The 54,089-nt window shown below is 66.5% G+C and carries 50 protein-coding genes and 2 tRNA genes (1 of these 52 running past the window's edge); 26 read left to right on the forward strand and 26 right to left on the reverse strand.

Translation table 11 applies throughout. The annotated features are described in order from the left end of the window. The 8 genes in view from SSKA14_RS23135 to SSKA14_RS20250 are tightly spaced (at most 26 nt apart) and all read left to right on the forward strand, a layout consistent with a single transcriptional unit that may run on beyond the window. Positions 1-166, forward strand: the 3' portion of a protein-coding gene (locus tag SSKA14_RS23135; RefSeq protein ID WP_008266674.1) for a DUF1566 domain-containing protein. It extends 260 nt beyond the left edge of the window; 166 of the gene's 426 nt are visible here — the last part of the coding sequence; its start codon lies beyond the left edge, outside the window; the stop codon is at positions 164-166. A 26-nt stretch (positions 167-192) separates the two neighbouring features. Next, positions 193-636 carry a four helix bundle protein gene (locus tag SSKA14_RS20220; protein WP_008267229.1) on the forward strand — a complete coding sequence of 148 codons (444 nt, stop codon included), beginning with the start codon at positions 193-195 and terminating at the stop codon, positions 634-636. Continuing rightward, positions 633-2,000: an RNA-directed DNA polymerase gene (locus SSKA14_RS20225; protein WP_008266720.1), complete on the forward strand. Its 1,368-nt coding sequence runs from the start codon at positions 633-635 to the stop codon at positions 1,998-2,000. Before SSKA14_RS20220 ends, SSKA14_RS20225 begins: the two co-directional genes overlap by 4 nt. Continuing rightward, entirely contained in the window at positions 1,993-2,199 is a 207-nt protein-coding gene (locus SSKA14_RS20230; RefSeq protein ID WP_008265340.1) for a hypothetical protein, read from the forward strand. Before SSKA14_RS20225 ends, SSKA14_RS20230 begins: the two co-directional genes overlap by 8 nt. Next, the gene (locus tag SSKA14_RS20235) at positions 2,196-2,780 is read left to right on the forward strand and encodes a hypothetical protein (RefSeq protein WP_040008739.1); all 585 of its coding nucleotides are present in this window, start codon (positions 2,196-2,198) and stop codon (positions 2,778-2,780) included. The genes SSKA14_RS20230 and SSKA14_RS20235 overlap by 4 nt, the downstream gene beginning before the upstream one ends. Continuing rightward, positions 2,777-3,097 carry a hypothetical protein gene (locus tag SSKA14_RS20240; protein ID WP_040008741.1) on the forward strand — a complete coding sequence of 107 codons (321 nt, stop codon included), beginning with the start codon at positions 2,777-2,779 and terminating at the stop codon, positions 3,095-3,097. The genes SSKA14_RS20235 and SSKA14_RS20240 overlap by 4 nt, the downstream gene beginning before the upstream one ends. Further along, positions 3,094-3,324, forward strand: coding sequence for a hypothetical protein (locus SSKA14_RS20245; RefSeq protein ID WP_008264565.1), 231 nt, complete (start codon positions 3,094-3,096; stop codon positions 3,322-3,324). Before SSKA14_RS20240 ends, SSKA14_RS20245 begins: the two co-directional genes overlap by 4 nt. 19 nt (positions 3,325-3,343) lie before the next feature. Further along, complete coding sequence (locus tag SSKA14_RS20250) at positions 3,344-4,549, forward strand: integrase (RefSeq protein WP_232281419.1); 1,206 nt, start codon at positions 3,344-3,346, stop codon at positions 4,547-4,549. Between the two features lie 10 nt (positions 4,550-4,559). Here the strand turns inward: SSKA14_RS20250 and SSKA14_RS23890 are convergent, their stop codons facing one another. The 4 genes from SSKA14_RS23890 to SSKA14_RS20270 form a co-directional block, all read right to left on the reverse strand. Further along, a complete protein-coding gene (locus tag SSKA14_RS23890) occupies positions 4,560-5,396 on the reverse strand; it encodes a hypothetical protein (protein WP_157635993.1) in 837 nt (278 codons plus the stop codon). A gap of 98 nt (positions 5,397-5,494) precedes the next feature. Further along, positions 5,495-5,842: a hypothetical protein gene (locus SSKA14_RS20260; RefSeq protein WP_040008746.1), complete on the reverse strand. Its 348-nt coding sequence runs from the start codon at positions 5,840-5,842 to the stop codon at positions 5,495-5,497. Positions 5,843-6,021: 179 nt separating this feature from the next. Then, positions 6,022-6,098, reverse strand: a tRNA-Arg gene (locus SSKA14_RS20265). A gap of 39 nt (positions 6,099-6,137) precedes the next feature. Further along, a tRNA-Pro gene (locus SSKA14_RS20270) sits at positions 6,138-6,214 on the reverse strand. A gap of 180 nt (positions 6,215-6,394) precedes the next feature. Between SSKA14_RS20270 and SSKA14_RS20275 the strand changes: the two genes are divergently transcribed. Then, the gene (locus SSKA14_RS20275; protein WP_008265103.1) at positions 6,395-7,153 is read left to right on the forward strand and encodes a Bax inhibitor-1/YccA family protein; all 759 of its coding nucleotides are present in this window, start codon (positions 6,395-6,397) and stop codon (positions 7,151-7,153) included. A 59-nt stretch (positions 7,154-7,212) separates the two neighbouring features. On the opposite strand, the gene SSKA14_RS20280 is transcribed toward SSKA14_RS20275, so the two are convergent. From SSKA14_RS20280 to grxC, 6 genes are all read right to left on the reverse strand, one after another. Then, positions 7,213-7,962 (reverse strand): sulfite exporter TauE/SafE family protein, encoded by a 750-nt coding sequence (locus SSKA14_RS20280; protein WP_040008748.1) that lies wholly within the window; start codon positions 7,960-7,962, stop codon positions 7,213-7,215. A 25-nt stretch (positions 7,963-7,987) separates the two neighbouring features. Beyond that, on the reverse strand, positions 7,988-8,896 hold the full coding sequence (locus SSKA14_RS20285) for a LysR family transcriptional regulator (protein ID WP_008265006.1): 909 nt from the start codon (positions 8,894-8,896) through the stop codon (positions 7,988-7,990). A 53-nt stretch (positions 8,897-8,949) separates the two neighbouring features. Then, positions 8,950-9,693 carry a cysteine hydrolase gene (locus tag SSKA14_RS20290; protein ID WP_008266005.1) on the reverse strand — a complete coding sequence of 248 codons (744 nt, stop codon included), beginning with the start codon at positions 9,691-9,693 and terminating at the stop codon, positions 8,950-8,952. A 202-nt stretch (positions 9,694-9,895) separates the two neighbouring features. Next, positions 9,896-10,900 (reverse strand): isocitrate dehydrogenase, encoded by a 1,005-nt coding sequence (locus SSKA14_RS20295; protein ID WP_008265786.1) that lies wholly within the window; start codon positions 10,898-10,900, stop codon positions 9,896-9,898. Between the two features lie 322 nt (positions 10,901-11,222). Beyond that, a complete protein-coding gene (locus tag SSKA14_RS20300) occupies positions 11,223-11,615 on the reverse strand; it encodes a carboxymuconolactone decarboxylase family protein (RefSeq protein ID WP_004154542.1) in 393 nt (130 codons plus the stop codon). Further along, positions 11,612-11,902 (reverse strand): glutaredoxin 3, encoded by a 291-nt coding sequence (gene grxC / locus SSKA14_RS20305; protein WP_004154541.1) that lies wholly within the window; start codon positions 11,900-11,902, stop codon positions 11,612-11,614. The genes SSKA14_RS20300 and grxC overlap by 4 nt, the downstream gene beginning before the upstream one ends. A gap of 88 nt (positions 11,903-11,990) precedes the next feature. Between grxC and SSKA14_RS20310 the strand changes: the two genes are divergently transcribed. From SSKA14_RS20310 to lpxH, 9 genes are all read left to right on the forward strand, one after another. After that, positions 11,991-13,691, forward strand: coding sequence for a M48 family metalloprotease (locus SSKA14_RS20310; protein ID WP_198283616.1), 1,701 nt, complete (start codon positions 11,991-11,993; stop codon positions 13,689-13,691). Between the two features lie 116 nt (positions 13,692-13,807). Next, positions 13,808-14,497, forward strand: a complete 690-nt coding sequence (gene phoB / locus SSKA14_RS20315; RefSeq protein WP_005408258.1) for a phosphate regulon transcriptional regulator PhoB — start codon at positions 13,808-13,810, stop codon at positions 14,495-14,497. 106 nt (positions 14,498-14,603) lie between these two features. Next, positions 14,604-15,935, forward strand: a complete 1,332-nt coding sequence (gene phoR / locus SSKA14_RS20320; RefSeq protein WP_008267063.1) for a phosphate regulon sensor histidine kinase PhoR — start codon at positions 14,604-14,606, stop codon at positions 15,933-15,935. Between the two features lie 4 nt (positions 15,936-15,939). After that, positions 15,940-18,027, forward strand: a complete 2,088-nt coding sequence (gene ppk1, locus SSKA14_RS20325) for a polyphosphate kinase 1 (protein ID WP_040008752.1) — start codon at positions 15,940-15,942, stop codon at positions 18,025-18,027. A 302-nt stretch (positions 18,028-18,329) separates the two neighbouring features. Then, positions 18,330-19,856: an exopolyphosphatase gene (gene ppx, locus SSKA14_RS20330; RefSeq protein ID WP_008266653.1), complete on the forward strand. Its 1,527-nt coding sequence runs from the start codon at positions 18,330-18,332 to the stop codon at positions 19,854-19,856. A gap of 266 nt (positions 19,857-20,122) precedes the next feature. After that, positions 20,123-23,089, forward strand: a complete 2,967-nt coding sequence (locus tag SSKA14_RS20335) for a TonB-dependent receptor (protein WP_008265250.1) — start codon at positions 20,123-20,125, stop codon at positions 23,087-23,089. 157 nt (positions 23,090-23,246) lie between these two features. Then, positions 23,247-24,392 (forward strand): glycosyltransferase family 1 protein, encoded by a 1,146-nt coding sequence (locus SSKA14_RS20340; RefSeq protein ID WP_008267772.1) that lies wholly within the window; start codon positions 23,247-23,249, stop codon positions 24,390-24,392. Beyond that, positions 24,373-24,912 (forward strand): phosphatase PAP2 family protein, encoded by a 540-nt coding sequence (locus SSKA14_RS20345; RefSeq protein ID WP_004154533.1) that lies wholly within the window; start codon positions 24,373-24,375, stop codon positions 24,910-24,912. The genes SSKA14_RS20340 and SSKA14_RS20345 overlap by 20 nt, the downstream gene beginning before the upstream one ends. A gap of 59 nt (positions 24,913-24,971) precedes the next feature. Continuing rightward, positions 24,972-25,718 (forward strand): UDP-2,3-diacylglucosamine diphosphatase, encoded by a 747-nt coding sequence (gene lpxH, locus SSKA14_RS20350; protein ID WP_008267240.1) that lies wholly within the window; start codon positions 24,972-24,974, stop codon positions 25,716-25,718. An 87-nt stretch (positions 25,719-25,805) separates the two neighbouring features. Here lpxH and SSKA14_RS20355 read toward each other — a convergent pair whose 3' ends face one another. Beyond that, on the reverse strand, positions 25,806-27,059 hold the full coding sequence (locus SSKA14_RS20355; RefSeq protein WP_008265356.1) for a M12 family metallo-peptidase: 1,254 nt from the start codon (positions 27,057-27,059) through the stop codon (positions 25,806-25,808). A 225-nt stretch (positions 27,060-27,284) separates the two neighbouring features. Here SSKA14_RS20355 and SSKA14_RS20360 point away from each other — a divergent pair, with 225 nt between their 5' ends. Then, positions 27,285-28,742 (forward strand): DUF2235 domain-containing protein, encoded by a 1,458-nt coding sequence (locus SSKA14_RS20360; RefSeq protein WP_040008755.1) that lies wholly within the window; start codon positions 27,285-27,287, stop codon positions 28,740-28,742. Between the two features lie 67 nt (positions 28,743-28,809). On the opposite strand, the gene SSKA14_RS20365 is transcribed toward SSKA14_RS20360, so the two are convergent. The 7 genes from SSKA14_RS20365 to SSKA14_RS20395 form a co-directional block, all read right to left on the reverse strand. Then, positions 28,810-29,631, reverse strand: coding sequence for a ferritin-like domain-containing protein (locus tag SSKA14_RS20365; protein WP_004154530.1), 822 nt, complete (start codon positions 29,629-29,631; stop codon positions 28,810-28,812). 12 nt (positions 29,632-29,643) lie between these two features. Further along, a complete protein-coding gene (gene purF, locus SSKA14_RS20370) occupies positions 29,644-31,110 on the reverse strand; it encodes an amidophosphoribosyltransferase (RefSeq protein WP_008265108.1) in 1,467 nt (488 codons plus the stop codon). A gap of 30 nt (positions 31,111-31,140) precedes the next feature. Beyond that, entirely contained in the window at positions 31,141-31,902 is a 762-nt protein-coding gene (locus SSKA14_RS20375; protein ID WP_008268644.1) for a CvpA family protein, read from the reverse strand. A 43-nt stretch (positions 31,903-31,945) separates the two neighbouring features. Next, entirely contained in the window at positions 31,946-33,001 is a 1,056-nt protein-coding gene (locus SSKA14_RS20380; RefSeq protein ID WP_008268477.1) for an SPOR domain-containing protein, read from the reverse strand. Between the two features lie 81 nt (positions 33,002-33,082). After that, a complete protein-coding gene (gene folC / locus SSKA14_RS20385; protein WP_008265919.1) occupies positions 33,083-34,354 on the reverse strand; it encodes a bifunctional tetrahydrofolate synthase/dihydrofolate synthase in 1,272 nt (423 codons plus the stop codon). Between the two features lie 41 nt (positions 34,355-34,395). Continuing rightward, positions 34,396-35,040, reverse strand: a complete 645-nt coding sequence (locus SSKA14_RS20390; protein ID WP_008268389.1) for a histidine phosphatase family protein — start codon at positions 35,038-35,040, stop codon at positions 34,396-34,398. A gap of 174 nt (positions 35,041-35,214) precedes the next feature. Beyond that, positions 35,215-37,380 (reverse strand): S46 family peptidase, encoded by a 2,166-nt coding sequence (locus SSKA14_RS20395; protein WP_040008760.1) that lies wholly within the window; start codon positions 37,378-37,380, stop codon positions 35,215-35,217. A 292-nt stretch (positions 37,381-37,672) separates the two neighbouring features. Between SSKA14_RS20395 and tdh the strand changes: the two genes are divergently transcribed. After that, a complete protein-coding gene (gene tdh, locus SSKA14_RS20400; RefSeq protein WP_008267065.1) occupies positions 37,673-38,695 on the forward strand; it encodes an L-threonine 3-dehydrogenase in 1,023 nt (340 codons plus the stop codon). Positions 38,696-38,845: 150 nt separating this feature from the next. Here tdh and SSKA14_RS20405 read toward each other — a convergent pair whose 3' ends face one another. Continuing rightward, positions 38,846-39,538, reverse strand: coding sequence for a TorF family putative porin (locus SSKA14_RS20405; protein ID WP_008268382.1), 693 nt, complete (start codon positions 39,536-39,538; stop codon positions 38,846-38,848). A gap of 198 nt (positions 39,539-39,736) precedes the next feature. On the opposite strand from SSKA14_RS20405, the gene kbl reads away from it, so the two are divergent. Then, positions 39,737-40,945: a glycine C-acetyltransferase gene (gene kbl, locus SSKA14_RS20410; protein ID WP_008268606.1), complete on the forward strand. Its 1,209-nt coding sequence runs from the start codon at positions 39,737-39,739 to the stop codon at positions 40,943-40,945. A gap of 122 nt (positions 40,946-41,067) precedes the next feature. On the opposite strand, the gene SSKA14_RS20415 is transcribed toward kbl, so the two are convergent. From SSKA14_RS20415 to SSKA14_RS20430, 4 genes are all read right to left on the reverse strand, one after another. Next, positions 41,068-41,403 carry a hypothetical protein gene (locus tag SSKA14_RS20415; RefSeq protein WP_008268295.1) on the reverse strand — a complete coding sequence of 112 codons (336 nt, stop codon included), beginning with the start codon at positions 41,401-41,403 and terminating at the stop codon, positions 41,068-41,070. 85 nt (positions 41,404-41,488) lie between these two features. Next, positions 41,489-42,295, reverse strand: coding sequence for a pseudouridine synthase (locus SSKA14_RS20420; protein ID WP_232281420.1), 807 nt, complete (start codon positions 42,293-42,295; stop codon positions 41,489-41,491). Positions 42,296-42,315: 20 nt separating this feature from the next. After that, on the reverse strand, positions 42,316-42,822 hold the full coding sequence (locus tag SSKA14_RS20425; RefSeq protein ID WP_008267393.1) for a hypothetical protein: 507 nt from the start codon (positions 42,820-42,822) through the stop codon (positions 42,316-42,318). Between the two features lie 218 nt (positions 42,823-43,040). After that, positions 43,041-44,132, reverse strand: coding sequence for an OmpA family protein (locus tag SSKA14_RS20430; RefSeq protein WP_008268379.1), 1,092 nt, complete (start codon positions 44,130-44,132; stop codon positions 43,041-43,043). 357 nt (positions 44,133-44,489) lie between these two features. Here SSKA14_RS20430 and SSKA14_RS20435 point away from each other — a divergent pair, with 357 nt between their 5' ends. The 5 genes from SSKA14_RS20435 (at position 44,490) to SSKA14_RS20455 (ending at position 50,006) form a co-directional block, all read left to right on the forward strand. Next, positions 44,490-45,509, forward strand: a complete 1,020-nt coding sequence (locus SSKA14_RS20435; RefSeq protein WP_008264691.1) for a zinc-binding alcohol dehydrogenase family protein — start codon at positions 44,490-44,492, stop codon at positions 45,507-45,509. 110 nt (positions 45,510-45,619) lie between these two features. Next, the gene (locus SSKA14_RS20440; protein WP_008267813.1) at positions 45,620-46,258 is read left to right on the forward strand and encodes a membrane protein; all 639 of its coding nucleotides are present in this window, start codon (positions 45,620-45,622) and stop codon (positions 46,256-46,258) included. Positions 46,259-46,524: 266 nt separating this feature from the next. Continuing rightward, on the forward strand, positions 46,525-48,555 hold the full coding sequence (locus SSKA14_RS20445; RefSeq protein ID WP_008265455.1) for an NADPH-dependent 2,4-dienoyl-CoA reductase: 2,031 nt from the start codon (positions 46,525-46,527) through the stop codon (positions 48,553-48,555). 296 nt (positions 48,556-48,851) lie between these two features. Further along, entirely contained in the window at positions 48,852-49,310 is a 459-nt protein-coding gene (locus SSKA14_RS20450; RefSeq protein ID WP_004154513.1) for a cell wall hydrolase, read from the forward strand. Between the two features lie 84 nt (positions 49,311-49,394). Next, positions 49,395-50,006 carry a glutathione S-transferase N-terminal domain-containing protein gene (locus SSKA14_RS20455; protein WP_008265997.1) on the forward strand — a complete coding sequence of 204 codons (612 nt, stop codon included), beginning with the start codon at positions 49,395-49,397 and terminating at the stop codon, positions 50,004-50,006. Positions 50,007-50,072: 66 nt separating this feature from the next. Here the strand turns inward: SSKA14_RS20455 and SSKA14_RS20460 are convergent, their stop codons facing one another. From SSKA14_RS20460 to prpE, 3 genes are all read right to left on the reverse strand, one after another. Next, entirely contained in the window at positions 50,073-51,128 is a 1,056-nt protein-coding gene (locus tag SSKA14_RS20460; RefSeq protein ID WP_008266111.1) for a suppressor of fused domain protein, read from the reverse strand. Between the two features lie 46 nt (positions 51,129-51,174). Next, complete coding sequence (locus SSKA14_RS20465; protein WP_008266328.1) at positions 51,175-51,678, reverse strand: hypothetical protein; 504 nt, start codon at positions 51,676-51,678, stop codon at positions 51,175-51,177. Positions 51,679-51,899: 221 nt separating this feature from the next. Then, positions 51,900-53,780, reverse strand: coding sequence for a propionate--CoA ligase (gene prpE, locus SSKA14_RS20470; protein ID WP_008267527.1), 1,881 nt, complete (start codon positions 53,778-53,780; stop codon positions 51,900-51,902). Positions 53,781-54,089 lie beyond the last annotated feature (309 nt).

Here is a 54,089-nt window from a genome sequence, read left to right on the forward strand (position 1 = left end):
CACCGACTTCTTCAAGGACATCCAGAACGACTGGTACTGGTCGAAGACCCCGGCCGCCTGGTCCTCGGCGTCCGCGTGGTACGTCTATTTCAGCAGCGGCGCCGTCTACAACAACCGCCGCCACGACCTCGGGTTCGCGTTGGCCGTGCGTCGTGCCGGTCAGTGATTTGATTTTCTGCTGAGGCTTTCCCGATGACCTCTCGTTTCCAGCCCCCACCCATCATCAAGGCCGCCGAACACATGGCGGTCGAGATCGAGAACGCCGTGCGCCGGTTCGCCCGCTATCACCGCTACCAGATTGGCAGCGACTTGCGCGCGCGTTCCCAGCAGGTGTTCATCAACGCCAACAACGCCTGGCGTGAGCGCGCCGAGCAGGCGCGGTGGGTGGCGGTGCTGGTGCGGGATATTGATGCTCTCAAGCAGCTCCTGCAGATCGGCAAAAGGGTTGGCGCCTTCGCCAGCTTCCGCCAGTTTGAAATGCTTATCCGCCAAGCCGAAGAGCTGGGCATGCAGGCCGGTGGCTGGCGCCGCCGCCTGCGCGAAGTCTCCCATGCCCAGAATGCGCAAGCCGACGGCGTCGCGCAGCGTGGCAAGAAACTGAGTACCCGTACCGCCCTTGCGGGGGCCAACTCATGACGAAGCCGCGCTATCCGCATCCGGGCTGCGCGGCCTGGTCGCAAGTGTATGGGGAGGCGGCCGCCTGGTCCTCGGCGTCCGCGTGGAACGTCAATTTCAACAACGGCAACGTCAACAACAACCACCGCAACAACAACGGGTTCGCGTTGGCCGTGCGTCGTGCCGGTGAGTTTCAGGGAGAGGTAGGCCTGCAGGAGTTGTACCAGGCTTGGCGGCGTGCGCGCCGCCAGAAGGTTCCGAGCTTCAACCAGCTGCGATTCGACCACCGCTGGGCCGATGGCCTGCTGCAGCTTCAGCAAGAGCTGGTGGCATGCCACTGGCAGCCGCGGCCCTCGACGTGCTTCGTGGCCACCCGGCCCAAGGCGCGCGAGATCCACGCACCAGACTTCGCCGACCGCGTGGTGCACCACTGGCTGGTGCCGCAGCTGGAAGCGCTGTGGGAGCCGACGTTCATCCATGACAGCTATGCCAACCGCAAGGGGCGTGGCAGCCACGCGGCCGTGCGACGGGCGCAGCAGTTCGTGCGCCAGGTGCACAGCGGCCAGGGCGGCGGCTGGTATCTGCAGCTCGACGTGGCCAACTTCTTCAACAGCATCCACCGGCCTACCCTGTGGCGGATGCTGCGCACTCGCCTGCGGCTCCGTGGCGCACCGCTGGTGGTCCAGCAGGCCACCCATGCCCTGCTGCGCCGTTCGCCGCTACACGCGGGTGTCCAGTACCGGGCCACTGCTGCCGAGCAGGCGCAGGTTCCACCGCACAAGCGGCTGGCCAACGCCCCGGCCGGGCGTGGCCTGCCGATCGGCAACCTGTCCAGCCAGTTCTTCGCCAACGTCTACCTGGACGCGCTGGACCAGTTCGCCAAACACGTGCTCAAGGCCAAACGCTACCTGCGCTACGTCGATGACTTCGTGCTGTTCCACCACGACCGCGAGCAGCTGGCCGCCTGGCGCGACCAGATCGAGGCCTTCTTACAGGACCAGCTCGGCCTGCGCCTGAAGGCCGAGCAGAAGCTCTGCCGACTGACCGACGGCTTGGACTTCCTCGGATACGTGATCTACCCGACTCATACCCTGGCTCGGCGCCGAGTGGTTGGGCACCTGCACACGGCGCTGGCCGAATGGGAAGGAAAGCACGTGCACGGCGAAAGCCTCCGCGCCACGCCGGCGGACTTCCGTGAGCTATCCAACCGCATCGCCAGCTTTGCCGGCCATCTGCTGCACGCCAGCAGCCACCGGCTGATGCATCGCGTCCACATTCGATTCCCCTGGCTGCGCTCTGCAGCCCGACCGCGACGGTTCAGCTACAAGGCAGAGCGGCGCATCCATTCAATCCGCTGGATCAAAGAGGTGCCCGCCCATGGCTGACCTGCTGCTCACCGCTGCACAGGCCAAGCACACAGCGCGCGTCTTCCTCAGCGAGGCGCGAGCGCGACGGAATGGCCTCGGCTGCTGGTTCTCCTTCAACGCTGCACAGCGTGCACGCATCCGCGCCACTGCACCTGCCCCGCTTCCGGAACCGCCGCGCGCACCGGCACTGCCGGCCCAACTGGACCTGTTCGTATGACCGCACCACTGCCCATTTCCCCGGCCACCGTTGTCGAGGCCACCAAAGCGTCGTCGCCCGTCGCTGCGGTCGTCGCTGCCATGCGGCGTGTCGATCCCGCCGGCGGCGCCGTTGCCGCCAACCAGGTGCGCACGTGGGCCGACACCCTCATGACCGCGCTCTACTCCGCGCAGCCTGTGCGCTGGGAATACCGCCTAAAGGACGACTTCAAACCGGGTTGCTGGGCCCAGGCCGATGCAGGGCACGTGTATGCCGCCCACCAGCGTGGCCTCGTTGTCCGTGCCCTGTTCGAGACACCGCGCGTGGTCCAACCGGAGAAGCTGCACGAGTTCCGGGGGCGCGTGTGCGTCCGCTGCGGCGACAGTGAGGATTGGGCCGGGCCGGATTGTGAGCCTCTGATCCAGACAGTCGACCCGCGCACCCTGCTCCCCTTCGATCCCAGCTGGCTCATTCAGCCACTGCAGTGGCTCATCGATGCGCCGGCCCACCTCAACACCTACGACCGCCGCCACCGCGCTGCGCAAGCCGCCTTCCTGCTGGAAAAGCTCGAAGCCCACATCCAGGAGTGCAACAAGTCATGACCCAGGAACATATCAGCCACCCCGAAGGGTTGCCGAACTGCGCCGCCGGCCACCGCGCGCGCCACATCCACGACAAGCGCTGCGCATACGCCGGTGGCGGCCACCTGGTCGAATGCGCCTGCAGGTCGACCAGCAAGCACGCCGATCCCGACAAGGCCATCGCGGCATGGACCAGGCTCAACCGGCCGGCGCGCAGCGCGCGGGCATCGGCCTCGCCGGCTGTCGCCGACAACGTCGTGCAGTTCAACCTCAGCCTGGTCGAAAGGACCGCAAAGCCCACCCGCGTCAGGGCCAGCGCCGAAGGAGGCCGCCCGTGATCGGAGACGTTCTACAGTTCCGCGACCTGCAGGAGCTGTGCCGGCCCGGGAAGCGCCCACGGCTCGCCACCGTTGAGCGCTGGGCCAAGCAGCGCAAGATCCGCGTGCAGTACGACGGTCAGGGCGGTGTCTGGACCACTACAGCCGCCCTCAACGAGGCCCTGGGCCTCAGCACCACCGCCACCAGTGCTTTCGAGAACGAGAGCTACCCCGCTTCGCTGATCTGAAAGGACGCACAGCAGCACCATGGCACGACCTCGAAAGGCCGCACCCAACCTGCCGAAGCACATTGACCACACCCGCCTCCCGGTGGGGATCTACTGGGATCCCACCGGGAGAGGTCGCTGGTATGTGCGCAACCCTCACGAAGAGGGCCACGGCTTCCGGAAGAAGACTGTAGCCGGGCCCAGCGCGCGGCTATCGGACCTGCACGCGATCATGGAGGCGCGCCAAGGCGAAGCACTGCGCGGCACGATCGCTTACGTCATCGACCAGCATGCCAAGAGCCTTGCCTTTGCGCAGCTGGGCCCGAAGACGCAACAGGGCTACAAAGAGTACGCGGCCGCAATCAAGGTCTATCCGCTGAAGAACGGCACCAGCCTTGGCGATGCAGTGGTGGATCGCCTCACGCCAGGTTTCATCCGGCGGCTGATCGACGTGATCGCAATGGGGAGGCCAGGACAGAAGCCCGGCGAGGCCGATACTCCGGGCTATCCCACCAAGGCAAATCACTGGCTACGCTACCTGCGGCGCGTCTTCGGCTGGGCGCGCGAGCACGACCATGTCACGACGAATCCTGCTGCAGGCATCAAGCAGGTCAAAGAAAAGGCAGACCACCGCATGCCGCCGGCGGATGTATTCCGACGTGTCCAGGCGTATGCGAAGAACTGCAGCGCGCGCGGGCCTCGCGCGAAGGGTGCTGTACCAGCGTACCTGTGGGCGGCGATGGAGCTGGCGTATCAGGCACGTTTACGCGGAATTGAGGTACTGACACTCACTGACGCCCATGTCGAGGGCGAGCTACTGCGGACGAACCGCCGGAAAGGTAGCCGCGACAACCTGGTGCGCAAAGGCGCGGAAACCGAAGAGGCGATAGCGCTGCTACGGGCTCGCCGCGCAGCGATTTGGAGTAAGAGAGGGGGAGTTGTACCCGTCCTGGCCGAGAACCGCTATCTGCTCGTCAGCGAGGACGGCGAACGGTTGACCGAGGCGGGTTGGCAGACTGCCTGGGGGCGCATGATGCGCAATGCGGTGAAGGACGGGATTCTGAGACAGGACGAACGGTTCGGTCTACACAGCTTGAAACACCGCGGCGTGACAGACACCAGGGGTGACAAGAAGACAGCGAGCGGCCATAAGACGGACGCGATGATTCACGTTTATGACCACTCACTGCCAGTTGTCGAGGAATCCGGAAGCGAGCAAGGAGGCTCGACTATTAGAGCCAGTTAAGGGGAAATGCCTATTCCGCTTTGGGAGCGCTTTTCGGCGTGTCAGAGTGCTCGCGGGAGCTGGAATCCGATTTCGGGTCAACAATTGCTCGAGCCATCCCCGCAGCCTGGTTCGCAGCAGTCGCTGCCTGCTGCGCGGCCGATGACGACTTCTCTGCTGCGGCAGTCAACTGCGCAGTTTCTCGTCCTGAATCGAAGCTTGCACCTGCCAGAGCCATCGCTGCAAAAACCAGACCAACGACAACACCACCTGTGGCAATCGTTGTCGTGATGAACGTGCTTTTCAATCCTCGCAGATCTCGAAGCTGCTCGCCCATAGTGGCGAACTGCGCTTGGTACAGCTTGTCGCGCTCATCAATCCTTACTATAAGGCTGTCAATTTTCCCCGCGGTTTCAGCCGCGCGAGCGTCCATCCGAGCCTCGATAGCTTGAAGCTTTGCGTCAATCTCTTCGCGCGATGGGTGGTTCATTTGATCTGAGTAATTCGCCCTGGCACTAGCTTCATCCGGCGCGTCTGCAGGGCTTTTTTTGGGAGACCCCGAAGAAGCGGACTTGGAACGGACATCCCTTTCGGTAGGTTCTGGCCGACCATCTTCCCTCGTATCATCAACATGTCCCTGAGTGCGTGGATCATGCTCAAGAAATGGTAACGTCGCGGACGAAGGCTTCACCCGTTCCAACACCATATCAGTAGGACCTGAATGGTCGCTTTGACCCGTCAAGTCTAATTGGCGAACAGTTACATTCCCGTTAGATAGATCCAAGCCGGGCCAATTGCTAGCCGCATTGATGAACGCGCTCTTTTTGGTTCTGGCAAAAACCACGACCGCCATCTCGCCGTCATTCATCCAATCCGTGAGGTCCGGCCAAACAAGATCAGGTGAACGGGAAACAAAGTTTCCGCGTCGCCCCTCAGCCGGAACGTCCGAGTACCGACTCATAAGGTTCAGTCCTCAGATGGCGAAGTGCCTTCGGCCTTAGCAGCTTTGCTCGCCGCTTTGAGCTGCTGCTCTCTACGCCGCCTCTCCTCGATCTGAGCGCCGATTTCCGTAAACATGGGCCCGAACTTCTTGAAAATCGGGTAGGGGATCATGATCGTGGCTACTGGTACGACACTCGCAACTGCTGGGATTTCCTCCGCCTCGTACCCATCGCTTGAAAGTGACCGGCGCTCAACACCAGTCTGCCTTTCGCCAATCCCGGCCCTCGTGAAGGTCAGATGGATCAGCCCGTCCGGGGTTGGCCCGCCAATCTCGAGCGCACTAGCAAATTCAGTGGGAATCGTCTTGCTCATTCACAAACCTCGTCCATGACTACGTAGCCGTTGGAGATCCCATGGCTCTAGGATCATTCGCCGGAAATAGTACCCATGACAACTCTGACTGAACAGCATATCTATAACGAGTTATCCGGAGTCAATTCCGGATTGGCCGCTATTCTCGGACGAACCTACAGATAAGTCATTGATTCAATTGGCGCGCCCGACAGGAATCGAACCTGTAACCGCCGGCTTAGAAGGCCGGTGCTCTATCCAGTTGAGCTACGGGCGCCCGAACCGGAACGATGTCCAATCCGACGTGGCGTGGGATTGGTCGGGGTAGAGGGATTCGAACCCCCGACATCCTGCTCCCAAAGCAGGCGCGCTACCAGACTGCGCTATACCCCGGTCTTGCAATCCCCTCGGGCCAGGCCCGGGGAGTCGTTCATTGTCGCCAAGCGCATCGCGAACTGTCAACGCAGGCGCGACCGGTCATGAATCCGCCACGGCACCCTGCATGGTCATCGGCTATGCTCGCGGACATCGGCCGGATGGCCGTCCCGACCCTCATTCGCACGGAGAACACGCATGCGCAGCGGCAACCCGGCTCTTTCCGAGTCGACCTTCCTCGACCTCGCCAGCGGTTCGGTGATGACCAGCCCCGGCCAGGTGATGACCCTCAACGGCACCGCCAACAAGACCGGCATCCTGCTGCTGTTGACCGTGCTGACCGCAGCCTTTGCCTGGAACCAGTCCGTCAACGAGTACGGCGAGGTCATGGGCGCAGCCAAGCTGTATGCCATGGGCGGCGCGATCGGCGGGCTGGTGCTGGCACTGATCACCATCTTCAAGAAGGAATGGTCGCCGGTCACCGCGCCGATGTATGCGCTGGTCGAGGGCCTGTTCCTGGGCGCCGTGTCGGCGCTGTTCAACATGAAGTACCCGGGCATTGTGTTCCAGGCCGTGCTGTTGACCTTCGGCACCCTGGCTGCGCTGCTGATTGCGTACCGCAGCGGCGTGATCAAGGCCACCGAGAACTTCAAGATGGGCGTGGTCGCCGCCACCGGTGGCATCGCCCTGCTCTACCTGGCCTCGTTCGTACTGGGCTTCTTCAACATCAACGTCCCGGTGATCCACGACGCCAGCTGGCTGGGCATCGCCTTCAGCCTGTTCGTGGTGGTGGTGGCCGCGCTGAACCTGGTACTGGACTTCGACTTCATCGAAACCGGCGTGGCCCAGCGCGCGCCGAAGTACATGGAGTGGTATGGCGCATTCGGCCTGATGGTGACCCTGGTCTGGCTCTATGTGGAGTTCCTGCGCCTGCTGTCGAAGATCCAGCAGCGCTGAGCCCCACCAAGCCGTAAACGACAAAGGGCGCCCCAGTGGCGCCCTTTTCCTTTGACGCTTCAGCGCGCCAGCAGTGCTGGAAGCGAAGAGGCCAGCAACGCAATACCAGACGCGGTCAGCAGGCTCAGCACGACCTGGCGGAAGCGCATCTCGCTGATGCCGATGTAGACCCGCGCGCCCAGCAGCACTGGAATCAGCATGGCCGGTGCCACGATGGCGAAATACGGCAGCATCTGCCGGTTCACCAGGCCACTACCGACATAGGTGGCCATGGTCACCGCCAGCATCGCCAGGTTGAAGTTCTGGATCACCGCGCGCTGCTCATCCTTGCCAAAGCCACGCAGCGTGCTCCACAACGTCGGCACGGGTCCGGCGAAGCCACCGATACCACTGAGCACGCCACCGGCCATGCCGGCAATGGCGTCACCGAGGCGACCGCCGACGCGGATTGGCGGCAACGAGCGCGCCATCAGCATCACCGGGCACCACAGCGCCAGGAAGCCACCCAGCAACGCCTTGAACCACTCCATGTCCAGCTGTGGCAGCACCATCACGCCCAGCGGGATGCCCGCCAGGCCCCCCAGCACGAACGGCAGCAGCAGGCGCAGGTTGAATCCGCGACGCACGGTGAACACCGCGACCAGCTGGCCGACCAGCGCACCGAACACCGACAGCGTCGCCGCCAATCGCGGCTCCAGGCCCCACGCCCAGAACGACATCGCCACCATGCCGAAGGCGAAACCGGACAAGCCCTGTACGAATCCGGCGACAATCGCGCCGAGCGCGACCAGCAGATAGACCGACTCCATCACCACCTCGGTTGCGGTTGCACGGCTACCCCGCCGCGCCACTCTGCGCAGCGTAGTGCGCTGCGAGATGCTCGACCAGCGCACGCACCTTCGGCGCCAATGCGCGTGCATGCGGATACAGCGCGAAGTAGCGGCGCTGCCCGGCATGCCAGGCCGGCAGCACCCTGATCAAACGACCGGCGCGCAGGTCCTCCTGCACGGTCAGCGCAGTGAACAGGCTGATACCCATCCCCGCCAGCGCGGCGGCGTACAGCGCCGGCGTGGCATCCACGCGCAGGCGCTGCCCGGCCTCGATGCTCGCGGTGGCACCACGCGGCCCGTGCAGCTGCCAGGGCGGCATCGACGCGGTGGGACTGAAGCCCAGCAGCGCGTGCTGTTCCAGATCTGCCGCCTGCCGCGGCAGGCCATGGCGCGCCAGGTAGGCCGGTGCAGCCACCAGGATGCGCGGGCAGCTGGCCAGCTCGCGCGCAACCAGCTGGCTGTCGGGCAATGACGGTGCGATGCGCAGCGCAAGATCGAACCGCCCGCCCACCACATCGACCAGCTGATCATCGGCGGAAAGATCCAGCGCCACCTGCGGGTAGCGCTGCAGGAACGAGGGCAGCCAATGCGGCAGCTCCTGGCTGGCCACCACCTGCGGCACGCTGATGCGCACGGTGCCACTGGGTTGGGCCTGTCCGGCACGCGCCTGCTCATCCGCTTCCTGCAGGCGATCGAGCAATGATGCCGCCTCGCGGTAGTAGCCGCGTCCGGCCTCGGTCAATGACAAGCGGCGGCTGTTGCGGTCCAGCAGGCGTACCTGCAGATGTTCTTCCAGCTGCCGCAGCTGTCGCGACATCGCCGAGTGGGTGGTACCCAGGCGCTCGGCGGCCGCAGTGAAGCTGCCCGCATCGACGATGGCACGCAGCGCGCGCAGGGCGGCGAATTGATCCATCGGCGGGCGGCTCCGGTTGGCAGGACCCGCGATGTGCGGGCCCTGCCAGCTTATCAAGCGCCGTCGCCGGCCTTGCGCACCGGCAGCGCCAGAATCGCGTCAGTGGTCATGACATCGCCGAAAGTGTCCTCGATCTGGGCCAGTGCGGCTTCATGCAGCACGCGATGGCCGATGCGCTGGCCACCGGCCAGGTCCAGATCGCGACTGGCCGTTGCATCGGACGACACGATCACCCGGTAGCCACGCGGTGCCGCGGCGGCATCGCGGGCGGCGCCGGCCACGCAGGCATGGGTCTGCAGGCCGGTGACGATCAGGGTGTCGATGCCCGACTGCTTCAGCACCGTGTCGAGCACTGCAGCGGAGCCACCAGCGAACACGCTGACGTTGTCCTTCTGCACCACGGTCTCGCCGGCCCGCGGCTGCATGTCGCGATGGAAGGCGGCATTGACACTGCCCTGCGCGAACAGCGGCGCACCCGCCGGCAGCACATGCTGCACGTGGATGACGCGGATGCCGTTGGCATCGGCGAAGTCGATCAGGCGGCGGGTCTGGCGCAGCGCGACCACGCCCTCAGGGATGACCATGCGGCCACCTGCAAAGCCCGGCGCAGCCTTGGCATCGAAATATTCGTTCTGGAAGTCGATCACCAGCACGGCTGTCTTCGCCGCATCCAGCGAAGCGGCGACCGGCGCGCCAGCCATGTGGCGGATGGTGGGATGGGCAGGCTCGGCGGCGGCGACCGGGGCGGTGGCGGCCATGCCGATCAGGCTGGCCAGGCCGAAGGCGGTGAGGTTCATATGCGGATTCCTGTGCGATGGGTGTGGGGCACAGGATGCGGAGCGATTGACGCACGAACCAGCCAGGCAACAGCACACGATCTGTGCGGAAAACGCACAGCTGGGTCGTTCCGTCATCCACGCATGGCGTGGATCTACCCGTAAACGCAACGGGGCGCCCGAAGGCGCCCCGCTGTGGATTCAACCGAGGTCGACCAACCGCTTACAGGCGGCTGGCGATGGCCTGGGCAAAGCTCATGGTGGTACCGGTACCACCCAGGTCGCCGGTCAGCGAGTCCTTGGCTTCCATGGTGGCCACGATGGCCTTGCGCAGGCGCTCGGCGTTTTCCGGCTGACCGACGTGGTCCAGCATCTGCGCGGCTGCCAGCAGCAGTGCGCACGGATTGGCCTTGCCCTGGCCGGCGATGTCCGGTGCGGTGCCGTGCACGGCTTCGAAGATCGCCGCGTCCTTGCCGATGTTGGCACCCGGGGCCAGGCCCAGGCCGCCGACCAGACCGGCACACAGGTCCGAAATGATGTCGCCGAACAGGTTGGTGGTGACGATCACGTCGAACTGTTCCGGACGCATCACCAACTGCATGCAGCAGTTGTCGACGATCATTTCCTGGAACTCGATCTCCGGGTACTGCGCGGCCACTTCACGGGCGACGTTCAGGAACAGGCCCGAGGTCGACTTGATGATGTTGGCCTTGTGCACGGCGGTGACCTTCTTGCGGCCGGTGCTCCTGGCCAGCTCGAAGGCGTAGCGCACGATGCGCTCGGAGCCCTTGCGGGTGATGCGGGTGCCGGAGAAGGCGGTCTCGCCATCGGCCGACACTTCCTGGCCTTCGGCCAGGTACGCACCTTCGGTGTTCTCACGAACGGTGATCAGGTCGACGTTGTCGAAACGCGACTTGGTGTTCGGGAAGGTGTGGGCCGGACGCACGTTGGCGTACAGGTCGAAGTGGCGGCGCAGGCTGACGTTGATCGAGGTGAAGCCACCACCGACCGGGGTGGTCAGCGGACTCTTCAGCGCCACCTTGTTGCGCGCGATCGATTCCAGGGTCACCGCCGGCATCAGGTCGCCGTGCTTTTCCAGGGCCACCAGGCCGGCATCGGCGTCTTCGTACTCCAGGCCAGTCTTGAGCTGGTCGAGCACGAACAGGGTAGCGTCCATGATTTCCGGGCCAATGCCGTCGCCGCGGATGACCGTAATTTTCTGCGTCATTGATCGATGTTCCGAACAGGGGGAAAAACGCCGTCCGGACGTGCCCGGAAACGCCGGCGCAAAGGAAGTTTCACCGGCAATTATGCCTGAGCCGGGGCCGAGGTCCCAAATAGACCATGGTCCCAGTGCCCGGCTCAGGCAGAATTGCCCGCGCATCCCACCTTATCCCCGCGCCTGTCGGCGCGCCCCCTTGAACAACAAGGGGGCTCGTGGGCTGTTGGATCGCGGGGAAGGCCCCCCGCGCGCCCGGTAGTGCCGGCCGCTGGCCGGCAACTTCGGCCATGTCGGGTTCAGGCGATGCCGGCCAGGGCCGGCACTTCCTTCAGTGCTCGTGCGCTGCCGGGGCGGCGGCACCGCCCTCGAGCTGGTCGAGGAAATCGACCGCGCGGCGCAGGTGCGGGATCACGATCGAACCGCCGACCACCAGGCCGACAGAGAAGGTCTCGAAGAACTCCTCGCGGGTCACCCCAGCGTCCTTGCACTGGGCCACGTGGTAGCTGATGCAGTCGTCGCAGCGCAGCACCATCGAGGCCACCAGGCCCAGCAGCTCCTTGGTCTTCACGTCCAGCGCGCCGGCCTGGTAGGTCTGCGTGTCCAGCGCGAAGAAGCGGCGCACCACCTGGTTCGGTTCGCCCAGGATGCGCTCGTTCATGCGCTTGCGGAATTCGGTGAACTCGGCGATGCGGTCCTTGCTGCCGTCGTCGGCCGCGCTCATGCCTGGCCCTGCCCAGCCAGCAGCGGCTCGAGCTTGCCTTCACGGTGCAGGGCCATCATGTCGTCGTAACCGCCGACATGGACGTCGCCGACGAAAATCTGCGGCACGCTGGTGCGGCGGGTCAGCGCCATCATCTTCTCGCGCTCGGCCGGGTCCAGGTCGATGCGGACCTCGGTCCACTGCTGGCCCTTGCTCTTCAGGAAGTTCTTGGCGGCCACGCAGTACGGGCAGACGGCGGTGGAATAGATGGTGATGGCGGGGGCACCGCCGGCGGTCTGGGCTGTCACGGGAAACTCCACGATGGATCGACGGTCCATATATGGTACCGGTGCGCTGGAATTTCCACGCCACGGCCGCAACACTGTGGATTAACGAATGGTTGCCCCCTGCCCTGCCACGCTGGGCGCGCCCTGCCCGAGGACCTCCTGCTTGCGAGCCCTGCTGCTGACTACCGCCATCACCCTGGCCCTGGCCATGCCGCTGGCCCAGGCCCAGGAGAAGCTGCCCGACATCGGCTCCTCGGCCGGCGAGCTGCTGACCCCGGCGCGCCAGGCCGAGTACGGCGCGATGATGCTGCGCGAGCTGCGCAACTACGGCTATCTGCTGGACGACCCGCTGGTCAACGACTGGCTGCAGACCATGGGCACCCGGCTCGGCTCGAACAGCGACCAGCCGCGCCAGCCGTACACGTTCTTCGTGATGAAGGACCGCCAGATCAACGCCTTCGCCACGCTGGGCGGCTACATCGGGGTCAATGCCGGCCTGGTGCTGACCGCCGAGCGCGAAGACGAAGTGGCCGCGGTGCTGTCGCACGAAATCGCCCATGTCACCCAGCAGCACGTGCTGCGCGGCGTCGAGCGCGCCCAGCGTGACCAGATCCCGATCCTGCTGGGCATGCTGGCGGCGGTGGTGGCCGCGCAGGCCAGCAACAGCACGTCGTCGGGCAACGCAACCATGGCCGCGATCAGTTCGGGCATGGGCCTGATGCAGCAGCGGCAGATCAACTACACCCGGTCCAACGAGTCCGAGGCCGACCGCCTCGGCATCCGCACCCTGGCCCGCAGCGGCTACGACGTGGATGCGATGGCCGGCTTCTTCGAGCGGATGTCGGCGGCGATGCGTGGCAACGAAGGCGGCTACAGCGTGCCGGAGTTCCTGCGCACCCACCCGGTCAACATCACCCGCATCAGCGAGGCCAAGGCCCGCGCCGAGCAGATGAAGAAGGACACCGTACTTCTCACCACCAGCACCCCCAGCGGCGAACGCAGGGAGCGGGTGGACCCGGCCGACCCCAGCCTGGCCGAGCCGCTGCTGCGCGGCAACAACCCGCTGCTGCCCAGCAGCGTGCTGCGCATCCCGATGGGCCAGCTCAGCCGCGGTGCCAGCGGCGACTTCGACTGGGCACGCGAACGCCTGCGGGTGCTCAGCGCCGACTCCACCGCCGAACTGGAGCGCGAATACGCCGACATGGCCAAGCGCCAGAAGGATGGCCTGAACGACGCCCAGCGCTATGGCCAGGCCCTGGCGGTCATGCGCGGCGGCCGCACCGGTGCTGCACAGGCCCGGCAGACCCTGGCCACCCTGCTGCAGACCCGCCCGGACAACCTGTGGCTGGCGCTGGGGTTGGGCGAGGCCGAATCGCGCGCCGGCCAGGCCGCCCAGGCCAACAGCCGCTTCGAGCAGCTGCTGCGCGAGCACCCCAACAGCCGCCCGGTAGCCCTGACCTATGCCGAGATCCTGAACGAACAGGGCAGCCGCGAGGCCGGCCAGCGCGCGCAGGCCATGCTGCGGCCGCTGTTGTCGCAAAGCGGTAACGATCCGGTCTTCCAGCAGCGATACGCCCGCGCCAGCGAGCTGGCCGGTGACAGCGTGCGCGCCAGCGAGGCCTATGCCGAGGCCGCCTTCCTCAGTGGCCGCCCGGAGCAGTCGCTGATGCAGCTGCAGGCGCTCAAGCGCAACCCGGCGCTGGACTATGTCGGCCGGGCACGGGTGGATGCACGTATCGAGGCGATCACTCCCACCGTGCTGGAACTGCGCCGCCAGGGCGTGCAGGACCCGGACCTGGACCGCCGCTGAGCGCTGCATGACCGGCCGATGGCAATCCAGGCCGGTTCCGGCCAGGTAGTCACAAACATGTCATCAAACCGTAGTCTACTGGCACCACTCCAGTAACCGAGCCCTACGGTGTCCTCGTGCAGAAACGCATCCTGATCGTCGATGACGAGCCCGCGATCCGTGAAATGGTCGCCTTCGCCCTGCGCAAGGGCGATTACGAACCGGTCCACGCCGGCGATGCCCGCGAGGCGCAGACGGCCATCGCCGACCGAGTGCCCGACCTGATCCTGCTGGACTGGATGCTGCCCGGCACCAGCGGCCTGGATCTGGCCCGCCGCTGGCGCAAGGAAACGCTGACCCGCGAAGTGCCGATCATCATGCTGACCGCCCGCGGCGAAGAGAATGACCGCGTCGGTGGCCTTGAAGCCGGTGTCGACGACTACGTGGTCAAGCCGTTCTCGGCGCGCGAGCTGCTGGCCCGCATCCGTGCGGTGATGCGCCGCGCCCGCGAGGACGACGAGGATGGCAGCGTAGCGGTCGGCCCGATCCGCATCGATGGCGCCGCCCATCGCGTGTTCGCCAACGACCAGCCGGTGCCGATCGGCCCGACCGAATACCGCCTGCTGCACTTCTTCATGACCCACCCCGAGCGCGTCTACACCCGCGCCCAGCTGCTGGACCATGTCTGGGGCGGCAGCGTGTACGTGGAGGAGCGCACCATCGACGTGCACATCCGCCGCCTGCGCAAGACGCTGGAACCGTTCAACGCCGAGAACATGGTGCAGACCGTGCGCGGCGCCGGCTACCGCTTCTCTACCGCAACCTGAGTCTCGTCGTGCCGGCGCCGCGCACCCGCGGGTGCCGGTGCCGGCAACTCTGCTATAACCCTCGGTTCACCCCAGTGAACCGCCGCACCTCAACGACGAGATCGCAATGCCCCGCCACATCCGCTCTGCCTGGTTGAAGACCCTGGCCACCGTCGCCGCGGTACTGCTGTTCGCCGGACTGGTGGGGTGGTTCTCGGGCCATCTGTGGCTGTGCATCGCACTGGGCGCGCTGGCTACCCTGGCCTGGCATTACTGGCGCCTGCGCAGCGTGCTGCGCCGCCTGACCGCGCGCCAGCGCTGGGACACCGCCGACGAAGGCACCGGCGTCTGGAACGAACTGGACCGCCTGCTGTACCGCAACCAGGTGGAAATGCGCGTGCGCAAGCGCCGCCTGCTGGACATGCTGCGCAGTTATCGCGCTGCGGCCGCCGCACTGCCCGATGCGGTGGTGGTGCTGGACCGCAACAGCCAGCGCGTGCAGTGGTTCAACGAAGCAGCCACTGCCCTGCTTGGCCTGCACCACCCGGGTGACCTCGGCGAGGCGCTGGTCGAACGGCTGCAGCCGATGCCGCTGGCCCACTGGCTGGCCGGTGGCCGCAATGCCGAGCCGATCCTCGACGTGCCTTCGCCGGTCGATCCGGCGATCCGCCTCAACCTGCGCCTGATTCCCTATTCGTCGGATTACTGGCTGCTGATCGCCCGCGACGTCAGCAAGCTGCTGCGCCTGGAACAGGTCCGCCGCGACTTCGTGGCCAACGTTTCACACGAACTGCGTACGCCGCTCACCGTGGTCCATGGCTATCTGGACATGATGGACCCGGACGATTTCCCCGGCACCGGGCCGATGCTGGAGGAAATGCGCAAGCAGAGCCAGCGCATGGCCCAGCTGGTGGAAGACCTGCTGACCCTGTCGCGGCTGGAATCGCAGGAACACAGCGAGGACGAGACCGTGGCCATGCAGCCGATGCTGGCGACCCTGCGCCGCGAAGCCGAAGCACACAGCCAGGGCCGCCACCAGATCAGCATCGACGACCTGGCTGGCGTGGACCTGCAGGGCTCGACCAAGGAACTGCACAGCGCGTTTTCCAACCTGGTCACCAATGCGGTGCGCTACACCCCGGCCGGCGGCCGCATCGCCGTCGAGTTCCGCCGCGAAGGCGATGGCGCGGTGCTGGCGGTGCGCGATTCTGGCTACGGCATCCCGGCCACGCATCTGCCGCGCCTGACCGAACGTTTCTACCGCGTCTCCAGCAGCCGATCGCGCGAAAGCGGCGGCACCGGCCTGGGCCTGTCCATCGTCAAGCACATCCTCGGCCTGCACCACGCGCGGCTGGAGATTGAAAGCGAGGTCGGCAAGGGCTCGGTGTTCTCCTGCCATTTCGATGCCGACCACGTGCGCCCGCGCGAGTCCGCCCCCCTGACTTCCATCGAAGAATGACGCCATGAGCAGCCTCGGATCCCTCCCCCTCCCCGTGAGCCCGGACAACGATCCGCTGCGTGATCCGGCGCTCTACATCAACCGCGAACTGTCACAGCTGGATTTCAATTTCCGCGTGCTGGCGCAGGCCATGGACCCGCAGGTACCGCTGCTGGAGCGCCTGCGCTTCATGTGCATCTCCTGCACCAACCTCGATGAATTCTTCGAGATCCGCGCCGCTGCCGTGCGCCATGCGCAGGAGTTCGGCCTGCCGCCGGCGCCGGACGGCATGAGCCCGCAGACCATCCTCACCGCCATCCATGACCGCGCCGCCGAACTGGTGGACCAGCAGTACCGCTGCTGGAACCAGACCCTGCGCCCGGCGCTGGCGGAGGCCGGCATCGGCGTGCTCGGCCGCCACTCCTGGAACCACCGCCAGAAGCGCTGGCTGCGCGCGTACTTCCGCAACGAGATCATGCCGGTGCTGTCGCCGCTGGGCCTGGACCCGGTGCATCCGTTCCCGAAGATCCTCAACAAATCGCTGAACATCGTGGTGGTGCTGAAGGGCACCGATGCGTTCGGCCGCGCCGGCCACCTGGCCATCGTGCGCGCGCCACGCTCGCTGCCGCGCATCATCCAGCTGCCCGAAAAGCTTGGCGGCCCGCAGAACTTCGTGTTCCTGTCCTCGGTGCTGTCGACCTTCGTCGATGAACTGTTCCCGGGCATGGAAGTGCTGGGCGCCTACCAGTTCCGCGTCACCCGCAATTCCGAGCTGGTGGTGGACGAGGAAGAAGTGGAGAACCTGGCGCTGGCACTGCGTGACGAGCTGGTCGACCGCGGTTACCGGCCGGCGGTGCGTCTGGAGATCGCCCATGACATGCCGCGCGACATCGTGCGCACCCTGCTGCAGAATTTCGGCTTGACCGAAAATGCCGTGTACCGCATCGACGGTCCGGTCAATCTGAACCGCATCATCCAGCTGTACGACCTGATCGCGCAGCCGGACCTGAAGTACCCGTCGATGACCCCGCGCACGCTGCGCGACAGCGATGGCATCTTCGAGACCGTCGCGCGCCAGGACCTGCTGCTGCATCACCCCTTCGATGCCTTCACCGCGGTGCTGGACCTGATCCGGCAGGCGGCGGTGGATCCGAACGTGCTGGCGATCAAGCAGACCCTGTACCGCACCGGCAAGGATTCGCTGATCGTCGACGCGCTGATCCAGGCCGCGCGCAACGGCAAGGATGTGACCGTGGTGGTCGAGCTGCGTGCGCGCTTCGACGAAGAGGCCAACCTGGGCCTGGCTGATCGCCTGCAGGAAGCCGGCGTGCAGGTGGTGTACGGCGTGGTCGGCTACAAGACCCACGCCAAGATGCTGCTGATCGTTCGCCGCGAGGGCCGCAAGCTGCGCCGCTATGTGCACCTGGGCACCGGCAACTACCACAGCGGCACCGCCCGCGCGTACACCGACATCAGCCTGATCACCGCCGATGCGGACATCGGCAACGATGTGCACCTGCTGTTCCAGCAGCTGTCAGGCCTGGCGTCGAAGATGAAGCTCAAGCGCCTGCTGCAGTCGCCGTTCACCTTGCACACCGGCATCCTCGGCCGCATCGAGCGCGAAACGCGCATCGCCGCCGCGGGGCGTCCGGCGCGGATCATCGCCAAGATGAACGCACTGAACGAACCGCAGGTGGTGCGCGCGCTGTACGCCGCCTCGCAGGCCGGCGTGCAGATCGACCTGATCATCCGTGGCGCCTGTACCCTGCGCCCGGGCGTGCCGGGTGTCTCGGACAACATCCGCGTGCGCTCGATCGTCGGTCGATTCCTTGAACACAGCCGCGTCTACTGGTTCGGCAACGATGGTGCGCCGGAAATGTACTGTGCCAGCGCGGACTGGCTTGAGCGCAACCTGCTGCGCCGGGTCGAGACCTGCTTCCCGATCCTTGATCCGGAACTGGCCAAGCGGGTGTACCGCGAGGTGCTGCAGAACTACCTGGATGACAACCTCAATGCCTGGGAACTGGACGCCGAGGGCATTTACCACAAACGTGCCCCGGCCCACGACGAAGCCCCGCATTCGGCACAGATGGCGTTGATGCAGGGGCTGTAACCCGGTGTGTCGACCAAGGTCGACACCCACCAACAGCAGCAGAAATCTGTCGAAGGCGGGGTGGGTCCGGTTGAGGGGGTGTGAGCGGCATGGATGCCGCGACCAAGCCCCCAAGGACGGGTTTACGGCGTCCCCCTCAACCGGACCCACCCCGCCATCCCACGGATAGCCCGCTTTTGCTTCGGCTGTTGCCGTTGCTCTGGCCTCTGCAGGTGCAGGGCGCAGCCCTGCCGCACTCCCCCCTACAAAATGTGAAGGCCACGCGGTGACGAGCACACCGCCCCTTCGGCTAACATTCGTCCATGCCGCATACCACCACGACTCCGCCCGCATTGCAGGATGGCGACCTGCTGGCCGCCATCGACCTTGGCTCCAATAGTTTCCACATGGTCATCGCGCGCTACACGCTCGGCCAGCTGCGGGTGATCGACCGCCTGCGCGAGACGGTGCGGATGGCCGACGGGCTGGATGGCAAAGGCGGACTCTCCGCGGCGGCCCGCCAACGCGCGCTGGAGTGCCTGGCCCGCTTCGGCCAGCGCATCCGCAACGTGCCGCCACACCGGGTACGCGCACTGGCCACCAACACCGTGCGCCAGCTGCGCTCGCCGCAGTCGTTCCTGGTCCCGGCCGAGACCGCTTTGGGGCACGCCATCGAAGTGGTCAGCGGTCGCGAAGAAGCGCGCCTGATCTACCTCGGTGTCGCCCATGCACAACCGCCCAAGCCGGGCGAGCGCCGGCTGGTGATCGACATCGGCGGCGGTTCCACCGAGTTCATCATCGGCATGGGCATGCAGACCCTGGAGCGCGAAAGCCTGCAGGCCGGCTGCATCGCCAGCACCCGCCGATTCTTCCCGGGCGGCAAGCTGAGCAAGAAGCGCTGGAAGGACGCGCTGGCCGAGATCGGCCGCGAGTTCCAGCCCTTCGCCAGCAAATACCGCGCGCTGGGCTGGCAGGAAGCATTGGGTTCTTCAGGTACGCACAAGGCGATCAGCGAAATCTGCGCGACGATGAAGCTGAGCAAGGGCGCGATCACCGTCGAAGCCCTGCCACAGCTGCGCGACGAACTGCTGAAAGCCAAGAAGATCGACGACATCCAGTTGCCCGGCCTGTCCAGCGACCGGCGCCCGATCATCGCCGGCGGCATCCTGGTGCTGGAAGCGGCCTTCCAGGCCCTGGGCCTGCAGAAGCTGCTGGTCAGCAAGGCGGCGATGCGCGAAGGCATCCTGTATGACATCGTCGGCCGTGCCGGCGAGAACGATCTGCGTGACGAGTCGGTGGCTGCGCTCAGCCAGCGCTATGGCATCGACATGGCGCAGGCCGACCGCGTGCAGGAGACCGCACTGTCACTGCTGGAGCAGGTGCAGGAGCACTGGAAACTGGATGCCGACGATGCCCGCATGCTGGGCTGGGCCGCACGCCTGCATGAGCTGGGCCTGATGATCGCGCACAGCGGCTACCACGTGCACGGCAGCTACGTGCTGGAACACTCGGACATCGCCGGTTTCTCGCGGCAGGAACAGCAGATGCTGGCCGCGCTGGTACGCAGCCACCGCCGCAGCATCACCAAGACCGCCTTCGATGCCCTTCCCGAGCGCCTGCTGCTGACCGCACGCCGGCTGGCCGCCCTGCTGCGCCTGGCGGTGCTGCTCAACCGCGCGCACGAGGACGCCCCGCTGCCAGCCCTGGAACTGACCGCCGACGACAACCGGCTGTCGCTGATCGTGCCACAGGCGTTCATCGATGCCCGCCCGTTGCTGCGCGCCGACCTGATCGGCGAGACCGACGGCATCGCTGGCCTGGGCATCCAGTTCCGTCCGTTCGTGGCCTGACTCGCCCGGAACGACGCCCGTCACGCGCGCCAATTCGCGCTGCGCCGCAACATCGCACCCTTGGGTGCGACGGGCACTTGCGTCGCAAGTTCCGGTTTTTCCTCACATATCCATCACGCCGATGACATGGGAGGAAATATTTCGACATAGACTCTTTACAACCTCTTAACTATCGAGACTAGTATCGGAACACCGGCGCAGTTCGGCTGGGCCATTGGATGCCTTCCTTGGGTATCTCCGTACGTCTTTGAGAGAGAGAGAACGTAATGACTTCACGTACCGTGTTGGGCAAGGCGATTGCCCACGCCCTGGTGACGACCACCGCCCTGGCCGCCGTGCCGGCGTTCGCCCAGGATGCCGGCAGCGCCTCGCCGACCAATCTGGATCGCATCGAGATCACCGGTTCGCGCATCCGCCAGGTCGATGTGGAAACCGCCCAGCCGGTGCTGGCGCTGACCCGCGTCGAGATCGAACGCCAGGGCTTCAGCTCGGTGGCCGACATCCTGCAGAACGTCACCGCGATGGGCAGCCCGGCCATCAGCCGCGCCAATGCGCTGAGCTCGGGCGAAAACACCGGCGGCACCTACATCGACATGCGCAACCTGGGCGCACAGCGCACGCTGGTGCTGGTCAACGGCAAGCGCCTGGGCATCAGCACCTCGGGCCTGCAGGACGTGTCCTCGCTGCCGGTGTCGGCGGTGGAGCGCATCGAAGTGCTGAAGGATGGCGCTTCGGCCATCTACGGTTCCGACGCGATGGCCGGCGTGGTCAACATCATCACCCGTTCCAACGTCAACGGCGTAACCGCAAACGTCTACCACGGCCAGTACAGCGAAGGCGACGGCGCCCGTGACCGCTTCGACGTGGTCGGCGGCTGGAGCAATGACCGCGTGTCGCTGACCCTGGCACTGGAACACTCCGAAGAGAAGAGCGTCTGGGCCAGGGACCGCTGGTTCAGCAAGTACGGCGTGAGCGACCGCCACCCGAACGATCCCTCCAACTGGACCACGCTGAGCCAGTGGGGCCAGTTCACCGGCCTGAAGGGTGGCCCGGGCTGCACCAACATCAAGGACGGCTGCGGATACTCGCTCAACCGCGGCGCTGACCCGACCAACCCGGCCAACTACCACCTGACCGACGCGACCCCGTTCACCGGCGACGTCAGCAACGCCAACGAGCAGATGCACGTGATGTATCCGCTCAAGCGTGATTCGGTGTACTTCGACGGCCGCTTCAAGATCACCGATCAGGTCAACCTGCGCACCGAATTCGGCTACAACAAGCGTTCGGCCGAGCGCCAGATCGCAGGCTACCCCCTGCAGTCCAGCTCGGTGTCGATCTCCGGTGACCCGACCGCCACCGGCATGATGTCCAAGGACAGCTACTTCAACCCGTTCGGCAGCCAGCACGGCTATGCCCGGCCGACCGACATCGCGTGGAACCGCCGTACCTGGGAAATCCCGCGTGTAAGCACCAGCGAACTGAAGACCTACCGTGCGGTCGTGTCGCTGGATGGCACCTTCGAGATCGGCCAGCGCTACTTCGACTGGGACGTGGGCTACCAGTACAACCGCAACGAGCTGACCGCCACCGCCACCGGCAACCTGCACAAGAAGCGCGTGCGTGACGCCGTGGGTCCGTCGTTCCTGGATCCGGCCACCGGCAAGGTGATGTGCGGCCGTCCGGGCGCGGTGATCGACGGCTGCATGCCGTGGAATCCGCTGGTGCCGTATGGCAAGACCGATCCCAACGGACTGACCGGCAATGAAGCCCTGATGGCCTGGCTGTTCCCGGCCGAGCACACCACCGGCCGGACCACCACCAAGAACGCGTTCGCCAATCTGTCCGGCAGCATCCTGACCCTGCCGGCCGGCGACCTGGGCTTCGCTTTCGGCGTGGAAAGCCGCAAGGAAGACGGGCGCTACACCCCCGATGCCCTGGCCCAGACCGGCGCCACCACCAACCTGGCCGCGGGCCCGACCGGTGGCAGCTACAACGTGAAGGAAGCCTACCTGGAGCTCAGCGTGCCGGTGCTGGCCGACCTGCCCGGTGCGCGTGAGCTGAGCTTCAGCGCCGCCACCCGCTATTCCAAGTACAACACCTTCGGCAACACGCTCAACAGCAAGTTCGGTTTCAAGTGGAAGCCGATCGACCAGCTGCTGGTCCGCGGTACCTGGGCCGAAGGCTTCCGCGCACCGACCATCAACGACCTGTACGGTGGCGGTTCGGAAACCTTCGCACAGTTCAGCGATCCGTGTGACACCGTGTTCGGTTCGGCCAAGGGCAGCGCCGAAGTCCGTTCGCGCTGTGCACGTGACATCGCCGACGCCGCCAACTTCCGCCAGCTGAAGCAGGGCAACGTCCCGGTGACCACCGCGCAGGATGCGACCCCGACGCCGTTCGTGTCCGGTTCCAATCCGCTGCTGGTTCCGGAAACCTCGACCAGCAAGACGCTGGGCCTGGTGTGGAGCCCGACCTTCATCAGCAACTTCAACGTCGCGCTGGACTGGTGGAAGATCCGTATCGACAACACCATCGTCAGTGACAGCCCGAACCAGATCCTGAAGGATTGCTACGAGCAGGGCATCGAAGCACGCTGCAGCCGCTTCACCCGCGACCCGTCCAACGGCATCGTCACCGGCCTGAAGTTCGGCAACCGCAACGCCGGCTTCGCCGAGACCGAAGGTTACGACCTGGATGTCAGCTACCGCGTCGACACCAGCTACGGCAAGCTGAGCGCAGGCTGGACCAGCACCTATGTGAGCAAGAACGTCTATCGCTCCACCAATGACGTCCGCGATGCGATCACGCCGATCAACGGCGTTGCCAACACCATCGGCACCGCCACCAGCCTCGCCTTCCGCGTGCGCTCGAACCTGGTGCTGGGCTGGGATGTGGGTGACTTCGGCGTCAGCTGGACGGCGCGCTACTACTCCGGCGTGAAGGAGCGCTGCGCCAATGCCACCCGGTACCCGGACGAATGCTCCGATCCGACCTTCCTGGCGCCGTGGCTGAAGGCGCCGACCGCCTACAACGAGCGCGGTGCAGTGACCTTCCACGATGTGCAGTTCCGCTACAACCTGCCGTGGGACGCCACCGTGTCGGTGGGCGCCAACAACGTGTTCGGCAAGGAAGGCCCGGTGATGTACAGCAAGCCGAACTCGTCGTTCTCCTACTACGGTGGCTACGACATCGGACGCTTCATGTACATGAAGTACCAGCAGCGCTTCTGATCCATCGCGCTGTCATCTGCAACAGGAACCACGGCCCCTCGGGGCCGTGGTTTTTTCTTGCCCACGGTGGCCGGCAGCTGCGTCATCTGGCGGTCGCAAAGCCGTCATGTCCACTACATCGCCATGGCCGAGCATGCCGGAAACCCGGAGGCCCGCCATGCGCTATGCCATCGTCACCGAGACCTATCCGCCGGAAGTGAACGGCGTTGCCCTCACCGTGCAGGGCCTGGAGCAGGGACTGCGTGATTCCGGGCATGAAATCGACCTGGTCCGGCCACGCCAGGCCAGCGAAGCACTGGACTCGGCACCGGGCACCCTGCTGGTGCCGGGCGCCGCGCTGCCCCGCTACCCCGGCCTGCGCTTCGGCCTGCCAGCGCCGATCCGGCTGGGCCGCCATTGGCAGCAACAGCGTCCAGACGCCGTCTACGTCGCTACCGAAGGCCCGCTGGGCTGGTCTGCGCTGCGTACCGCACGCCGCCTCGGCATACCGGTCGCCAGTGGCTTCCACACGCGCTTCGACGAGTACCTGCCCGACTACGGCGTGGCCTGGCTGCAGGCCGCCGCGATGCGCTGGATGCGTCGCTTCCACAATCAGGCCGATGCCACCCTGGTGCCCACCCGCGAGCTGCAGCAGTTCCTTGGCGAACAGGGTTTCGAGCGTGTGCGCCTGCTGGCACGCGCGGTCGACAGCCAGCAGTTCGATCCGGGCAGGCGCGACCCGGCACTGCGCGAGGAATGGGGCGTGGACGGCAACGGCCTGGTGGCGATCTACGTTGGCCGCATCGCCGCGGAAAAGAACCTTGGCCTGGCGGTAAAAGCGTTCCGCAAGCTGCAGCAGATCCGCCCGAAGGCACGCTTCGTGTGGGTGGGCGATGGTCCTGCACGCGAAAAGCTGGCGCACGAAAATCCCGACTTCATCTTCTGCGGCATCCAGCGTGGCGATGCGCTTGCACGGCATTTCGCCAGCGGTGACCTGTTCCTGTTCCCCAGCCGCAGCGAGACCTTCGGCAACGTGACTCTGGAAAGCATGGCCAGCGGTGTAGCCACCGTGGCCTTCGATTATGGCGCCGCGCGCGAGTACCTGCGCAACGGCGAGAATGGCGCAGCAGTGGACAATGATGAGCAGTTCGTCGAGGCCGCCGTGCGGCTGGCGGCCGATGATGCGCAACGCCACGTGCTGGGCAGCAACGCCGCGCGCGCGATGAAGCGCCTGCATCCACAACAGGTGGTCGCGGAATTCGATGCCCTGCTGGCCGAACTGGCCCACTCGCGGAGGAGCGGCCATGCGCACCACGCGGCTTGAGCTGCTGGCTGACCGCGAAGCACGCCTGTGCAGGCGCGCCAACCATTACTGCCGGCGTCGTCGCGTGCGTCGCCTGTTCTCGGTCATCAGCCGGCTCGGCGATGGCGTGTTCTGGTACGTGCTGATGGGCGCGCTGGTGCTGCTGGATGGCTTCGATGGCCTGCGCGCGTCGGTGCACATGGCGGCCACCGGGCTGGCCGCGCTGCTGCTGTACAAGGGCCTCAAGCGCTGGACCCGGCGCCCGCGCCCGTATGCGGCCGACCTGCGCATCCGCGCCTGGGTGGCGCCGCTGGACGAGTTCAGCTTCCCCTCCGGCCACACCCTGCACGCGGTGTCGTTCACCATTGTGGCGCTGGCCTACTACCCGTGGCTGGCGCCGCTGCTGGTGCCGTTCACCGCTGGCGTTGCGCTGTCGCGGGTGGTGCTCGGCCTGCATTACCCCAGCGACGTGCTGGCCGCGACGGGCATCGCAGTGCTGCTGGCGTCGGCCAGCCTGGCCTGGCTGCCGCTGCCGGTGTGACGGCCGCCGCCGGGCATGGCCCGGCGCTACCGTCATCGTGGATGGCCTAGAATGCAGGCATGACCACGCTGTTCATTTCCGACCTGCACCTGGACCCCAGCCGTCCGGAGATCACCGACCTGTTCCTGCGCTTCCTGCGCGAGCAGGCGCCCGGCGCTGATGCCCTGTACATCCTCGGCGACCTGTTCGAAGCCTGGATCGGCGACGACACGCCCTCGCCTGCCGCCGACGCGGTGGCCGATGCGCTGAAGGTGCTGTCCGACAGCGGCGTGCCGGTGTACTTCATCCGCGGCAACCGTGATTTCCTGCTCGGCGAGGACTACGCACGCCGTGCCGGCCTGCGCATCCTGCCCGACCCGTGCATGATCGAGCTGTACGGCCGCCCGGTGCTGCTGCAGCACGGTGACCTGCTGTGCACCGATGACATTCCCTACCAGCAGTTCCGTGCGCAGACGCGCGACCCGGCGTTCCAGGCGCAGTTCCTGTCACAGCCGCTGGCGGCACGCATCGCTTTCGCACAGAAGGCCCGCGACGCCAGCCAGGCGCGCCAGTCCGAGATGAAGCAGGACGACCGTGCGCAGTTCGAGTCGGTGACCGACGTGGCCCCTGCCGAAGTCGAGGCCACCTTCGTCCGCCACGGGGTGGACACCATGATCCATGGCCATACCCACCGCCCGGCAATCCACACGCTGCAGGCCGGTGGACGCGGCTGCACCCGCATCGTTCTGGGCGACTGGTATGAACAGGGTTCGGTGCTGCGCGTGGATGCCAGCGGCTGGTCGCTGGATACCCTCGCGCGCGGCTGATGGATCGCAGGTTGCCAACCAAGGTTGGCATCTACCGGAGCAGGTAAACGCGCCCGGGTAGACGCCGACCTTGGTCGGCGCCTGGACTCAGCGGAAGGCCGCGATGGTGGCCTTGGTGTTGACCAGCACGCGCTGGTTGTCGGCGGTGCTGGCATTGCCCATCGGGATGCCGTTGTAGCTGATGTTGGGGTTGGACCAGTAGTTCAGGCGCGGGCAGCTGCGGGTACAGTTGTAGGCCATGATCGTGCGCCAGCCGGTGCCGGTGGCCGGCTCGTAGCGGTAGCCATGGCCATAGGCATAGGGCGAGGTGCTCGAGTCGGTGGCGATGTCATGCCGCGCACTCTGCAGATGGCCGATCTCGTGCGCGAACGAGTAGTAGCCGGTCGCGCAATCCCAGTACACCGCCGCGAACGCAGTCGATGCCGTCGAGCCGATACCCGAGGCCAGGCCGCAGTAGGCGGTGTTGTTGATCAGCAGCACGCCCACATCGGCGGCGGTGGAGTTGCGACTGGTATGGATGCTGTCCATGTAGCCATCGCTGGTGCCACGGAAGCGCGCCAGGTCGGTATCGAAGCTGCCCGACTCGGTGTAGCTGGTGGTCTCGTAACCGGCCAGCTGCATGGTGATGCCGACGTTGCTGTTGACGTAGCCCTGGTTGGACTCGGCCACCGCCAGCTGCACCAGTGACTGCATGTTGCCGCCGTAGGCAGCCACCGCGGCATTGGTCGCCACCACCAGCACACGGATCGTCGCGGGGCTACCGGACGAGGCCTGCGCGATGCCGATGCGATCGCTTTCGCCCATCGGGATCTTCGGCAGCTGGTTGTAGTCAGCCGGATGGTCGGCCGGCATCCGCGACTCATCCACTTCCACCAGCACATGGCGGTTACCCAGCGGACGCAGCCGGTACAGCTTGCCGTCCTTGCGGATGGAACCGGTGATGGTGTTGCCCGAGCGCACCAGGATCAGCGAGTTGCCGGGATCGTCCTGTCCGTTGGAGGTCGCCGCGGTCAGCTTGTCCGAAGGCGAGCGGAACTGGCCGTACCAGATGCTGCCACCATCGGGCAGCGCCTCAAGTTTGCTGCGCACCGCCTGTACGCGCTGGCCAAGCAACTCGAATTCCAGTTGCGGCTGCGCAGTGGCCGCTGCGTCGACCCGGACTTCCTGCACCGTCGCAGTGGACGGGGTGGCCAGCAGCTTGCCCAGCGCGGGCTCACTGTTTGCCGATGCCCGGCTGATGACCGTCACCGGCTCGAACAACGGTGCCGCATGCGCGGCCGCTGCCACCGACAAACCCAACACCAGGCCACCTGCCGCTTTGCCAATCGATCTGGACAACATTGCGTCGCTCCTTGAATGATGTGAACAGCGTTGATGCAGCACGCCCGGGTTTGCCGGGTCTGGCCATATGGCCTGCGCGGGTCGTGTGAATTCAATAGTTGATGCGAATGAAAATCAGGAATTGTGATCAACCGCATCTGCGTTCAGTCAGGTCAAAAGCGTCACTACACATCGCAAATACACATTTTTCGCGCTACTTTGACGCGGCCACGACGAGGAATGCACATGGCACGATCGCAGGACACGGACGAAGATGTCGGCTTGCTGCGGATCGGCCTGTTCTTCGATGGCACCCGCAACAACGCACACAACCTGGCCCGTGGTCGCCCGCAGCAGCCGCATCCGCGCCCGGTGCAGCTGCGCGCGGATGATGATTCGACCTACCAGAGCCGGCTGACCAGCAGCTACGACAACGGTGAGACCAACATCGCCCGGCTGCAGCAGCTGTATCCGGACAGCCGCCGCGATGCCGTGGCCACGCCCTCGCTGTCGATCTATGTGGAAGGGGTCGGCACCCGCGATGATGCCGACGACGACCTGATCGGACTGGCCTTCGGCATCGGTGCCAGCGGCGTGCGAGCGAAGGTGCAGCGCGCGCTGCAGGTGCTGCTGCCGGCTGCGCTTGCCGGGCTGGCCGCGCGCTGGCGACAACCACTGCGCCGCGTGCAGCTGGATCTGTTCGGCTTTTCGCGGGGCGCTGCCGCGGCGCGTGATATCGCCAACCAGCTGCAGGGCTGGGACGGTTCACGCTGGCGCCAGCTGCTGCAGGGGGCGGGCCTGGCCTGTGCCGCCGACTTCGCCCCCGCGGTGCCGGTCGTGCGCTTCATCGGCCTGTTCGACACCGTGGTCGCGGTCAGCGGCGGCCGTGCCGACGAGCAACCACGTCTCGCCCTGCACAGCGGTATCGCCGGGCATGTGGTGCAGCTCACTGCACGCGACGAACATCGCCAGCATTACCCGCTGACCAGCGTCGCGCCACCGTTCACCGAGATCGCCCTGCCCGGGGTGCATGCCAACATCGGTGGCGGTTACAACCAGCTTGAGGAAGGCCCCAAGCTGCTCAGCCGACCACGGCGGCAGCAGCTGCGTCGCCCCGCTGTTGCTGACTACCAGATACCGCCACTGGCGATGCTGCGGGCCACCACCGCCTACGCTGAAACGCAGGCCGATGCGGAGCGCTGGCGGCAGCAGCTGGGCGTCGGCGACAAGGAAATCTGGGTGGATGTCTGGCATCAATGGCAGCAGCAGCGCCGGGCCGGCAGCCGCAGCGTACTGTTGTCACCCGTGCTGTACGTCACCGCCGCGGTGGTGCTGCGCAGGCGCATTGACTGGCGCTACCAGCTGATCGCCCTGCAGGTGATGCAGCAGCATGCCATCGATGCCGGCGTGCAATGGCGTGCGCTTGCCGCCGGGGTCCAGGGCTGGGAACTTCCATCCGCCCTGCAGCCGATCGCGCGTCGCCTGGTGGCCGGGCAGGCACTGACCCAGACCCAGGAAGCGCTGCTGCGCCGTCGCTACCTGATGCAGTCGGCACACTGGAATTTCGATGCCCTGGGCGATACCGCACTGACCTACGCCGCCGACGCCGGCGTCAGCGAGCTGCCGTATCGACCGGGGCCCGGACTGTTCTACATCAACCGGCCGACCGTGGATGGCAAGCGCGTGATGCTGCCGAACGCATGAAAAAGGGGACGGAGGGAATCAAGTCGTTTGTGCCGCAAACGACTTGATTCCCTCCGTCCCCTTTTTCTCAGCCAGCCTGCTCGACCAGGTTGGCGAGCTCGTCGGCATCGAAGCCGGCCAGCAGGCGTGCTTCGATGTTGAACGGACCATGCAGGTAGCCGCCGGCGTACTCCAGCAGCAGCTCCTTGAAACGCGCGCGCGGCTCGACACCGGCGCGGTCGCAGTACCAGCGGTACCAGCGCGATCCGGCTGCGACATGCGCGACTTCCTCGCGCAGGATCACTTCCAGCACATCGGCAGTTTCGCCATCGCCGACATTACGCAGCTTTTCGATCATGCCCGGGGTCACGTCCAGTCCGCGCGCTTCCAGCACGCGCGGCACCAGCGCCATGCGTGCCAGGCCGTCGTGCGCGGTCTTCTCGCACATTTCCCACAGGCCGTTGTGCGCGGGGAAGTCCGCGTAGTCATGACCGTGCACCTGCAGACGCCCGCGCAGCAGCATGAAGTGCCGCGATTCGTCGTCGGCACAACTGACCCAGTCGGCGTGGAACGCCGGTGGCAGACCACGGAAGCGATACACCGCATCCCAGGCCAGGTCGATCGCGTTGAGTTCGATATGGGCGATGGCATGGATGAAGGCGGCCCGCCCTTCCACGCCACCCAGTCCGCGCCGCGGCACTTCGCGCGGATGCACCAGCACCAGCTGCGCCGGCCGACCCGGCATGCGGATCGGCTCCGGCGGCGGTGCATCAGCGGCCACCTTCAGGCGGCCGGCACGGAACGCGGCAGCGTAGGCCTGGGTCAGCGCGACCTTGCGCAGCGGATCGGCTTCGGCCAGGCAGCGCTGCGCGGCGCGCAGCAGATCGCCTCCAACGTCGGGCACGTCCATCACGCCTGGACCTCAGGCGCGGCGCTTGTGCTTGGCGTCGTCCGAACGCAGCTGCTGGATGCGCTCGAAATAGCCCGGTTCGATGCCGGTCGGGTAATGACCGTTGAAGCAGGACGAATCGAAGTTGCGCAGCGCCGGGTTGCCTTCGCTCACCGCCGCTTCCATGTCTTCCAGATCCTGGTAGATCAGCCAGTCGCAGCCCAGGTGGGCTTCGATTTCTTCCACCGTGCGGTTGTGCGCGACCAGTTCTTCAGCGGCCGGCATGTCGATGCCGTAGATGTTCGGGAAGCGCACCGGCGGTGCGGCGCTGGCCAGGTAGACCTTGCGTGCACCCGCATCGCGGGCCATCTGCACGATCTGCTGGCTGGTGGTGCCGCGCACGATCGAGTCGTCCACCAGCAGCACCACGCGGTTGCGGAACTCCAGGTGGATCGGGTTGAGCTTGCGACGCACCGACTTCACCCGCTCGCCCTGCCCCGGCATGATGAAGGTACGGCCGATGTAGCGGTTCTTGATGAAGCCTTCGCGGTACTTCACCCCGAGCACGTTGGAGATCTCCAGCGCGGCATCGCGCGAGGTATCCGGGATCGGGATGATGGTGTCGATGTCGTGGTCCGGGCGCAGGCGCAGGATCTTCTCGCCCAGCTTGATGCCCATGCGCATGCGCGCCTTGTGCACCGAAACGTTGTCGATCATCGAATCCGGACGAGCGAAATACACGTACTCGAAGATGCACGGGGTGTGCTCGGCCGGCTCGGCACAGATTTCCGAGAACAGCTCGCCGCGCGCGGTGATCACCAGCGCTTCGCCCGGCTGCACGTCGCGCACGCGCTGGAAGCCCAGCACGTCCAGCGCCGCCGACTCGGAGGCGACGATGTATTCATCGCCCTCGGCGTGGCTGCGCTTGCCCAGCACCAGCGGGCGGATGCCATGCGGGTCGCGGAAGGCGACCAGGCCCAGGCCGAGCACCACGCTGACCACCGCGTAGCCGCCCTTGCAGCGGCGGTGCACGCCGGCCACTGCGCGGATCGCGGCTTCCGGGCTGAGCTGGCGCTGCGCATCCAGTTCGAACGCGAACACGTTCAGCAGCACTTCGCTGTCCGAATCGGTGTTGACGTTGCGGCGGTCCTGCTCGAATACCTGCTGGCGCAGCGCCTCGGTATTGATCAGGTTGCCGTTGTGGGCCAGCGCGATGCCGTAGGGCGAGTTGACGTAGAACGGCTGTGCCTCGTCCATGCCTTCCGAACCGGCGGTGGGGTAGCGCACATGCGCGATGCCGACACTGCCTTCCAGGGTCGACATGGTGCGCGCATCGAACACATCGCGGACCAGGCCGGTGGCCTTCTGCACGCGCAGGCGGCTGCCACTGGCGGTGGCGATACCCGCCGCGTCCTGGCCACGGTGCTGGAGGACGGTCAAGCCGTCATACAACTGCCCGGCGACGTTCTGGTTGCCGACGATTCCGACGATGCCACACATGGTGCGAGGTCTCCGCTGGGCTGTGCCCAGTTACAGGGAAGGTGGCCGTACCTGGCCTGGGGGGGCGCCCGCAGCAGGCGCGGGCCGCGCCGGACGCGCAGGCGCCGGCTCGATGTTGCTGGGCAGTGTGGGGGCCGGCCGGGGCTCCCGCTCCACGTCCACGGGCTGCGGCCATCCGCCACCCGCCACTACCGCGTTGAGGACACCATTATCGCCTGTCGCCGTCGGCTTGCCCAACACCTGCGGTGTAGATGGGGCATTCTCAGCCAGGGGCAAGGGCAGCTGCACAGGCAACAGGCCGTCCAGTGGCAGGGCCTGCGGCAACAGTTCGTCCAGTTGCGGCAGCTGGGCCTGCATCCAGGCCACGGCGGGCTGCAGCACGGGCCGCAGCTGCGACTGCTGCCAGGCTGGTTCGCCCGGCAGCGCCGTGAAACCGGCCAGCAGCAACAGGACACTGGACAGGAACAGCCCGCGGACCAGGCCCAGGGTACCGCCGAGCAGGCGGTCGACGCCGCCGAGCAGGGTCAGCTTGATGGCGGCCTTCAGCAGCAGGCCGATCAGCCCCACCACCACGACGGTCACAACGAACACGCCCAGGTATCCGGCCAGATAGTGGCCGGTACCCGGTGGCTGGGGGGCCGCCCACCAGTGCGAGGCTTGGTTGCCGAAGGTGAAGGCCATCCAGCCGGCCAGCAACCATGACACCAGCGCGACCACCGTGCCGACAAAGCCGCGGATGAAACCGAACAGTACGGAGGCGCCGATCAGCACGCCCAGCACGATATCGATCACGCCGCCCGCTCCTGCCGGTGGCTGCAGCGGGCGACGCGCGCGGTCACGGGTGCGGTCGGACCATGCCGGCCACGCCCACCTTGGCGGCGACCTGGGCCTTGAGCTGCTCCGCATCGGCGCGGTTGGCCACCGGCCCGACGCGGACGCGGTGCAGGGTGCCCTTTTCGGTGCGCACCTGCTCGACGAAGGCACTGAAGCCGGCAGCGCGGACCTTGTCGCGCAGCGCGTTGGCATCGTTGGCCTGGCCGAACGCACCCAGCTGCACGGCAAAGCCGACGCCGCTGGCAGCAGGTGCCGCCGGTGTGGCCGGGGCTGTCGCCGGCTTGCTGGCCGTCGCCTCGGGCTTCGGCTCGGGCTTGGCTTCCGGCTTCGCCGCCTCGGGCTTCGGCGCCGGCTTCGGCGGTTCCGGCTTGGCTGCCGGAGTCGTGGTGGCGGTCGGCGTGCTCGGCGGCAGGCTTTCGCTGCGCACCGGGTTGCCATTGGCCGACGGCGCAGTGGCTGCGGACGGTGTGCTGGCGCTGGGTGCAGCCGGGGCCGGGGTCGCGGCGACCGCAGCACTGTTGGCCGCAGGCGCATCCAGGGCAATGACTTCGGCCTTGACGTCGGCGCGGATCTTCACCGCCTGCAGGCGTGCCGCCTCGGCCTGGGCGCGGTCCGCATACGGCCCGACGCGCACGCGCCACGCCTGGCGGCCGTTGATGGTGGCCGCCTCGGCGAAGCCCGGCAGCTGCGAGCGCTTCAGGTAGGCAATCACCGCATCGGCGTCGGCCTTGCTGCCGTAGGCACCGAAGGTAACCGCATAGTTGCCGGCGGCAACCGCCGGCGAGGTGTCCACGGTCGGCGGCGACGCGGGCGTCGCAGCCTCCGGCACTGGCCTGGCCTGGCCGGTCTGCAGCCCGGTGGCGCCGCCTGCCGGAGCGACCAAGGGCAGCTCACGGGTTTCAAACTGGCCGTCGGCCGGCGCATTGGGCGCGGCGATCGGCACATTGGCGACACCACTGTCAGGTGCCGGTCCCTTGACCAGCATCGGCAGGAAAATCACGGCCAGCGCCACCAGCACGATGGCACCAATCAGACGCTGTTTCAGAGGCGTATCCACGTGAGGCGGGCAACTGTCCGGAGGTTGCGGTCGATTATACGGGTGCCGGACCGGACGGCGTCGGCGTTGGCTGAACGTGGATCAGGCGGGGTTCTGCAGCCACTGCAGCGCGGCGGCGGCGGTATGGAAGGAGCCGAACACCAGCACACGGTCGCCACGCCCGGCCTGTGCCAGCACCTGTGCCAGCGCCTGCTCGACGCTGCCGGCCAGTGCTGCCGTGGCGGCCACGGTACCGGCCAGACGCGCCTGCAGCTGGCTGGCACTCTGCCCACGCGGGCCATCCAGCCCCGCCAAGGTCCACTCGCCCACCACGTCCTGCAGCGCCTGTACCACGCCCACCGCGTCCTTGTCCTGCAGCGCGGCGTACACCGCCAGGGTGCGCCCGGGGGATACCTCGGCCTTCAATGCGCGCGCCAGCTGACCTGCAGCCTGCGGGTTGTGGCCGACATCGACCCGGATCTGCACGCCATTCCGCTCGAAGGCCTGCATCCGGCCCGCGATGCGCGCCGCTGCGATACCGGCGGCCCAGGCGGCACGTGGCACCGGCTTGTCCAGCGCGCGCAGCGCGGCGATGGCGGCGCCGGCGTTGGCCAGCTGGATCGGGCCGGCCAGGGCCGGGGTCGGCAGTTCCATGCGCATGCCGACATCACGCCAGCGCCAGCGCTGGGCATCGATCGGTTCGTAGAAGTAGTCGCTGCCGCCGCGGATCGCATTGGCACCCACCAGATAGGCACGTGCGAGCACGCTCGACGGCGGGTCGGTCTCACCCAGGATCACCGGCTTCCAGCCGCGGATGATGCCGGCCTTCTCGGTGCCGATCGCTTCGCGATCCTCGCCCAGCCACTCGGCATGGTCGATGTCCACGGTGGTGATCACCGCGACGTCGGCATCGACGATGTTGACCGCATCGAGACGGCCACCCAGGCCCACTTCCAGCACCGCCAGATCCAGCCCGGCATCGGCGAACAGGCGCAGTGCAGCCAGCGTGCCGTACTCGAAATAGGTCAGCGTGATGTCGCCGCGCGCCGCTTCAATGGCGTTGAACGCGGCGACCAGCGCCGCATCGTCCACGTCCTGGCCGTCGATGCGCACGCGCTCGTTGTAGCGCAGCAGGTGCGGCGAAGTGTACGCGCCGACCTTCCAGCCGGCGGCACGCGCGATGGCTTCGATGAAGGCCACGGTGGAACCCTTGCCATTGGTGCCACCGACCACGATGGTGCGCTTGGCCGGCGCCTCCAGTCCCATTGCCGTGGCCACGGCGCGCACGCGCTCCAGGCCCATGTCGATGGTCGCCGGGTGCTGGCGTTCAATGTAGTCCAGCCAGTCGGCCAGGGTGGTCGGGGTGTTCGTCACGGCAGCAGTTCCAGCAGAAGCAGTTGATGCGAAAGGGCGGATCAGAGGGCGCGGTGCTTGGCTTCGCCGAAGAACGGCGTGTGATGGGCGCAGTCGTTCAGGCGCACCACTTCCAGGCTGTCCAGATCGGCGCCCTCAAGCAGGTTGAGCGTGGTCGGTGCCTGGCGGAAGGTCCACAGGCGGGAGATCGGCAGGCCCAGCACCTTGCACAGGATCACGCGGTTGACTGCGTCATGGGCGACCACCAGCAGGGTGTCATGCTCGCCGAGGCCTTCGGTGGCACGGGCCAGGCCACGCCAGCTGCGTTCCAGCACCAGCCGCAGCGATTCACCGCCCGGCATCAGCACGGTATCCGGCTCCTCGCGCCAGGCCTGCAGGCGCGACGGATCCTTCTCGTGGATCTCGCTGGCCAGCAGCCCTTCCCATTCGCCGTGGGCGATTTCCTGCAGCTCCGGCTCGGTCAGCAGCATATCGGCACGGGCAGCGCCAAGCGCCAGCTGCGCGGTGCGCTGCGCGCGCGACAGCGGCGAGGCGACGGCACGGGTGATGTCGACCGAGGCCAGGCGGGCGCCCAGCGCCTGGGCCTGGGCTTCACCGATCGGCGAAAGCGGAATGTCGATCTGGCCCTGGTAGCGGCCTTCGGCGTTCCACGGCGTTTCGCCGTGGCGGGCAAGCAGGATGCGCATGCGTGCAAGGGGTCCTGGGGGGAGGAGGCTCCGCGTTTCGTTCACATCCTGTGAAGTACGCGGAACAGGGATGATACCCGTTCGGCGCACCGGGCCGGGCATGAAAAAACCCCGCGACGTGGGTCGCGGGGTTTAGGGATTTGCCGGCCAGCGGCCGGCACTACCGCAACCAGCTTACTTCGCCAGGTTCAGTTCCTTCAGCAGCTCCGGTGCCGGCGCCACTTCCTGCATGATCCACTGCATGTAGCGGCTGTCGACCGCGATCATGCGGGTCATCACCGGGTCGAACACCCAGTTGGAGCTGACCGACTCCCAGTTGCCGTCGAAGGCCAGGCCGACCAGCTTGCCGTTCGCATCCAGCACCGGCGAGCCGGAGTTGCCGCCGGTGATGTCCAGGTTGGACAGGAAGTTCACCGGCACCGAGCCGACGCGCTTGTCTTCCAGGCCGCCGTAGCGCTTGGCCTTGACCGCGTCGAGCAGGGCCTTGGGCGCATCGAACGGATCAACGCCGGTGTCCTTGGCAACAATGCCCTCCAGCGTGGTGAACGGGGTGTAGGCCACGCCGTCCTTGGGCGCATAGCCCATCACGTTGCCGAAGGTGATGCGCAGCGACAGGTTGGCATCCGGGTAGACGAATTCGCCCTGGCTCTTCTTGTAGTCGGCCAGTGCCTGCAGGTACAGCGGACGCGCGGTCAGCGACTCGCCTTCGCGGATCTTCTTCTGCTCTTCCTGCTTCAGCAGCGACGGCATGATCGCCACGGCGTACTGGATGGCCGGATCGGTGCTGGCTTCGAACGCGGCGCGATCGGCCTTGAACCACTTCAGGCGCGCGTCCAGGCTGCCCAGCTCGGTGCCCGACAGCTTGCCCACCAGCGCCTTGACTGCGTTGGCATCGCTGCCGCCCAGCCAGGTGTTCAGCACTTCGTTGTTGCGCTGCGCGACCGGCAGGGCGATGTACTGGTCCAGCCAGTAGGTCTGCAGCTGCTGGTCCATCTTCGCCACATAGCGGCGATCCATCTGCTTCAGGCCACCTTCCAGGGTCGGCAGGTCGCGCTGCTGGTAGCCGGCTTCACGCTCGGCATCCGGCTTGGCGCGCTCGATCGACAGGCGGTACAGGCCGATGGCGGCGCTGACCGCCGAGGTGTTGTTGAACTGGCCGACGAACAGGTCACGCTCGCGGGTCGCCTTGCTGGCGTCCAGGTGCTTGATCAGCTGCGCGTGTGCGGCCAGGGCCGGCTTGCCGGCGGCGCCCTGCTTCTTCAGCCAGGCCAGCACGGCGGCTTCTTCAGCCTGCTTCTGGCCAGCGGCATCGATGCGCTTGAAGCCTTCCAGCTGGCCGGCATAGTTCTTGGCCACGTTGTTCATGCTGGCCGCGGTGGCGGCGTATTTCACCTTGACGTCGGCGTCGGCCTTGCCGGCCTCGTCGATCATCTTCAGCACCGCGTTGTAGTGCCTGGCGATGGTCGGGTAGGTCCAGCTGGCGGTTTCGTTGAACTCACCGGCCAGCGCGTAACGGTTGGTGCGGCCCGGATAGCCGGCCACCATCACGAAGTCACCGGCACCCAGCGCCTGGTCGGTGAACTTCAGGAAGTGCTTGGGCTGGTACGGCACGTTGTCGGCCGAGAACGCCGCCGGCTTGCCGTCCTTGCCGACGTAGGCGCGGTAGAACGAGAAATCGCCGGTATGGCGCGGCCACATCCAGTTGTCGACGTCGCCGCCGTACTTGCCGACGCTGCCCGGGGGCGCGTAGACCAGGCGCACGTCCTTGATTTCCATGTTGCGGAACAGGCGGTAGGTGTTGCCGCCGGAGAAGGTGTACAGGCGGCAGCGGAAGCCTTCCTCGGCTTCACAGGCGGCGACCTGGGCCTTGTCGAAGGCGTCCAGCGCGCGGCTGCGGGCCAGCGGGTCGTTGCCGGCAGCGGCAATGGCGGCCTTCGCCTGGGCGGTGACGTCGGTGATCTGGTCCAGCACATAGACGCGGGCGTTCGGCCCGGCGCTCAGCTCATCACTGTGCTTGGGCGCATTGAAGCCATCCTTGATCAGGTTCTTCTGCGCGGTCGAATTCAGCTGGATGGCGCCATAGGCGCAGTGGTGGTTGGTGACCACCAGGCCCTGCGGCGAAACGAAGCTGGCGGTGCAGCCGCCAAGCGCGACCACGGCGCCCATCGGGTCGCCGGTGAGGTTGGACAGCTGCTCCGGGGACAGCTTCAGGCCGGCCTTCTGCAGCGGGCCGGCGATTTCCGGCAGCTGCTGCGGCACCCACATGCCTTCAGCGGCATGGGCGACCTGGACCAGCCCAAGGCTGGCGACGATGGAGAATGCAAGCAGGTTCGAGCGCATGGAGCGGCCCCTGGTAGTGGAACCCTCGATTGTAGCCCGCCCCCCTGCCCCGCCCCGAACCCCGGAAGTCATGGCCCGGGCGCACCGGCGCCCCGGTCGCAGCCAACCTTGGTGGACACTCACGCATCCACCGGGCCATGCCCGGCGAGCTCAGCGGCCACGTTCGAAATGCCCCCCGGCGCACGCCTTTCGTTCCGCCACTGCACCCGCAGCGCAACATGGGAAATCCGCGCGGCGCCCTATAATCCGCGCTTTCCCCCTGACGAGTTCCACCCCGATGGCGCAGCAAACGATGAAGGCCCTGGTCAAGCGCGAAGCGGCCAAGGGCATCTGGCTGGAAGAGGTTCCGGTGCCGACCCCGGGCCCGAACGAGGTGCTGATCAAGCTGGAGAAGACCGCGATCTGCGGTACCGACCTGCACATCTACCTGTGGGACGAGTGGAGCCAGCGCACGATCAAGCCGGGCCTGACCATCGGCCACGAGTTCGTCGGCCGCATCGCCGCGCTCGGCTCGGCGGTGACCGGCTATGAAATCGGCCAGCGCGTCTCGGCCGAAGGCCACATCGTCTGCGGCCACTGCCGCAACTGCCGTGGCGGCCGCCCGCACCTGTGCCCGAACACCGTCGGCATCGGCGTCAACGTCAACGGCGCCTTCGCCGAATACATGGTGATGCCGGCCAGCAACCTGTGGCCGATCCCCGACCAGATCCCGTCGGAACTGGCCGCGTTCTTCGACCCGTACGGCAACGCCGCGCACTGCGCACTGGAGTTCAACGTGATCGGCGAGGACGTGCTGATCACCGGCGCAGGCCCGATCGGCATCATCGCCGCCGGCATCTGCAAGCACATCGGTGCACGCAACGTGGTGGTGACCGACGTCAACGACTTCCGCCTGAAGCTGGCCGCCGACATGGGCGCGACGCGCGTGGTCAACGTCGCCAACCAGTCGCTGAAGGACGTGATGAAGGAACTGCACATGGAGGGCTTCGACGTGGGCCTGGAAATGAGCGGCAATCCGCGTGCGTTCAACGACATGCTCGACTGCATGTACCACGGCGGCAAGATCGCCATGCTCGGCATCATGCCCAAGGGCGCCGGCTGCGACTGGGACAAGATCATCTTCAAGGGCCTGACCGTGCAGGGCATCTACGGCCGCAAGATGTACGAGACCTGGTACAAGATGACGCAGCTGGTGCTGTCCGGCTTCCCGCTCGGCAAGGTGATGACCCACCAGCTGCCGATCGATGACTTCCAGAAGGGCTTCGACCTGATGGAACAAGGCAAGGCCGGCAAGGTCGTGCTCAGCTGGAACTGATCCTTCGCCGCGCGCGATGGGTGGGTGCCGAGCTTGTAGTGGGTGCCGAGCTTGCTCGGCACACCTTGAATCTGAAAAAGGCGCCCGATGGGCGCCTTTTTCTGTGGTGTTGCCGGCCAGCGGCCGGCACTACCGGTAACGCCTGCGGCGTTACTTGCCGACCGCCACGGTCAGCAGCACGCGGCTGTGCGCGAGCTTGCCGGAGTTGTCACGGCCATTGCCGTCGGTGCCGTAGTAACCCAGGCCGACATTGAACAGGCCGAACTGGCGGCTGACGCCGACGTTCCAGTCGGTGTAGTCCTTGGCCAGGCCCTTCTCGAAGCTGCTGCGGCCGACATTGGCATTCAGCGTGAACTCCTGCGGCAGGCCCCACTGGCCGCCGACACCGTAGTACCAGCCGTCGGTGCCGCTGTTCCACTGGTCGTTGGTGTAGGCCACGGTCAGCTTGTAGGTCTCGTCCAGCGTGGTGGTGGTGACCAGCTCGTTGTAGTTCTGGTGGCTAGCACCGAGGTAGGTGTAGCGATTCAGCAGCACGTCGAAGTTGACGCGCGGGGTGACGTCCACGCCGTAGCCGATCTGGTAGTCGATCTCGGTGTTCGGGTCGCCCGGTCCGAAGTCCACGCCCGAACCCCAGACACCGGCGTACAGGCCGACCGGCGAGGTGTAGGTGAAGCCCGCCTGCAGGGTCGGCTTTTCGTCGGTCTGCGACACGCCGCGGAACAGGTAATCCGACACTGCCGTGACATTCCAGCTGTAGGGCGATTCGTTGTCCTGGGCGCTGGCGGCAAACGGCGCGAGGGTCAGGGCGGCGGCAATGGCGAGGCAGGCACGGGCGTGCTTCATGGGCGTCTCCGAGGGTGGCGGGGGCGGGAAGGGGGAGTGGGCAACCGGCGCCAGACAGGCGCGGTTCACGAATTTTTAACCCGTTTGCTATTGCGATGCAACATGTGCCGGCCGTGGCGGTGCCCTGCCCGGCCCGGTCGATGGCCATCGTTGCCCGGTAGAATCGGCGGTTTCCCCGTGCTGAGCCGTGCCCACGCCATGACCGACGCCTCCTCCGCCCTGACCCGCCACTACGCCGAGGAACTGGACGCCATCCGCGCCCAGGGCCTGTTCAAGTCCGAGCGGATCATCACCAGCCCGCAGTCGGCCGAGATCACCCTCGACGACGGCCGCAAGGTGCTGAACTTCTGCGCCAACAACTACCTGGGCCTGGCCGACCATCCGGACCTGATCCAGGCCGCCAAGGACGCACTGGATACCCACGGCTTCGGCATGGCCTCGGTGCGCTTCATCTGCGGCACCCAGGACCTGCACAAGCAGCTGGAGAAGCAGATCGCCGACTTCTTCGGCAAGCAGGACACCATCCTGTATGCGGCCTGCTTCGACGCCAACGGTGGCCTGTTCGAACCGCTGCTCGGCGAGAACGACGCGATCATCTCCGACGCGCTGAACCATGCTTCGATCATCGACGGCGTTCGCCTGTGCAAGGCCAAGCGCTTCCGCTACGCCAACTGTGACATGGCCGACCTGGAAGCCCAGCTGCAGGCCGCCGATGCCGCCGGTTGCAAGACCAAGCTGATCACCACCGATGGCGTGTTCTCTATGGACGGCTTCATCGCGCCGCTGGACGAGATCACCGCGCTGGCGAAGAAGTACAACGCACTGGTGCACATCGACGAATGCCATGCCACCGGCTTCCTCGGCGCCACCGGCCGTGGCTCGGCCGAGGTCAAGGGCGTGCTGGAGAAGATCGATATCATCACCGGCACCCTGGGCAAGGCCATGGGCGGCGCACTGGGCGGCTTCACCTGCGCCAGCGCCGAGGTGATCGAACTGCTGCGCCAGCGCTCGCGCCCGTACCTGTTCTCCAATTCGCTTCCGCCGCACGTGGTCGCTGCCGGCATCAAGGCGTTCGAGATGCTGGCCGCCGCCGACGACCTGCGCGGCACGCTGGCCGAGAACACGGCCTACTTCCGCGAGAAGATGACCGCCGCCGGCTTCGACGTGAAGCCGGGCGTGCATCCGATCAGCCCGGTGATGCTGTACGACGCGCCGCTGGCGCAGAAGTTCGCCGAGCGCCTGCTCGAAGAAGGCATCTATGCGATCGGCTTCTTCTTCCCGGTGGTGCCCAAGGGCCAGGCCCGCATCCGCACCCAGATCAGTGCGGCACACAGCCGCGAGCACCTGGACCGTGCGATCGATGCCTTCACCCGCATCGGCGTCGAGCTGGGCGTGATCAAGGGCTGATCATGGCCGGGGTCGGATCCCTTTCCTGCGGAAAGGGTTCCGACCCAATCAGAGCGTGCCGACCAAGGTCGGCACCCACCGCGGCTTGAGGGCGTGCCGACCGGGGTCGGCACCCGCAGGCGTCACTTCTTTTTCTTCTTGTCCTTGGGCTGATCCTTGCTAGCCACCACCACCGGCTTGGCGGCGGCGTCCTGGCCATTGCCCTTGGCAACGCGGATGCCGTTGGCCTTCATCCAGGCATCGAACTCGTCGGCGGTCATCTTCCTGTCGCCGTCGCTCATCAGGAAGCGGTAGCTGCCGCGGCCATCCAGCTCCGGGGTCTTCACTTCCACCACCGGGATCTCGGCCGGCGTTTCCGCCTTGGCCACCTTCTTGTGGCCGCCACAGGCGGTCAGCAGCACCATCGGCAGCAGCAGGCCTGCACAGCGCAGGGTTTGGTTGAGGGTCAGGTGGTACATGGGCAGGCTCCGTTCGGGAAATTCAACAACCAGGCGCCCCCTACGCCTGGAACGGTGGCCGGCAACCGCCGGCCGCGGGCGATGGTCAGCCCGGTGCAGCGGCCCCCAGCCGCTGCAGGTCGCTGACCTCCAGAACCCGCCACTGGCCCTTGCCGAGATCGCCGAGCACCAGCCCACCGATCGCAACCCGGACCAGGCGCAGCACCTGCAGGTCGAAGGCCGCCAACAGGCGGCGGATATGGCGGTTGCGGCCCTCGTCGAGGACCACCTCCAGCCATGCGGTCTTGTCGCCACTGCGCAGCACGCGCACGGCGTGGGCGGCGAGGAACTCGCCTTCGTCCTCCACGCCCGCCTGCAGTGCCGCCAGGGTGGCGTGATCGGGCATGCCATCCACCTGCACGTGGTAGGTCTTGTCCGGCCCGGTCTGCGGGTCGGTCAGGCGCGCGGCCCACTGCGGATCATTGCTGAACAGCAGCAGCCCTTCGCTGGCCTTGTCCAACCGCCCGACCGGTGCGATCCATGGCAGGCCGGCACCATCAAAGCAGCGATACACGGTGTCGCGGCCGCGCTCATCCTGCACGGTGGTCACTACCCCGCGCGGCTTGTTGAGCATCAGGTACAGGCGTTGTGGCGCTGCCAGCGGCTGGCCGTCGACCTCGATCGGCGGCGCCGGCTGGCCAATCGGGAACTCCGGATCGCGGACGATGCGGCCGGACACCCGCACACGGCCTTCGGCGATCCAGCGCGCGGCCTCGCTGCGCGAGCACACGCCGGCCTTGGACAGCACGCGCGCCAGACCATGGCGCACGCCACTGGAGACATTCGGAACCGCACGCCCACGCGGTGCGTGGGAGCGGGCGGCGGGGGCGGCAGGTGGGCGGCGCGTGCGCAAGCCTCTGCTCCCCGCGGCGCTTACTTCTTGTCGACCGGCTTGGTCTCAGCCGGTGCTTCGGCCGCAGCCGGGGTGGCGGCCGGAGCCGGACGCGCCTTGACCACGCGCACACCACGCGCCTTCATCCAGGCGTCGAATTCTTCGGCGGTCATGCGCTTGCCGTTCTGGCTCATGTCGAAGCGCCACGGCGTGTTGTCGAACTCGGTCTGCGGCTTGTAGGCCGCCGGATCGTTCGGCTTCACCGCCGGCGCGCTCGGAATGGCCTTGGCGATGTTCTGGCAGCCATCGATGCGCAGACGCTGCAGCACCTGGTCCAGCGACTGCGACGGGTCGTAATTGCCGCTGAGCACGCCAGCCGGCATGCCCAGCTGGTTGCCACGGATGTACAGCTCGTCGGCCACCGGTGCGATGGTCGTGGCCGGCAGCGGCAGCGGCGAGGCGCTGGTGTTGACCGAGCAATCGACCGCAGCGTGGGCGGCGGGAACCAGGGCCAGTGCCAGGACGGCGGCCGATGCAGAGCGCAGCATGAGGGGCATCCACGGAAGGAAGTGACGCGGCGAGTTTAGCAATGCCGCGTCATCTTTCAAGCGCCACTTTCAATGAATACGGCAACTCATTGGTTTTACGAACAAAATACCGACGAACGGTCGTCATCCCGGAGGAAAAGCCGGATTCCGGGCCGCAGAAACAACAAGACCCGGCCGAAGCCGGGTCCTGCAGTGTCCTACGGGCAGAGCGTCAGAACTTAGTTCTGGACGTTCAGCTCGGTACGACGGTTCTTGGCGCGACCTTCCGGGTTGTCCGAACCATCCGGGTTGGTGTTCGGCGCAATCGGACGGCTCTTGCCGTAGCCAACCGGACCGATCAGGCGACCGGCGTCGACGCCGTTCTTGGTCAGGTAGTTGTACACGGCGGTGGCGCGACGCTCCGACAGCTTCTGGTTGTAAGCGTCGGTACCCTTCGAGTCGGTGTGACCGGCAACTTCAACGCGCAGATCCGGGTAACGCTTCAGGATCTCGGTGGCTTCGCCCAGGATCGCCACGGCGTCCGGACGCAGGTTCGACTTGTCGAAGTCGAAGTTGACGCCCTTCAGGTCGATGGAGACCGGCACCGGGCAACCGTCCGGACCGATGGTCTGACCCGGCTGCGAGTTCGGGCACTTGTCGTCGCAGTTGTTGACGCCGTCACCGTCGTCATCCAGGTCGGCGCAGCTCGGGGCAACCGGAGCCGGAGCCGGAGCAGCCGCGACCGGAGCCGGGCCCAGCGGGATCACGACGCCGACCGAAGCCAGCACGTCGCCGAACCAGCTCTCGTCGCGTGCGGCGATGCTCTGGTCGTCGAAGTCAGCGCGGTAAGCAACTTCGGCGCGGACAGCAACGCGCTTCTCGAAGGTGGTCTGCAGACCAACGCCGACCTTGGCGGCGAAGTTGCCGTCCTTACGCTTGCGCGGGCCGTTGTTGTCCAGGGCCGGGTACTGCTCTTCCGACTTCTGGTAGCCCAGGCCACCCAGGATGTACGGGTTCCAGCCGCGGCCTTCCTTGATGAAGTGGCGACGCAGGTCCAGCGAGGCGCCGTACTGCGACCAGTTCAGGTCCTTGTTCGAATCGAAGTTCGGGTTCTGATAGTTCAGCTCACCGTCCAGCGACCAGTTCGGGCTGATGAACTTACCCAGGCCCAGGGTCACGAACGGAGCGTCATTGGTCAGACGGTCGTTGTCCTGGAAGTTGAAGCCGGCCGAACCGGTCAGGTACCAGCGGTCATCGAACTCCTGCGCCGACGCAGCCTGGGCGAAAGCCAGACCACCCAGCAGCGCGGCAGTAAGGATCTTCTTGTTCATTGAGTACAGCTCCTATTTCGGGGGTATGAAACCGGTAGAGGCATGGGCCAGCACTAGTGCGTCGATGTACGACAGCCGATTCAGCACGCCACCGCCGCGAACATTATGCTCAGGCGGGTGAAGGTCATGTTAACAGTCCCGTAACATGTGAAGTATCGCGCCCGACCCTCCACCGGTCCGACGTTGAAACCCTATACAGGATGATGAAAATCCGCAAGACCCGCACGCTGCAAGGGTTTGACGGGGTTTAAGTGGCAAAAACGACATACTGCGCAAGCGGACGCGCCGCGTGGTTCAGCGCACTTGCTGAAAGGTGAGGAACCTTATGATGGGGCCACGAACCCAGCTGGAGCCGAGATGAAAGCCGTCGCCCTGAGTCGTGAATCCGCCCCTGCCCTGTGCGATATCCGCCTGCCGCCACCGCTGCCTCCGCGTGGCCGCGATCTGCTGGTCCGGGTCGAAGCGGTCTCGGTCAACCCTGTCGACGGCAAGCAGCGCGCTGCCACCGATCCGGCCACGCTGGAAACACCCCGCGTACTCGGCTGGGATGCCTCGGGCGTGGTCGAGGCGATCGGTGACGAGGCCAGCCTGTTCGCCTCCGGAGACGAGGTCTACTACGCCGGCGATGTCACTCGCCCGGGCTGCAACGCCCAGTACCAGTGGGTGGATGAACGCCTGGTCGCACGCAAACCGACCACGCTGGATTTCGCCGAAGCCGCCGCTCTGCCACTGACCACGCTCACCGCCTGGGAGCTGCTGTTCCAGCGCATGCCATTGCAGTTGGATGACCGCCGTCATGCCGGCCAGCACCTGCTGGTGATCGGCGGCGCAGGCGGCGTCGGCTCGATGGCGATCCAGCTGGCCCGCCACGCCGGATTCGAGGTGATCGCCACAGCGTCCCGTGAAGCCTCGGTTGACTGGTGCCGGCAGATGGGCGCCCAGCATGTGATCGACCACCGGCATGCGCTGCTCCCGCAACTGCAGGCGTTGGGCATCGATGCGGTACAGGTCGCGCTCAACCTGGCCGACACCGACCACTACTGGGATGAGCTGGGCCAGCTGCTGGCACCGCAGGGCCATGTCGGCCTGATCGTCGAACCGCGCGGCGCGCTGCGCATCGGCGATCCCTACAAGGCCAAGTGCATCGGCATCCACTGGGAGTTCATGTTCGCGCGCGCGCGCTTCGCCACCGCCGACCGCATCGAACAGCACCGGATTCTCAGCCGTGCGGCCAGCATGATCGACGCCGGCCAGCTGCGCGGCACCCTCAGCGAAACGCTGGGCAGGATAAATGCAGCCAACCTGGACAGCGCGCATCAACGCCTGGCCAGCGGGCGCACGGTGGGCAAGCTGGCGCTGGCAGGCTGGGACGACTGAGGCAGGCGCGGCCAATCAACCTGTGCGGTCGGATTGGCCGCCATCTGTATCTATGGAATCGCCTGAATCGAGCTTACGGTGGAGACAGATCCTCCTCCCCGAGCCCTGTCATGCCCTCCGCCCTGCCCCTGCGCCTGCTGCAACTGATCGTCGGCCTGTTCCTGTACGGCTTCGGCGCCTCATTGATGATCCGTGCCGCGATCGGAGTCGCCCCGTGGGACGTGCTGTCACAGGGCATCGCCGCACAGACTCCGCTTTCGTTCGGCCTCGCCACCAACGTGATCGGTGCTCTGGTGCTGCTGCTGTGGTGGCCGCTGCGGCAGAAGCCGGGCGTCGGCACGGTGCTCAATGTGCTGCTGATCGGCCCGTCCGCGCAGTTCGGGCTGTGGCTGCTGCCGCCCGCCGTCGGCCTCGGCTGGCAGCTGGCGATGTTCTGCGCCGGCATGCTGCTGGTCGCGCTGGCCACCGGCCTGTACATCGGCGCCAAGCTGGGCCCGGGCCCACGCGATGGCCTGATGACCGGCCTGCATGTCCGCACCGGCTGGCCGATCTGGAAGGTGCGCAGCCTGATCGAGGGCAGCGTGTTGTTGCTGGGCTGGTGGCTGGGCGGCAACGTCGGCCTCGGCACCCTGGCCTTTGCGCTGCTGATCGGCCCGCTGTGCGGAGTGACGCTGGGCTGGTTCGGCATTGGCCGGCCGTCGCCGGTCGTGCCGGGCCGCTGGCCGGCAACCGCAATCGCCCTGAGCTGATCAGGATGCCGGCCAGCGGCCGGCACTACCGCCCCCGGAGTTCGGGGGCAGCGCCGCAGGCGCGGGGGCGTGGAGGCCGGTAAGTGGGGCCCGCGGTTCGCGCAGCGAATTGCGGGAGCGACAGCACGCATGTGCCGAGCGTACCCGGCCAGCGGCCGGCACTACCAGACCATCAGACAGCGGTCGGCACTACCCGGCGAAGCAACCCTTGCCCCGGCCGCCGTTTCACGGCACGCTGCGCGCTTCCGTACGCAAGCGTATCGATCATGTCGCCAGCCAACGAAAGCGCCTATCCCCACCTGTTCGCCCCGCTGGACCTGGGCTTCACCCAGCTGCGCAACCGCGTACTGATGGGTTCGATGCACACCGGCCTGGAGGATCGCGCGCGCGACTTCCCGCGGCTGGCGGCCTACTTCGCCGAACGCGCCGAAGGCGGCGTCGGCCTGATCGTCACCGGAGGCTTCGCACCGAACGTGGTCGGCTGGCTGAAGCCGTTCGGCGGCAAGCTGTCCTGGCCCTGGGAGGTGCACCCGCACCGGCAGCTCACCGCCGCTGCCCACCAGCACGGCGCGAAGATCTGCCTGCAGCTGCTGCACGCCGGCCGTTATGCCTACCACCCGTTGTCGGTGGCGCCGTCGAAGCTGAAGGCACCGATCAACCCGTTCACGCCGCGCGCGCTGTCGGCCAGTGGCGTCGAACGGCATATCGCCGACTACGCGCGCAGCGCGAAGCTGGCCCGCGAGGCCGGCTACGACGGCGTGGAAGTGATGGGCTCGGAGGGCTACCTCATCAACGAGTTCATCGCGCCGCGCACCAACACGCGCAGCGACCAATGGGGCGGCGACGCCAGCCAGCGCATGCGCTTCGCGGTGGAGATCGTGCGCCGCATCCGTGAAACCTGCGGTCCGGACTTCATCATCATCTACCGCCTGTCGCTGGTGGACCTGGTCGAGGACGGCAGCAACTGGCAGGAGATCGTGCAGCAGGCACAGGCCATCGAGGCCGCAGGCGCGACGATCATCAATTCCGGCATCGGCTGGCATGAAGCGCGCATTCCAACCATTGCCACTTCCGTGCCGCGTGCGGCCTTTGCCGGCGTCACCGCCAAGCTCAAGCCGCACGTGACGCTGCCGCTGGTCGCCACCAACCGCATCAACATGCCCGACGTTGCCGAACGCATCCTGGCCGATGGCGGCGCCGACATGGTGTCGCTGGCGCGCCCGCTGCTGGCCGACCCGCAATGGGCCAACAAGGCCCGCGCCGGCCGTGCCGAGGCAATCAACACCTGCATCGCCTGCAACCAGGCCTGCCTGGATCACGTGTTCGAGAACAAGCTGGCCAGTTGCCTGGTCAACCCGCGTGCAGCCCACGAGACCGAGCTGGTCTACCGCCCGACCACCACGCCGAAGAAGGTGGCCGTGGTCGGTGCCGGCCCGGCCGGGCTGGCCTGTGCCACCGTCGCCGCCGAGCGCGGCCATCAGGTCACCCTGTTCGATGCCCATGAGGAGATCGGCGGCCAGTTCAACGTGGCCAAGCGAATTCCGGGCAAGGAAGAGTTCTACGAGACCCTGCGCTACTTCCGATACAAACTGGCCGAAACCGGCGTGCAGCTGCGCCTGGGCACCCGTGCCGACGCCGCGCAGCTGGCCGGCTTCGACGAGGTGGTGCTGGCGACCGGCATCACCCCGCGCCGGGTCGATTTCCCCGGTGCCGACCACGCCAAGGTGGTCAGCTACCTGGACGTGCTGCTGGGCCGGGTCGAGGTCGGCGCCAATGCAGCGATCATCGGTGCCGGTGGCATTGGCTTCGACGTCGGCGAGTTCCTCAGCCATGCCGGCCAGTCGCCATCGCTGGACCCGCAGCACTGGATGGCCGAATGGGGCGTGGATGCCACCTTCGAGGCCCGCGGCGCACTGGCCACGCCACAGGTGGAAGCGTCGCCACGTCGCCTCTGGCTGTTGCAGCGGAGCGCCGGCAAACCGGGGGCGCGGCTGGGCAAGACCACCGGCTGGATCCACCGCGCCACGTTGAAGGCCAAGGGCGTACGCATGCTGGGTGGAGTCGAGTACCTCGGCGTGGACGACGAGGGCCTGCACATCCGCGTCGAAGGCAGCGAGCAGCTGCTGCCAGTCGATCATGTCGTGATCTGCGCCGGGCAGGAACCGAACCGCGCACTGCAGGCCGAACTGCAGGCCGCCGGCATCAGCGCACAGCTGATTGGCGGCGCCGACGTGGCCGCCGAACTGGACGCGAAGCGGGCCATCGACCAGGGCAGCCGGGTCGCCGCCGCGCTTTGATGCGCGCCTGAATGGGGGGCGGAATGTGATTTCCGTCACCCCGGCCGAACCTGAATGTCAAGCCGGACGGTTCATGATGCGTTCGGCTATACCCCCCTACCTTGCGCCATCTTTCCGCTCACCAGCCAGTTTCCGGTGAGCCGGCGCGGCCCCCTCGATCGGTACTGATCGTTTCTTTTGGGGCCGCCCACGGGGCGGCCCCGATGGCCGCCTCCCCATGACGCCAAGTCGTACCCCGGCCCGCAGCCCCCGCTGCGGGAACCGAGAGGTGCGGCCCATACGGAGCAAGGAGTTATATGAAACTGGCCTGGATTCTCTGGCTGTCTCAGTTGTTGCCGCAGCCGGCCGCTGATTCATTGTGTTTGAGCACCACCGTGTACCTGGAAGCCCGCGACCAGACCCTGCGCGGCCAGCAGGCCGTCGCCGAGGTTGCCCTGCGCCGCCTCGACAGTGGCCTGTGGGGTGACTCGATGTGCCAGGTGGTCACCGCACGCAAGCAGTTCGCGCCGACCATCGTCTCCCCCGGCACCCAGCTGGGCAATGACGCCGCGTGGAGCGAGGCGATGAACGTCGCCTTCGACGCCGAGCGCAACTGGGCGCTGCCGGCCGGCGAGCGCCGCGAGATCGTGCCGGGTGCCAGCCACTTCGCCGCACTGTCGATCGCCAGCCCGAACTGGCGCAATGCCTACCAGGTGGCCACCATCGGCGATCACACCTTCTATAAGGTGCAGAACCTCAAGCCACGGCAGTCGTAACGATCCGTGCTGGCGGCAGCGTTGCCGCCCGCCGGCACGCTCTGGGATAGTGGGGGCTTCCCGCCCGCATCACCTGGAGTTCCCATGAAGCTGTACAGCAAGCCCGGTGCCTGTTCCACCGCCGACCACATCGCCCTGCAGTGGACCGGCCAGCCGTTCGAGGTTGAACTGCTGAACAAGGACACCCTGAAGGGTCCGGAATTCCTCAAGATCAATCCGGCCGGTGCGGTACCCGCGCTGGTCGACGGCGACTTCGTGCTGCTGCAGAACGCCGCCATCATGGGCTATATCGCCGACAGCTACCCGCAGGCCGGCCTCGGCGGTGACGGCAGCCCGCGCCAGCGCGCCGAAGCCACCCGCTGGCTGGCCTTCGTCAATTCGGACGTGCATCCGGCCTTCTCGCCACTGTTCGCACCGGGCAAGTTCATCGCCGACGAAAGCCAGTTCGACGCCATCCGCGCCGCTGCGCACAAGCGCCTGCGTGGCCTGTTCGAGACCGCTGACAGGCAGCTGGCCGACAAGCCGTGGCTGGCCGGTTTCCGCAGTTACGCCGATCCGTACTTCTACATCACCCTGCGCTGGGCCGCTGGCACCAAGGTCGATCTGTCCGGCCTGGACAACCTGGCCGCCTACAAGGCGCGCATGGACGCCGACGCCGGCGTGCAGGCCGCACTGAAGGCCGAGGGCCTGGCCTGACCCTGCATGAGGGTGGAGCCGCTCGCGATGCGAGCGGCTCCGAACTGACTCGAGGGGAACGGGATCTCAGCCGATCTGGCGGATCACCTCACCCTTGGCGTCGCGCAGATAGGTCGGCACCACTTCAATGCGCAGCACGCCTGTCAGCGGATAGATCCCGCGTTCGGCGCGCACGCTCGCCAACGCCTGAACTCCCGCCGCATCCAGCGCCCACCGCGCGCTGTCGGCAGACACTTCGCTGGCTTCACCGCCCCCGGCGGCAATGAACTCCCACTGCCGTTCGCGGCTTACCAGTTCCAGCGATTTGCCATGGCGCAGGCGCAGCGGCAGCAGTTCGCACACGCTGTCGACCTGGCCGGCGCCCAGCACCAGGGTGGTGATGCCGGCCTCCTGCCGCCAATCAAGGGTTTCGATGAACAGCATGCCGGTGCTGGAGCCCTCGCGCGCGCTGCCGGCCTGCACCTGCGCGGCCAGCGCCGGATCGTCCAGCAGATTGCCGCGTTGCAGGTCACTGATCCAAAGCGGCATCGCCGGCTGCAGCGCCTGCAGCACGCCGCGCGTGGACCAGCGCTTGACCGCCTCCATCTCTTCATCGGTCAAGCCGACCAGCTGCAGGAACTGCAGGTGGCCGTTGGTGGTATCACGTGCCGGCAACTGCGGATCGGCAATGAAGGCCAGGTGGCACAGGCGGGTGCCGGTCTCCAGCGCGATCGGGCCGTTGGCATTGAGGTGGTGGCCATCCTCGAACACGTTGCCGCTGCCGAACACATAGCGCGCCAGGTTCTGCAGCAGGTTCATCGGCCACGCCGGCGGCGTGCTGCCTGCGCTCTCACCGTCTACGGTCGCCAGGCGGAAGGTGAGCTCGAACCCGTAGCCGCTGGCGTCGGCATCGCTGCTCTCCTTGGCGTACAACTCGGAAAAGCCATAGGTGATGTAGTGCCAGTGCGGCACCGGCGCATCCGCCCAGTACACACTGATGCCATCCAGCGGATCCTGCCCACCCAGCGTATACGGCAGCGCAGTGCCGTAATGACGCGGTTCCTGGCCTGCGTACAACGGCGCCAGCGCGGCGTTGATCGCATCCCAGCCCGGGGTGTCGGTGTCGTCGTGGTCGTCCTGCACGCGGGACTCCTTGTGGGGAAGTGAACCGGTCACTTTACGCGGTGGTTCAGGCCTGCACGACCTCATTGCCACCATTCACCAAAGCCGCCTGGGTTTCCTGCCACCAGCGCTGTGCCAGCGCCGGGCTGCGCGCCTTGCCCACTGCGGCCAGCAGTTCCGGGCACAGGCGTTCCAGCGCCAGCGCATCGGTGCAGCGTTCGATCTTCAACTGGATGAAGTAGCCCTTCAGGCCCAGATGCCGACGCACTGCTTCACTCATTGCGTCGTACAGCTGCTGGTACAACGCCGGGTCCTGTTCGCGGCCGGTGCTGATCGCACGCGTCGGCGCTGCGTCAGCACTGCCACCGATGGCTTCGATCAGGCCCTGCGCGACCAGTTTTTCCAGTGCATCCGGCGGTGCGCGCAGGCCTTCGAACAAGCCACGCAGTTCGTTGTCATCGCGATGGCCATCGACCATCAACAGAATCGAACGCAGTGCCGCCGGCAAGCGCCGGCCGCGGTCTTCGATTTCCTGACGGCCAGCGGCCGTCTTGGCGTGCAGCAATGCCATGCATCCCCCCAATCCTCGATGCGCAATGCCAGCGCGCCCGTGCCGGGCACGCCCCCTGGTTGCCACCGTCGAAGCCTGCGCAGCTTCCCCGAAGCGCAGGCTCTGTTGCAGACCGATGACAGGGCGAGCTTAGCGCAAGTCCTGGCACGCTTGGGGAGTGCCGGCCGCTGACCGGCAATCCTGCATGCCGAGGTTGCCGGCCAGCGGCCAGCACTACCCGGTCAGCGTCCCAGCGCCCGGCGGATCTCCTCCAGCGCACCGGGGTCGTCCAGCGTCGACAGGTCACCCGGATCGCGCTGCTCGGCCAGCGCCTGCAACGAGCGCCGCAGCAGCTTGCCGGAGCGGGTCTTGGGCAATGCGTTGACCACATGCACGTGCGCCGGCCGCGCCACCGCGCCCAGCGAAGTGGTCACCGTCGCCATCATCTCGGCCACCACTGGCGCCGGATCCTCGCCATCGAGCCCCTGCTTGAGGGTGACGAACACCAGCGGCACCTGCCCCTTCAGTTCATCCTTGACCCCGATCACGGCCGCCTCGGCCACGCGTGGATGACTGGAGATGGCCTCTTCGATCTCGCGCGTGCCCAAGCGATGCCCGGCAACGTTGATCACATCGTCGGTGCGCCCGAGGATGAAGGTGTAACCATCGTCATCGCGGATCGCCCAGTCCAGCGAGCTGTAAAGCAGCTCCTTGAAGTGGCTGAAGTAGCTCTGCAGGAAACGACCGTCGTCGTTCCACACCGTGCTCATGCAGCCTGGCGGCAATGGCGGGGTCATCACCAGCACGCCTTTCTGCCCAGGTGCCACTTCCTCGCCGGTGTTCTCGTCGATCACCTTCATGCGGTAGCCGAGATTGGGGAAGCCCGGCGAGCCGAAGCGCACCGGCTTCATCTCCAGGCCCGGCAGCAGGGTCAACGCCGGCCAGCCGGTTTCGGTCTGCCAGTAGTTGTCGATGATCGGCTTGCCCAGTGCGTCGCTGATCCAGTGCGCAGTCGGCTCGTCCAGCGGCTCGCCGGCCAGGAACAGGTACTTCAATGCGCGCAGATCGTGGCGATGGATGAAGTCTGCATCGTGCTTCTTCAGCACGCGGATGGCGGTGGGCGAGGAGAACATCGTGCGCACGTTGTACTGCTCGCACAGCGCCCACCAGATGCCCGGGTCTGGGTTGGTCGGCAATCCTTCGTACAACAGCGAGGTGCAGCCGCCGATCAGCGGGCCGTACACGTTGTAGGAATGGCCCACCGCCCAACCGACATCGGAGGTGGAGAACATCACCTGGCCCGGCTTGCAGTCGAACACGGTCTCCATCGACTGTGCCATCGCCACCGCGTAACCACCCACGTCGCGCTGCACGCCTTTCGGCTTGCCGGTGGTGCCGGAGGTGTACAGCAGATAGCTCGGCTCGCTCGCCTCCAGCCACTGCACCGGCACGTCAACCTCGCCGATCTGCGCGCGCAGGGTGGCGTACTCCACATCGCGGCCCGGTACCCGCGGTTCGGCGGCATCCAGCCCGCGCGACACAATCAGCACGTGCGGTGGCGGTGTGCTCGCCTCTGCACAGGCAGCATCGACCATCGCCTTGTACGGAATCAGCTTGCCGCCGCGCATGCCGGCATCGGCGGCAATCAGCAGTTTCGGTTTCGCATCATCGATGCGCAGCGCCAGGTTGTGCGCGGCAAAGCCGCCGAACACCACCGAGTGCACTGCACCGATGCGCGCGCAGGCGAGCATCGCGAACACGGCTTCGGCCATGTTCGGCATGTAGATCACCACGCGGTCACCATGACCGACGCCGAGGTGCCTGAGCACGGCAGCAAAGTCATTCACCTCGCGATACAGCTGGTGATAGGTGATCTCGCGGGTGCTGTTGGTTTCGGTGGAAATGGCCACCAGCGCAAGCTGGTCGGCGCGCTCGGCCAGGTGGCGATCGACGGCGTTGTAGCAGAGATTGGTTTCGCCGCCGACGAACCAGCGCCGGAACGGCGGGTTGCTGTAGTCGAGTACCTGCTGCGGCGGTTTGTGCCAATGGATGCGCTTGGCTTCTTCGCCCCAGAAGGCCTCCGGCTCGTCGATCGAGCGACGGTAGGTTTCCTCGTAGTTCATGACGCAGCCCTCCCAGACAAAGTCATGGCTTCGAGGATAGTCCGGCGCTGCCGCGCGGGCCGCCCTACCTTGGTAGGGGGTGGGGTTTTGTCCTGCAGGGCTTGCAGCCCTGCACCCGCAGAATCAACGTCAACGTCAAAAGCTGGGTTACTGGGGGATGGCGGGGTGGGTCCGGTTGCAGGAGACGCCGTAAACCCTTCCCTGGGGGCTTGGCCGCGGCATCCATGCCGCGGATACTCCCGCAACCGGACCCACCCCGCCTTCGACAGTCTTTCGCGATCTGTCGGAACGGCGCTCTGCTCTGGTGGG

It is taken from the genome of Stenotrophomonas sp. SKA14, from assembly GCF_000158575.1.
Taxonomy (GTDB): domain Bacteria; phylum Pseudomonadota; class Gammaproteobacteria; order Xanthomonadales; family Xanthomonadaceae; genus Stenotrophomonas; species Stenotrophomonas forensis.

Bases quoted from the DNA above. Each gene is read 5' to 3' on its own strand.
- SSKA14_RS20225 (WP_008266720.1), top strand. From the start codon at position 633: ATGACGAAGCCGCGCTATCCGCATCCGGGCTGCGCGGCCTGGTCGCAA.
- purF (WP_008265108.1), bottom strand. From the start codon at position 31,110: ATGTGTGGCATCGTCGGAATCGTCGGCAACCAGAACGTCGCCGGGCAG.
- SSKA14_RS20440 (WP_008267813.1), top strand. From the start codon at position 45,620: ATGCCCTCCGCCCTGCCCCTGCGCCTGCTGCAACTGATCGTCGGCCTG.
- SSKA14_RS23890 (WP_157635993.1), bottom strand. From the start codon at position 5,396: ATGAATGACGGCGAGATGGCGGTCGTGGTTTTTGCCAGAACCAAAAAG.
- SSKA14_RS20250 (WP_232281419.1), top strand. From the start codon at position 3,344: ATGGCACGACCTCGAAAGGCCGCACCCAACCTGCCGAAGCACATTGAC.
- ppk1 (WP_040008752.1), top strand. From the start codon at position 15,940: ATGAGCAGCCTCGGATCCCTCCCCCTCCCCGTGAGCCCGGACAACGAT.
- SSKA14_RS20235 (WP_040008739.1), top strand. From the start codon at position 2,196: ATGACCGCACCACTGCCCATTTCCCCGGCCACCGTTGTCGAGGCCACC.
- SSKA14_RS20220 (WP_008267229.1), top strand. From the start codon at position 193: ATGACCTCTCGTTTCCAGCCCCCACCCATCATCAAGGCCGCCGAACAC.
- SSKA14_RS20285 (WP_008265006.1), bottom strand. From the start codon at position 8,896: ATGGATCAATTCGCCGCCCTGCGCGCGCTGCGTGCCATCGTCGATGCG.
- SSKA14_RS20355 (WP_008265356.1), bottom strand. From the start codon at position 27,059: ATGTTGTCCAGATCGATTGGCAAAGCGGCAGGTGGCCTGGTGTTGGGT.
- lpxH (WP_008267240.1), top strand. From the start codon at position 24,972: ATGACCACGCTGTTCATTTCCGACCTGCACCTGGACCCCAGCCGTCCG.
- SSKA14_RS20395 (WP_040008760.1), bottom strand. From the start codon at position 37,380: ATGCGCTCGAACCTGCTTGCATTCTCCATCGTCGCCAGCCTTGGGCTG.
- SSKA14_RS20415 (WP_008268295.1), bottom strand. From the start codon at position 41,403: ATGTACCACCTGACCCTCAACCAAACCCTGCGCTGTGCAGGCCTGCTG.
- SSKA14_RS20455 (WP_008265997.1), top strand. From the start codon at position 49,395: ATGAAGCTGTACAGCAAGCCCGGTGCCTGTTCCACCGCCGACCACATC.
- SSKA14_RS20280 (WP_040008748.1), bottom strand. From the start codon at position 7,962: ATGGAGTCGGTCTATCTGCTGGTCGCGCTCGGCGCGATTGTCGCCGGA.
- SSKA14_RS20310 (WP_198283616.1), top strand. From the start codon at position 11,991: ATGGTTGCCCCCTGCCCTGCCACGCTGGGCGCGCCCTGCCCGAGGACC.
- SSKA14_RS20340 (WP_008267772.1), top strand. From the start codon at position 23,247: ATGCGCTATGCCATCGTCACCGAGACCTATCCGCCGGAAGTGAACGGC.
- SSKA14_RS20445 (WP_008265455.1), top strand. From the start codon at position 46,525: ATGTCGCCAGCCAACGAAAGCGCCTATCCCCACCTGTTCGCCCCGCTG.
- SSKA14_RS20275 (WP_008265103.1), top strand. From the start codon at position 6,395: ATGCGCAGCGGCAACCCGGCTCTTTCCGAGTCGACCTTCCTCGACCTC.
- SSKA14_RS20230 (WP_008265340.1), top strand. From the start codon at position 1,993: ATGGCTGACCTGCTGCTCACCGCTGCACAGGCCAAGCACACAGCGCGC.
- SSKA14_RS20365 (WP_004154530.1), bottom strand. From the start codon at position 29,631: ATGGACGTGCCCGACGTTGGAGGCGATCTGCTGCGCGCCGCGCAGCGC.
- SSKA14_RS20240 (WP_040008741.1), top strand. From the start codon at position 2,777: ATGACCCAGGAACATATCAGCCACCCCGAAGGGTTGCCGAACTGCGCC.
- SSKA14_RS20300 (WP_004154542.1), bottom strand. From the start codon at position 11,615: ATGAGCGCGGCCGACGACGGCAGCAAGGACCGCATCGCCGAGTTCACC.
- SSKA14_RS20260 (WP_040008746.1), bottom strand. From the start codon at position 5,842: ATGAGCAAGACGATTCCCACTGAATTTGCTAGTGCGCTCGAGATTGGC.
- ppx (WP_008266653.1), top strand. From the start codon at position 18,330: ATGCCGCATACCACCACGACTCCGCCCGCATTGCAGGATGGCGACCTG.
- SSKA14_RS20390 (WP_008268389.1), bottom strand. From the start codon at position 35,040: ATGCGCATCCTGCTTGCCCGCCACGGCGAAACGCCGTGGAACGCCGAA.
- SSKA14_RS20430 (WP_008268379.1), bottom strand. From the start codon at position 44,132: ATGAACAAGAAGATCCTTACTGCCGCGCTGCTGGGTGGTCTGGCTTTC.
- SSKA14_RS20295 (WP_008265786.1), bottom strand. From the start codon at position 10,900: ATGACGCAGAAAATTACGGTCATCCGCGGCGACGGCATTGGCCCGGAA.
- phoR (WP_008267063.1), top strand. From the start codon at position 14,604: ATGCCCCGCCACATCCGCTCTGCCTGGTTGAAGACCCTGGCCACCGTC.
- SSKA14_RS20425 (WP_008267393.1), bottom strand. From the start codon at position 42,822: ATGCTGCGCTCTGCATCGGCCGCCGTCCTGGCACTGGCCCTGGTTCCC.
- kbl (WP_008268606.1), top strand. From the start codon at position 39,737: ATGACCGACGCCTCCTCCGCCCTGACCCGCCACTACGCCGAGGAACTG.
- SSKA14_RS20290 (WP_008266005.1), bottom strand. From the start codon at position 9,693: ATGAACCTCACCGCCTTCGGCCTGGCCAGCCTGATCGGCATGGCCGCC.
- prpE (WP_008267527.1), bottom strand. From the start codon at position 53,780: ATGAACTACGAGGAAACCTACCGTCGCTCGATCGACGAGCCGGAGGCC.
- tdh (WP_008267065.1), top strand. From the start codon at position 37,673: ATGAAGGCCCTGGTCAAGCGCGAAGCGGCCAAGGGCATCTGGCTGGAA.
- SSKA14_RS20345 (WP_004154533.1), top strand. From the start codon at position 24,373: ATGCGCACCACGCGGCTTGAGCTGCTGGCTGACCGCGAAGCACGCCTG.
- SSKA14_RS20450 (WP_004154513.1), top strand. From the start codon at position 48,852: ATGAAACTGGCCTGGATTCTCTGGCTGTCTCAGTTGTTGCCGCAGCCG.
- SSKA14_RS20465 (WP_008266328.1), bottom strand. From the start codon at position 51,678: ATGGCATTGCTGCACGCCAAGACGGCCGCTGGCCGTCAGGAAATCGAA.
- SSKA14_RS20435 (WP_008264691.1), top strand. From the start codon at position 44,490: ATGAAAGCCGTCGCCCTGAGTCGTGAATCCGCCCCTGCCCTGTGCGAT.
- SSKA14_RS20335 (WP_008265250.1), top strand. From the start codon at position 20,123: ATGACTTCACGTACCGTGTTGGGCAAGGCGATTGCCCACGCCCTGGTG.
- SSKA14_RS20405 (WP_008268382.1), bottom strand. From the start codon at position 39,538: ATGAAGCACGCCCGTGCCTGCCTCGCCATTGCCGCCGCCCTGACCCTC.
- SSKA14_RS20360 (WP_040008755.1), top strand. From the start codon at position 27,285: ATGGCACGATCGCAGGACACGGACGAAGATGTCGGCTTGCTGCGGATC.